48 protein-coding genes and 2 tRNA genes (1 of these 50 running past the window's edge) are annotated in these 57671 nt (G+C 59.6%); 15 read left to right on the top strand and 35 right to left on the bottom strand.

What is annotated here, in order from left to right; all coding sequences use genetic code 11:
* The 5 genes from RYA97_RS06650 to RYA97_RS06630 all read right to left on the bottom strand — a co-directional run.
* On the bottom strand, positions 1-123 hold the start of the coding sequence (locus RYA97_RS06650) for a hypothetical protein (protein WP_005743753.1). 222 nt of this gene lie to the left of the window's left edge; only the first 123 of its 345 coding nucleotides appear in the window; the start codon lies at positions 121-123; its stop codon lies beyond the left edge, outside the window.
* Between the two features lie 139 nt (positions 124-262).
* Positions 263-1507, bottom strand: a complete 1245-nt coding sequence (locus RYA97_RS06645) for a thiolase family protein (protein WP_016981670.1) — start codon at positions 1505-1507, stop codon at positions 263-265.
* Complete coding sequence (locus RYA97_RS06640) at positions 1504-3390, bottom strand: feruloyl-CoA synthase (RefSeq protein WP_005777105.1); 1887 nt, start codon at positions 3388-3390, stop codon at positions 1504-1506. Before RYA97_RS06640 ends, RYA97_RS06645 begins: the two co-directional genes overlap by 4 nt.
* Positions 3391-3544: 154 nt before the next feature.
* Positions 3545-4993 (bottom strand): aldehyde dehydrogenase, encoded by a 1449-nt coding sequence (locus RYA97_RS06635; protein ID WP_010196555.1) that lies wholly within the window; start codon positions 4991-4993, stop codon positions 3545-3547.
* A gap of 90 nt (positions 4994-5083) precedes the next feature.
* Entirely contained in the window at positions 5084-5914 is an 831-nt protein-coding gene (locus RYA97_RS06630; RefSeq protein ID WP_002553454.1) for a p-hydroxycinnamoyl CoA hydratase/lyase, read from the bottom strand.
* Between the two features lie 211 nt (positions 5915-6125).
* Between RYA97_RS06630 and RYA97_RS06625 the strand changes: the two genes are divergently transcribed.
* Positions 6126-6614 carry a MarR family winged helix-turn-helix transcriptional regulator gene (locus tag RYA97_RS06625; RefSeq protein ID WP_004665318.1) on the top strand — a complete coding sequence of 163 codons (489 nt, stop codon included), beginning with the start codon at positions 6126-6128 and terminating at the stop codon, positions 6612-6614.
* Positions 6615-6658: 44 nt separating this feature from the next.
* Here RYA97_RS06625 and RYA97_RS06620 read toward each other — a convergent pair whose 3' ends face one another.
* Positions 6659-7981 carry an OprD family porin gene (locus RYA97_RS06620; RefSeq protein ID WP_005777103.1) on the bottom strand — a complete coding sequence of 441 codons (1323 nt, stop codon included), beginning with the start codon at positions 7979-7981 and terminating at the stop codon, positions 6659-6661.
* A 326-nt stretch (positions 7982-8307) separates the two neighbouring features.
* On the opposite strand from RYA97_RS06620, the gene mhpT reads away from it, so the two are divergent.
* Positions 8308-9528, top strand: coding sequence for a 3-(3-hydroxy-phenyl)propionate transporter MhpT (gene mhpT / locus RYA97_RS06615; protein ID WP_016981667.1), 1221 nt, complete (start codon positions 8308-8310; stop codon positions 9526-9528).
* A gap of 437 nt (positions 9529-9965) precedes the next feature.
* Here the strand turns inward: mhpT and RYA97_RS06610 are convergent, their stop codons facing one another.
* The 3 genes from RYA97_RS06610 to RYA97_RS06600 all read right to left on the bottom strand — a co-directional run bounded on the left by RYA97_RS06610 (position 9966) and on the right by RYA97_RS06600 (position 13333).
* Positions 9966-10913, bottom strand: coding sequence for a transporter (locus tag RYA97_RS06610; RefSeq protein ID WP_004667647.1), 948 nt, complete (start codon positions 10911-10913; stop codon positions 9966-9968).
* 84 nt (positions 10914-10997) lie between these two features.
* The gene (locus RYA97_RS06605) at positions 10998-11765 is read right to left on the bottom strand and encodes a coniferyl-alcohol dehydrogenase (RefSeq protein WP_005777097.1); all 768 of its coding nucleotides are present in this window, start codon (positions 11763-11765) and stop codon (positions 10998-11000) included.
* Positions 11766-11851: 86 nt separating this feature from the next.
* Entirely contained in the window at positions 11852-13333 is a 1482-nt protein-coding gene (locus RYA97_RS06600; protein ID WP_010196543.1) for a benzaldehyde dehydrogenase, read from the bottom strand.
* A gap of 279 nt (positions 13334-13612) precedes the next feature.
* Between RYA97_RS06600 and RYA97_RS06595 the strand changes: the two genes are divergently transcribed.
* Positions 13613-15385, top strand: coding sequence for a sigma-54-dependent Fis family transcriptional regulator (locus tag RYA97_RS06595; RefSeq protein ID WP_016981573.1), 1773 nt, complete (start codon positions 13613-13615; stop codon positions 15383-15385).
* Here RYA97_RS06595 and treS read toward each other — a convergent pair.
* The 4 genes from treS to RYA97_RS06575 all read right to left on the bottom strand — a co-directional run bounded on the left by treS (position 15382) and on the right by RYA97_RS06575 (position 19304).
* The gene (gene treS, locus RYA97_RS06590) at positions 15382-17445 is read right to left on the bottom strand and encodes a maltose alpha-D-glucosyltransferase (RefSeq protein WP_117139893.1); all 2064 of its coding nucleotides are present in this window, start codon (positions 17443-17445) and stop codon (positions 15382-15384) included. The genes RYA97_RS06595 and treS overlap by 4 nt on opposite strands.
* A gap of 158 nt (positions 17446-17603) precedes the next feature.
* Entirely contained in the window at positions 17604-18173 is a 570-nt protein-coding gene (locus RYA97_RS06585) for a LysR substrate-binding domain-containing protein (protein WP_232288558.1), read from the bottom strand.
* 35 nt (positions 18174-18208) lie between these two features.
* On the bottom strand, positions 18209-18469 hold the full coding sequence (locus RYA97_RS06580; RefSeq protein ID WP_002553444.1) for a LysR family transcriptional regulator: 261 nt from the start codon (positions 18467-18469) through the stop codon (positions 18209-18211).
* A 229-nt stretch (positions 18470-18698) separates the two neighbouring features.
* Positions 18699-19304, bottom strand: a complete 606-nt coding sequence (locus RYA97_RS06575; RefSeq protein WP_005734627.1) for a DJ-1/PfpI family protein — start codon at positions 19302-19304, stop codon at positions 18699-18701.
* Between the two features lie 142 nt (positions 19305-19446).
* On the opposite strand from RYA97_RS06575, the gene ftrA reads away from it, so the two are divergent.
* Positions 19447-20400, top strand: coding sequence for a transcriptional regulator FtrA (gene ftrA / locus RYA97_RS06570; protein WP_002553443.1), 954 nt, complete (start codon positions 19447-19449; stop codon positions 20398-20400).
* Here the strand turns inward: ftrA and RYA97_RS06565 are convergent.
* The 11 genes from RYA97_RS06565 to xerC all read right to left on the bottom strand — a co-directional run bounded on the left by RYA97_RS06565 (position 20360) and on the right by xerC (position 34030).
* Positions 20360-21553: a serine hydrolase domain-containing protein gene (locus RYA97_RS06565; RefSeq protein WP_005777088.1), complete on the bottom strand. Its 1194-nt coding sequence runs from the start codon at positions 21551-21553 to the stop codon at positions 20360-20362. The two genes, ftrA and RYA97_RS06565, sit on opposite strands and share 41 nt — an antisense overlap.
* Positions 21554-21556: 3 nt before the next feature.
* Entirely contained in the window at positions 21557-22711 is a 1155-nt protein-coding gene (locus tag RYA97_RS06560; protein WP_002553441.1) for an iron-containing alcohol dehydrogenase, read from the bottom strand.
* A gap of 24 nt (positions 22712-22735) precedes the next feature.
* On the bottom strand, positions 22736-23380 hold the full coding sequence (locus RYA97_RS06555) for a LysE family transporter (RefSeq protein WP_117139894.1): 645 nt from the start codon (positions 23378-23380) through the stop codon (positions 22736-22738).
* Positions 23381-23407: 27 nt separating this feature from the next.
* Complete coding sequence (locus RYA97_RS06550; RefSeq protein WP_016981572.1) at positions 23408-25156, bottom strand: FAD/NAD(P)-binding protein; 1749 nt, start codon at positions 25154-25156, stop codon at positions 23408-23410.
* On the bottom strand, positions 25156-27339 hold the full coding sequence (sbnB, locus tag RYA97_RS06545) for a 2,3-diaminopropionate biosynthesis protein SbnB (RefSeq protein ID WP_016981571.1): 2184 nt from the start codon (positions 27337-27339) through the stop codon (positions 25156-25158). The genes RYA97_RS06550 and sbnB overlap by 1 nt, the downstream gene beginning before the upstream one ends.
* A gap of 5 nt (positions 27340-27344) precedes the next feature.
* Entirely contained in the window at positions 27345-28664 is a 1320-nt protein-coding gene (locus RYA97_RS06540) for a lysine N(6)-hydroxylase/L-ornithine N(5)-oxygenase family protein (RefSeq protein ID WP_005777081.1), read from the bottom strand.
* Positions 28665-28718: 54 nt separating this feature from the next.
* Positions 28719-29696, bottom strand: coding sequence for an ABC transporter substrate-binding protein (locus RYA97_RS06535; protein WP_016981570.1), 978 nt, complete (start codon positions 29694-29696; stop codon positions 28719-28721).
* Positions 29693-30832 carry an NAD(P)/FAD-dependent oxidoreductase gene (locus tag RYA97_RS06530; RefSeq protein WP_005743775.1) on the bottom strand — a complete coding sequence of 380 codons (1140 nt, stop codon included), beginning with the start codon at positions 30830-30832 and terminating at the stop codon, positions 29693-29695. Before RYA97_RS06530 ends, RYA97_RS06535 begins: the two co-directional genes overlap by 4 nt.
* Positions 30833-30845: 13 nt before the next feature.
* Entirely contained in the window at positions 30846-32345 is a 1500-nt protein-coding gene (locus RYA97_RS06525; protein WP_005777075.1) for a methionine--tRNA ligase, read from the bottom strand.
* Positions 32338-32730, bottom strand: coding sequence for a cupin domain-containing protein (locus RYA97_RS06520; RefSeq protein ID WP_002553433.1), 393 nt, complete (start codon positions 32728-32730; stop codon positions 32338-32340). Before RYA97_RS06520 ends, RYA97_RS06525 begins: the two co-directional genes overlap by 8 nt.
* Before the next feature lie 334 nt (positions 32731-33064).
* Positions 33065-34030: a tyrosine recombinase XerC gene (gene xerC, locus RYA97_RS06515; protein ID WP_005743777.1), complete on the bottom strand. Its 966-nt coding sequence runs from the start codon at positions 34028-34030 to the stop codon at positions 33065-33067.
* A gap of 234 nt (positions 34031-34264) precedes the next feature.
* Between xerC and RYA97_RS06510 the strand changes: the two genes are divergently transcribed.
* On the top strand, positions 34265-34738 hold the full coding sequence (locus tag RYA97_RS06510; RefSeq protein ID WP_005777073.1) for an antitoxin Xre-like helix-turn-helix domain-containing protein: 474 nt from the start codon (positions 34265-34267) through the stop codon (positions 34736-34738).
* Positions 34739-34743: 5 nt separating this feature from the next.
* Here RYA97_RS06510 and RYA97_RS06505 read toward each other — a convergent pair whose 3' ends face one another.
* Both RYA97_RS06505 and RYA97_RS06500 read right to left on the bottom strand, forming a co-directional pair.
* A complete protein-coding gene (locus RYA97_RS06505) occupies positions 34744-35727 on the bottom strand; it encodes an MDR family oxidoreductase (protein WP_005743779.1) in 984 nt (327 codons plus the stop codon).
* A 50-nt stretch (positions 35728-35777) separates the two neighbouring features.
* Complete coding sequence (locus RYA97_RS06500; protein WP_044299217.1) at positions 35778-36413, bottom strand: TetR/AcrR family transcriptional regulator; 636 nt, start codon at positions 36411-36413, stop codon at positions 35778-35780.
* Between the two features lie 142 nt (positions 36414-36555).
* Here RYA97_RS06500 and RYA97_RS06495 point away from each other — a divergent pair, with 142 nt between their 5' ends.
* From RYA97_RS06495 to RYA97_RS06465, 7 genes are all read left to right on the top strand, one after another.
* Positions 36556-37635, top strand: a complete 1080-nt coding sequence (locus tag RYA97_RS06495) for an NAD(P)H-dependent flavin oxidoreductase (RefSeq protein ID WP_002553427.1) — start codon at positions 36556-36558, stop codon at positions 37633-37635.
* Between the two features lie 101 nt (positions 37636-37736).
* Positions 37737-38504 (top strand): molybdate ABC transporter substrate-binding protein, encoded by a 768-nt coding sequence (gene modA, locus RYA97_RS06490; RefSeq protein WP_005743781.1) that lies wholly within the window; start codon positions 37737-37739, stop codon positions 38502-38504.
* Positions 38505-39185 (top strand): molybdate ABC transporter permease subunit, encoded by a 681-nt coding sequence (modB, locus tag RYA97_RS06485; protein WP_117139896.1) that lies wholly within the window; start codon positions 38505-38507, stop codon positions 39183-39185. It abuts the gene before it with no gap.
* Positions 39186-39188: 3 nt separating this feature from the next.
* The gene (gene modC, locus RYA97_RS06480) at positions 39189-40277 is read left to right on the top strand and encodes a molybdenum ABC transporter ATP-binding protein (protein ID WP_117139897.1); all 1089 of its coding nucleotides are present in this window, start codon (positions 39189-39191) and stop codon (positions 40275-40277) included.
* Positions 40278-40365: 88 nt separating this feature from the next.
* Positions 40366-41436, top strand: a complete 1071-nt coding sequence (locus RYA97_RS06475; protein WP_004665279.1) for a DNA topoisomerase IB — start codon at positions 40366-40368, stop codon at positions 41434-41436.
* Between the two features lie 167 nt (positions 41437-41603).
* Positions 41604-41689, top strand: a tRNA-Leu gene (locus RYA97_RS06470).
* Between the two features lie 375 nt (positions 41690-42064).
* Complete coding sequence (locus RYA97_RS06465; protein ID WP_232829566.1) at positions 42065-42562, top strand: hypothetical protein; 498 nt, start codon at positions 42065-42067, stop codon at positions 42560-42562.
* Between the two features lie 231 nt (positions 42563-42793).
* On the opposite strand, the gene RYA97_RS06460 is transcribed toward RYA97_RS06465, so the two are convergent.
* The 4 genes from RYA97_RS06460 to RYA97_RS06445 all read right to left on the bottom strand — a co-directional run bounded on the left by RYA97_RS06460 (position 42794) and on the right by RYA97_RS06445 (position 45904).
* Positions 42794-43468: a lytic polysaccharide monooxygenase auxiliary activity family 9 protein gene (locus RYA97_RS06460; protein WP_117139899.1), complete on the bottom strand. Its 675-nt coding sequence runs from the start codon at positions 43466-43468 to the stop codon at positions 42794-42796.
* A 168-nt stretch (positions 43469-43636) separates the two neighbouring features.
* Positions 43637-44023, bottom strand: coding sequence for a VOC family protein (locus tag RYA97_RS06455; protein WP_117139900.1), 387 nt, complete (start codon positions 44021-44023; stop codon positions 43637-43639).
* 1 nt (position 44024) lies between these two features.
* Positions 44025-45038 (bottom strand): isopenicillin N synthase family dioxygenase, encoded by a 1014-nt coding sequence (locus tag RYA97_RS06450; protein ID WP_117139901.1) that lies wholly within the window; start codon positions 45036-45038, stop codon positions 44025-44027.
* Between the two features lie 212 nt (positions 45039-45250).
* Positions 45251-45904 carry an isochorismatase family cysteine hydrolase gene (locus RYA97_RS06445; RefSeq protein ID WP_117139908.1) on the bottom strand — a complete coding sequence of 218 codons (654 nt, stop codon included), beginning with the start codon at positions 45902-45904 and terminating at the stop codon, positions 45251-45253.
* Positions 45905-46097: 193 nt separating this feature from the next.
* Here RYA97_RS06445 and RYA97_RS06440 point away from each other — a divergent pair, with 193 nt between their 5' ends.
* Positions 46098-46475, top strand: coding sequence for a YceK/YidQ family lipoprotein (locus RYA97_RS06440; RefSeq protein ID WP_004665266.1), 378 nt, complete (start codon positions 46098-46100; stop codon positions 46473-46475).
* 86 nt (positions 46476-46561) lie between these two features.
* Here RYA97_RS06440 and RYA97_RS06435 read toward each other — a convergent pair.
* From RYA97_RS06435 to RYA97_RS06415, 5 genes are all read right to left on the bottom strand, one after another.
* Positions 46562-46635 (bottom strand) — tRNA-Cys (locus tag RYA97_RS06435).
* 200 nt (positions 46636-46835) lie between these two features.
* Entirely contained in the window at positions 46836-48575 is a 1740-nt protein-coding gene (locus tag RYA97_RS06430) for a tannase/feruloyl esterase family alpha/beta hydrolase (protein ID WP_117139902.1), read from the bottom strand.
* Positions 48576-48689: 114 nt separating this feature from the next.
* On the bottom strand, positions 48690-50099 hold the full coding sequence (locus tag RYA97_RS06425) for an efflux transporter outer membrane subunit (RefSeq protein ID WP_046834935.1): 1410 nt from the start codon (positions 50097-50099) through the stop codon (positions 48690-48692).
* On the bottom strand, positions 50099-53245 hold the full coding sequence (locus RYA97_RS06420; protein WP_005746458.1) for an efflux RND transporter permease subunit: 3147 nt from the start codon (positions 53243-53245) through the stop codon (positions 50099-50101). The genes RYA97_RS06425 and RYA97_RS06420 overlap by 1 nt, the downstream gene beginning before the upstream one ends.
* A 2-nt stretch (positions 53246-53247) precedes the next feature.
* Positions 53248-54450, bottom strand: a complete 1203-nt coding sequence (locus tag RYA97_RS06415) for an efflux RND transporter periplasmic adaptor subunit (protein ID WP_117139903.1) — start codon at positions 54448-54450, stop codon at positions 53248-53250.
* 144 nt (positions 54451-54594) lie between these two features.
* On the opposite strand from RYA97_RS06415, the gene baeS reads away from it, so the two are divergent.
* Together baeS and RYA97_RS06405 are read left to right on the top strand one after the other, a co-directional pair.
* The gene (gene baeS, locus RYA97_RS06410; protein ID WP_058409464.1) at positions 54595-55986 is read left to right on the top strand and encodes a sensor histidine kinase efflux regulator BaeS; all 1392 of its coding nucleotides are present in this window, start codon (positions 54595-54597) and stop codon (positions 55984-55986) included.
* Positions 55983-56657 carry a response regulator gene (locus RYA97_RS06405; protein WP_041924791.1) on the top strand — a complete coding sequence of 225 codons (675 nt, stop codon included), beginning with the start codon at positions 55983-55985 and terminating at the stop codon, positions 56655-56657. The genes baeS and RYA97_RS06405 overlap by 4 nt, the downstream gene beginning before the upstream one ends.
* Positions 56658-57671 lie beyond the last annotated feature (1014 nt).

Below are 57671 nucleotides of genomic sequence, written 5' to 3'. Positions count from 1 at the left end.
CGCCGAAAAGTAGTCAGACAGATTTTCCAGCGAGCGTACCGCCAGATCCTGGTCGAGCTGATCGTCATCCGTGAACATCAAATGCCAGACGAAATCGAAAGAAAGCTCAGCGAGGGCACGCATAGACGGGTTCCGTAGTGTTGAGAGACGCGAGAGTCACTGTTCACTTCAATTCGGTCAAGCGCTAAAAGATGACCTGCGTCAAGTGCAGCTCCATAAATGGCTGAATTTTGCGTTCGCGTCATGGATAAGAGGGGCAGGCTCAGTAGGCGATGAATGCCGGATTCTCGATCAGTAGCGCCATGCCCTGCCCGCCCCCTACGCAGGCGGCGGCAATCCCGTAGCGCAGGTTTTTTTCGCGCAATTGCCGGGCCAGGGTCATGACCAGACGCAGCCCGGTGGCTGCCAACGGGTGGCCCAGGCCCAATGAGCCGCCCAGACAGTTGAGTCGTTCGCTTTCCAGTTCCAGCGTTTGTGTCACCGCCAGCATCTGGGCGGCCTGCGCTTCGTTTATTTCCAGCCGGCCAATGTCGCCCAGCGCCAGCCCGCTGCGCTGCAATAACAGCTCAACGGCAGGCGTCGGGCCAATGCCCATGAACTCTGGCGCGACGCCAATCACAGCACTGGCCAGCAGGTGCGCCAGCACCGGTCTTTGTGACTGCGAAGCGCGGCCCACCAATGCCGCTGCCGCGCCATCGACCACCGCACAGCTGTTGCCTGCGGTCTGCACACCATCAGCATGAATGGCGCGCAAACGGGACAAGGCCGCCAGGGTGGTCGCTCGCGGATGGCTGTCCTGCGTGACCGTTTCAACTCCTCGCGGCAACTCGATGCTGCGCGGCTGGTACCCCTCCAGCTCAAAGCGCTCGCTGCTGACCGGCACAATTTCGCCAGCCCATTGGCCGCCAAGCTGCGATTGCAGTGCGCGCTGATGGCTGAGCAATGCATAACCGTCGACGGCCTCACGGCTCAAGCCGTAACGTTTTGCAAGATTGTCCGCCGTAGCAATCATGTCCATTGCCGGTGCCGGGTCGTACAGCGCTTCCCAGAGAAAGTCCTTGAACTGCACGGCACCGCCCAGCGGGAAGCCGTCGCGATGGGTATAGGCCGCAATCGGGTTGCGCGACATCGATTCGGCAGCAACGCACAGCGCCATCTGCCCGCCTTCGCTCACGTGCTGAGCGGCCTGACGCAACAGTTCGAGACCTGTGGCGCAGATGCGCTGCACGCCCAGCGCCGGAACGCTTTGCGCGACGCCGCTGTACAGGCCGACATGCCGGGGCAGCAGGTACGCGTCGAAACTGGCTTGCGCCATCGAGCCGGTCAGTACGCTGTCGACCTGACCTGGCTGAGTGGCTGCACGCGCCAAAACCTCACGACCGACCTTTATACCCAGATCGATGGGTGAAATATGCCCCAGAGCGCCGCCCAGATCGACCCACGGCGTGCGCACTGCGTCGACAATGGCCACGTCGCTGAACGCCAGATATTGCCCGCCGCTGCTCATGCCGTCGGCTCGGCACTGATTTTATCCGGGGACTGATCACGATAAAGCGCTTCGACTATTTCTGCCCGCCACTGCAGCACCGCACGCTGGTTGATCGAACCCTTGTCGGTGATTTCGCCACGATCAATAGACGCGGGTTCGTCAAGCAGCACGATCCACTCCAGACGGCTGGCATTGCCATTCGCACCTTGGTTCAGGCGGGTCAGCCATTCGCCGAACCACGCACGTACCGGCGCACTGGCCAACACCTGTGTATCAGAAGCCTGTGCATCCAGCCCGGCCAATTGGCGACATTCGTGCAATCTAGGAAACACCAGCGCACCCAGGCATTCGCGATCAGGCGCGGTGATGACCACATCCTGCACGTACGGCGAGCCTTCCAGCACTGCGCGGTTGCGCATTGGTCCGACGCTGACAAACACGCCGGACGACAGTTTGAAGTCCTCGGCCAGACGCCCGTCGAACATCAGGCCCAGCTCGGGTGCCGCGGGATCGGCGAGCTTGATTGCATCGCCGGAGCAATAAAAACCGTTTTCGTCGAACACGTCGGCAGTCTGCTGCGGCGAGCGCCAGTAGCCTGGCATTATGTGCGGCCCGCGAAAACGGCCTTCCAGCTTACCGTCCACCGGCACCAGACACACTTCGCATCCTGGCGCAGGCAAGCCGATATAGCCGGCCATCGACAGCGGTCCGGTGGTGAACGTGCAGGAAGGCGCAGCCTCGGTCATGCCCAACCCGGCCATCATGCGAATCCGTTCGCCACAATGCTGCTCGGCGACACGGTCAAGACGATCCCAGATACTTTGCGACAGGCCGGCTGCGGCGAAGAAGAACAGTTTCATGCGCGAGAAGAATCGCTCACGCAGTTCGGCGTCCTGCTCCAGCGCGTTGACCAGCTCTTCCCAGCCCTTGGGCACGGTCAGGTAGGCCGTCGGCGAGATTTCCTTAAGGTTGCGCAGGGTTTCGGCAAAACCCTGGACGGTCGGTTTGCCGTTGTCCAGATAGAACGTGCCACCGTTGTACAACACGATACCGAGGTTATGGCTGCCGCCGAAGGTGTGATTCCACGGTAGCCAGTCGACCAGCACGGGCGGCTCTTCGCCGAACACCGGAAATGTCTGCAGCAGCATCTGCTGATTGGCACACAGCATGCGCTGCGTGGTCACTACGGCCTTGGGCAGTTTGGTCGAGCCCGAGGTGAACAGGAACTTGGCGATACTGTCCGGACCACTGGCCAGAAAAGCCGCCTCGGCTTCACGGCCGCCAGGCTGATCGAACAGGCTGGCGAAGCTCAGTGGACGCCTGCCAGCGAGTTGGCCGCGTACAGTGATGATCGGCGTATCCGCTGGAATGACCGCATCAATGGCGCGCTGAAACGGCGCGGCTTCGCTGACAAACACCAGTCCTGGCTGCAACACTTCGCAAACATGCCGCAGCTTGGCGAAATCCTGGGACATGACTGAATACGCTGGCGATACCGGGCAATAGGGAATCCCCGCGTACATGGCACCCAGTGCAAGCTGCAAATGCTCGATGTCGTTACCCGAGAGCAGCGCCAACGGCCGCTCGGCGGAGAGGCCATACGCCAGAAGGCTCTGCGCGATGGCGCGCACGTCTGTGAGCATGTCGGCGTAACTGACCTTGCGCCAGCCACCACGGCTGTCGCGGGCGGCAATAAAGGTTTGCTGCGGACGGATGCTGGCCCAGTACACCAATCGGTCGAGCAAGCGATCGGGCAATTGCGCCAGTGGTTCCAGAGCGCGCATATGCAAAATGCCCTGCTCTTCCCGCACCTCGATGGGCGGATGACCGATGGAGACCTGGCGATAGCGTGGTGAGCTATCTTCACTGTGCAGCGTTGATGATCTGATATCGGAACTCACGTGCGTTCTCTCCATCAAGGTACGCAGACACCCAACGGCTTGCAGCGGTTCGGGCGGGGCGTAGCAGCACAGGCTGCAGCCTTGTTATTGTTATGCCTGACTTGCTGGCGACACGGTCTTTTGCAACAGTTCGGTGACGCCAGCGCCGGAGGATTCAGATCGGGTAGTGCCGCGGCCCGTTTTGCAAGGTCACCCAGCGCAACTGAGTAAAATGCTCGACAGAAGCCTTGCCACCGAAACTGCCATACCCGCTGGACTTGACCCCGCCAAAGGGCATTTGCGCCTCGTCGTGCACAGTCGGTCCGTTGATGTGGCAGATACCCGACTCGACCCGCTGCGCAAGCGCTAGAGCGCGGCTGGTGTCGCGACTGAAAATTGCCGCCGAGAGGCCGAATTCCGAATCATTGGCCAGCCGCAATAACGCCTCGTCACCTTCGCCACGGATCACCACAGCCACCGGCCCGAAGGACTCTTCGCGGTACAGGCGCATGGTGTCAGTCACGCCGTCGAGCAACGTCGGTTGCAGAATGCTGCCCTGTAACTGCCCGCCAATCACCAGCGTTGCGCCCAGATCCACAGCGTCATCGATCAACGCCTTGATGCGCGTGCCAGCCCCGACGTCTACCAGCGACCCCAGCACCGATTCACTGTCATCCGGGTTGCCGGCACGCAACGTTTCGATCTTGGCGCTCAGTTTTGCAACAAAGGCATCCGCCACCTTCCGATCAATGATCAACCGTTCGGTGGACATGCAGATCTGGCCCTGATTGAAATAGGCACCAAATGCGGCCGCTTCCACCGCCGCATCCAGATCAGCGTCGTCCAGCACCAGAAACGGTGCCTTGCCGCCCAGTTCAAGCAGTGCCGGTTTCAGATGGCGTGCCGAGAGCTCACCGACGATACGCCCCACATGGGTCGAACCGGTGAAATTGACTCGACGCACGGCCGGGTTGGCGATCAGACGCTCGACAATCGCCGCAGCATCGGCAGGCGCATTGCTGATCACGTTGACGACACCGTCGCCCAGCCCGGCATCCTGCAATACCTGACCGATCAGCCGATGCACTGCAGGGCTGAGCTCCGATGCCTTGAGCACCACGGTGTTACCGCAGGCAAGCGGCATGGCGATTGCGCGGGTAGCAAGAATCACCGGCGCATTCCACGGTGCGATACCAAGTACCACGCCGCAGGGTTGGCGCAGCGCCATGGCAAAGCAGCCGGGCACATTGGAGGGAATGACTTCACCGGTAATCTGCGTGGTCATCGACGCAGCTTCGCGCAGCATGCTGGCGGCCAGTTGTACGTTGAAGCCATACCAGTTGGCCATCGCCCCGGTTTCGCCAGCGGCAGCGATAAATTCGCCACTGCGCGCCTGCAACTGCTCGGCAGCCTTGAGCAGGCGCGCTCGGCGCTCGCCGGGTGCCAGCGCAGCCCAGGCAGGGAACGCAGCCTGAGCAGCCGCGACTGCTGCATCGGCATCTTCCAGGGTCGCTGCGGCCACACGCGAAACCACTTCGCCAGTCACCGGGTTACAGCGTTCAAATGTACGTCCATCACGGGCGGGGCACGACTGGCCGCCGATCAGCAGGGGCACGTCCAGCATGATCATTCCTCTTTGTTATTGTTGTTCAAGGGCTGCCTCGAACCTTGCAATGCAAGCCTCAAGTCAAAGCCTTACGCGTGCAGCTGCCATCTACCGCTTATAAGCTTCCAACCCTGGTTTGATGCTCTTGTCGTCGAGGAATTGCTTCATGCCTTGCTCGCGCCCGCCTTCCTTGTCCAGCAGTCGTGACTGATCGAGTTTGGCATACAGGTAGTCTTCGTTCTGCTCCCAGGTCAGTTCGCGGCAGCGCTTGAAGCCGTGCTTGGCGGCGCGCAGTACCACCGGGTTCTTTTCCAGCAGGTTGAGGGCCAGGTCTATGGTCACCTGACGCAGTTGTGCCAGCGGCACGCTCTCATTGACGAGCCCCATTTCAGCGGCTTTCTTACCATCGAAGGTCTTGCCGGTCATGATGTAGTAAAGCGACTGGCGATGACCCACGGTATCGGCCATAGCCTTGCTCACCAGATTGCCAGGCGGAATGCCCCAGTTGATTTCCGACAGCCCGAAGGTCGCTTCATCGGCGCAGATCGCCAGGTCACATGCCACCAGCGGGCTGAAGCCCCCGCCGAAACACCAGCCGTTGACCATTGCGATGGTCGGTTTGGCGTACATGCGCAACATCTTCCATTGCCACTGGGAGGCCTCGCGACGGATTTTTTCCTGAAGAATCTCCGGTCCGGCGTCCACCTCACGAAAGTACTCCTTGAGGTCCATGCCGGCAGTCCAGGCCTCGCCCGCACCGGTCAACACCAGAACACCTGCGTCGGGATCCTGCTCGAGTGTTTCCAGCACATCGATCATTTCACGGTTCAGGGTCGGGCTCATGGCATTGCGCTTTTCAGGCCGATTGAGTATGACCCACGCGATGCCTTGCTCAATTTCGACCTTGACGGTTGCCCAGCGACCTTCGTACTTGCTCATGGCGATACTCTCTTGTTCTTGGCTTGACGATAGCTCAAAGCTAAACGGCAAATATAGTTATGTCAATTAACTGTTAGCGTTATTAATCAAAAAGTCGGCACTCTGCCTGCACAGGCTGGTCACAGTGACGTATACCCCATAGCTATCGTTCGCTAACCTCGGCAAACTGATCGGCTGATTGACCCACCCCATCAAAAGGACTGCACTTTCAATGGCCAAGCCATCCGACATTGCCGACATTTGCCAGGCCTCCGCACAGGTTGCCGAAGCAGCTTTGCCAACGGATTCTGCGCTGGATGATCTGATCGGTTATGCCATGCGCCGGGCACAGCTCAAGCTGTTCCAGAACCTGATCGGACGTCTTTCCGCCCACGACCTGCGCCCGGCGCAGTTTTCGGCGCTGGCGATCATCGAGCAAAACCCGGGCCTTATGCAGGCAGACCTGGCCAAGGCGCTGGCTATCGAACCGCCCCAGGTCGTACCGTTGCTGAACAAGCTCGAAGAACGTGCACTGGCCGTGCGGGTTCGCTGCAAGCCAGACAAACGCTCGTATGGCATCTTCCTCAGCAAGAGCGGCGAGACATTGCTGCGCGAACTGAAACAGATCGCCGCCGACAGTGACCTCGATTCCACTTCGGCGCTGGATAACCAGGAACGTCAGGACCTGCTCAGGCTGCTGAAAAAGGTCTACCAATCGTAAAAATCCGTCATCAACGGCGATTTTTGCCGTCGATGACGGGCTGATTACCAGAGTGGCAAGCTGTACTGAACAATAAAGCGCGTCTGGTTTTCATCGCGAAAGGCGGCGCCTGCGGGGAAGTCGTTGCGATAGATCGACTTGCGCGCCAGCAGGCCGATATTCTTCAGCGGGCCGCTCTGAACGACGTAGCCCAGCTCCATCTGAAACTCACGCTCCTTGCGATCATCGGCATTGAAAGCGGCCAGTTCGATGTTGTCGCCGCGCACATAACGCAGGCGACTGCGTAACCCGACAAGCCCCACGGCAGTGAAGTCATAGTCGTAAATGGCTTGCCAGGTACGCTCCTTGGCATTGAGAAAGTCAGAACTCATGGTCATCTCGCTCAACCCCATCAGTTCGGTGCCCGATACATAGGGTGTAGCGGTATCGCCGCTCGAATGCATATAGCCAAGGCTGACGCTGTGCCCTCCCCACTTGTAACCCAACAGCGCCGACAGGTTCTGGTTATCCACGTCTCCGGCTTTCGCGCTGCCCGTGTCGCTACTGAAAAAGCTGCGCAGATCAGTGGTCAGCACGCCATCGCCGATTGCCAGTTTGTGTAGTAGCGCGAGCGTGTTCTGAGTATAAAGATCAGCCACTTCAGCGTGATACGCGCGTATGCTGAGCTCCTTGTTGACCTGATAGTCGCCCCCGACATAGGCCATGTGCGATGACGTTGCTGCACCATTGAAGCGCCGGTTCGGCGAAGCGATGGTCATTGCCTGATAGTTGCTGGAATCGCGCTTGTTGACCCGATCAATATAGCCGGCATTGAAGGTCAAGCCGTCGATGTCCTTTGAGGTCAGCGTCGTGCCCCGAAAAGTCTGCGGCAACAGGCGTGAGGGGCTGGCGAAAGCAAACGGCAGAAAAATCGACACGTCGCCAGTCTTGATTGTGGTTTCGCGGAATTTAAGCTTGCCGGTCAGCGCCAGTCGGGAATACTCGTCAGCAGCCCGTCCGTCACTGGCCGATATCGGCAATAGCTCGGTACCGCTGCGGTCTGGCGAAGAATCAAGCTTTACACCCGCCAGCGTTCGCGCATCAAGACCGAAGCCCACCGGTCCTTCTGTGAAGCCGGATTCGGCGTTGATAATGACCCCCTGCGCCCACTCCCGTGTGGCTGTTTTGGCACCATCGTCCTTGTAATCACGGTCCATATAATAATTGCGCAGCGTCAAGGTGCCGTGGCTGTCCTCCAGAAACCCCTGAGCCTGTACGAGGTCAGGTATAGCGCTGACGCCCAGCAGGCCCAGCGCGAGACCGCAATTTTTCCCACGGAAAAAGAGAGTTGACACAGCTTTTGCTGCACCACGAGTGAGCGTTGGCATGTTGGATGTCCACTTATTGTTGTTGTTTTTGGATTCGGTCCGGCGCTGGCCGCAGGTCCGTTGGAGGAGAATTGGAGGATTTCGTATCGACGTCAATCCAGAGTGACCGATAATCGAACATTAATAATGTTAACTACTTAACTACCACTCTTTAAATACCTCCCTAACTCAATGTTTTAAAAAGACTAATTCCTGCTTTTATTGAATTATTGGTCCGGATTCATTTTTTAGTTATTTTTGTTACCTTGATCAGCACCTGTCACAACGCCTCGTCGGCGCTCGGGAACAGGCTTTTCTCCACAACAAAAACAACAATGAGGCTTGCCATGAACAGTTCGTTGCGTCGTTCGACGCTGACCATCATCTTGTGTTCTATCGTCGCACTCATCGAAGGTTTCGACCTGCAGGCTGCCGGGACGGCGGCGGCGGGACTTCGTCAAAGCTTTGCCCTTGACCCGAAAATGATGGGCTGGGTATTCAGTGCAGGGATCATCGGGCTGCTGCCGGGCGCTTTTTTTGGCGGCTGGATTGCGGATCGCATCGGCCGCAAGAAGATTCTGGTAAGCGCAGTACTGCTGTTCGGGGTCTTCTCGCTGAGCACTGCTTATGTCGAAAGCTTTTCTGCCCTGTTGCTGGTGCGCTTCATGACCGGCCTGGGGCTGGGGGCTGCGCTGCCCAACCTGATCGCCTTGTGCGCCGAAGCTGTCGGCGAACGCCATCGCGGGCTCGCCATCAGCGTCATGTATGCAGGCGTTCCGCTGGGCGGAGCCCTGGCTGCGGTGGTCGCGATGTTTACCAGCGAGCACTGGCAGACAACTTTCATCATCGGTGGTCTGGTGCCACTGCTGGTGGTCCCGTTGATGATCCTGTTACTGCCCGAATCCAGTGCCTTTAAACAGCAAACGACTGCCAGCGCTGCCCGGCATTCAAGTGCCAGCGCACTGTTCGGCGAAGGCAGAGCTCGCACGACACTGGCCTTGTGGGTCGGCTACTTTTTTACCCTGACCGTCATGTACATGCTGCTCAACTGGCTGCCGTCGCTGTTGATCGGCCAGGGTTTCAGCAAACCTCAGGCGGGCCTGGTGCAGATGCTGTTCAATATTGGCGGCGCGCTGGGCTCGCTACTGGGCGGGCTGTTGCTGGATCGCTGCAACGGCACCAAGGTCGTGCTGTTCGTCTACGCCGGTTTGCTGGCTGCGTTGGCGGGCGTGGGCATGTCGGTCGGCATCGTGCCGATGGCAATTGCCGGGTTTGCTGCCGGGGTATTTGTGATGGCCGCGCAACTGGTGCTGTATGCGCTGGCCCCTCCTTCGTACCCGACTTCGGTACGTGCCACCGGTGTCGGCGCTGCGGTAGCCATCGGCCGCCTCGGCTCTGTGGCCGGCCCTTTGGCTGCCGGGCATCTGCTCGGAGCCGGTGCGGGAACCGCTGGCGTACTGTTGGCCACCTCACCCGGCCTGGTGATTGCCGCACTGGCGGCGATCACGGTGCTGTCCAGGTCGGTCGCCCTCGAGAAGCGTGAACTCAAGGTTGCAGAGTCGAGGTGATCAGGTCCATCGTCCTCACGTTCCGCGTGATGCATTTCGTGACACTGTTCGTCACATCGCGGTTCTGCGACTTCAGGTGGATTGAGGTTCGACTCAGGTCACCTTTTCGCACCTCGGCGACCTACTTTGATGGGGCCAAAGTAGGCAAAACCCTTCGCTCCTGTTTCCGGCCCGACTTCGTCGGGTTCCTTCGCCCTGACGCTGATCCGGGGGTCGCCGCAACGGGCCATCCATGGCCCGGTGCGGCTAGCCTGGCGTCCTGCCAGGCTACCCCCGGATCAGCGCCAAGGCTCAGCCGTCACTAAGGTCGCACTCTGCGTCGTCAGTGCCATCGCAATAAAAAAGCGCTTTGTGGCAGCGGCTGACGGCAAATCATGCAGTTTCGCCGCATCTGAGACGAACTGCACGCTACGCATTGGCAGATAACCATACAAACCTTACAACTTGTGCAGAAAATTCAGCACCAGCTTGTTGCCTTCGGTGCGGTTTTCCGCACCCTGCTCGAAGTAGCTGTTGACCGTCAGGACGTTCTCCTTGCTGAAGGCGTACAGGAAGCCGGGGCCGATGGCCCAGACTTTTTCCTTGCGGCCACTGACATCATGGCCATCCACCTGGGTGTCCGTGAACTGCTTGAGCCAGTAGCCGTTGAGCCCCAGCGAAAGCTGTTCGGTCACTGCGTATTGCACGGTCAGGTTGGCATGCAGCGCCTGGCCCGCCTGAGTGTCGGAGACATTGCCGAACCCGGCTTGCGGGTCGTCATTCTTGCCGTTCCACAAGTACATGAAACGCCCGCTGGCCGACCATTTCGGGGAAAACCAGTAAGTCGCTGCGTAGTATGGGTTGAACGACCAGAAGTTGCTGCCGGGGTTGATCGAACGATTGCGATTGTAGGCACCCACCGGGATCGCAATATCCGCCTCGATACGCTGGGTCAACAGTGGGCTACCGTCAGCACGAGTTATCGTCGGTAACTGTAGAAACGGGCCGATGATCACATCGCCAAACCCTGCACGCGAACTCAGCACGGTGTTATCCAGACCATCGTCCACGTCGGCATGCGCCAGCGACGTGTTGATTGCGGTAATACCCGGCATCGCGCCATTGGCCAAAGGCTGGCCGACGTAAATGAGCTGCGTGGTCACGGCCAGTACATCCACATCCTGTTTGGGAAGTTGCAGTTTGTCGCCATTCACGTCATTGAAGCGATCGGCCCTGGCGTAGTTCAGGTATTCCTCCAGATACCAGCCTGGCCCTGCCGGGGCTGGCGATCCGTCGTAGAAGCTGGTGTTGCCCAGATTAAGGCCGGGCAAGTCATAGGCATAGGTGGTCGATGAAAGGCCGATGATTGATACGGTCGCAACGGTACGCAAGATAGACTTGGGCATCTTGTGATTCCTGTACTTATTGTTGTTGTTTTCAATATCCCCGACGCCACGAGCGTGCCATCGGGGTTGCACCGCTTGCAGCCATTACACGTAAGAAGCTGCCAGCCCTCCGTCTACCGGCAAGTTGACACCGTTGATCCAGCGCGATGCGTCGGAACACAGAAACGCAATCACCTCGGCCACCTCATCAGCCAGCGCAGGACGCTTCATGTGCAAGCCGTCACGGGTGACCCGCTCCTGGCCGACCATGCTGACAAAATCCCCCAGAATAGGTGTGAACACCGGGCCCGGCGCGACGCAGTTGACACGCACCGACTGCTCGCGAAACCACTCTTGCGACTGCTGAAAGCTCCAGACAATCAGCGCCTCCTTGAAGTACTGGTAGCAGGTCTCCTGAGCGACCGGATTGGCTGCCAGCCACGCCTGCCCTTCGCTGTAGCTTTCAGTGGCGGCCAGCGCCTTGTGCAGCTCCAGCCGTTTAACCCATTGGTCACCGAGTATCGACGATACGTTGACGATACTGCCGCCTGGGGCCATGCGCGGCAGCAAACACTGGGTCAGATGGCGCAGCCCCAGGTAATTGACTCGGGCGACCGCCTGAACCGGCGTAGTGCCGGGCACGCCGGCGATGTTGCACAGGGCGTCGATCTGTCTGGGCAAGCGCTCGACCAGCGCATTGATACTGTCAGGATCAGCCAGGTCCGCCTGGAAGAATCCGTCCACGGTCAGTTGCGGTTCATGACGATCGATGCCAATCACTCTGGCACCTTGAAAGCGCGCCACCCTCGCCAGCTCAGCGCCAATTCCGGAGGACACACCCGTAATGATCAGTGTTTTATTATTCAGGTTCATAGTCACGCGCTCTTATTGTTGTTGGATCACGTTTTGTCGTTGCATCACATCACTACTTGCAATAAAGCATGGAAGCCCAGGCACCCTCAGAATGGGTAGGTCGGAGCCTGATTCTTCACGGTCACCCACTGCCACTGGCTGTACTCCTCCCAGTCTGAAGGGCTGCCTGCGCTGCAGCCGTTGCCCGACGCTCCGCGCCCGCCGAACGAGTTGATGCACTCATCGGCCACGGTCTGGTCATTGATGTGCAGCATGCCGCACCGCAGTCGATCGCCAATCGCCGTCGCGCGGCCCACATTCGGGGAAATAACGGCAGCGGCCAGGCCATATTCAGAGCGATTGGCCAGTTCAATGGCCTCCTCATCGGTGGAAAAACTGACCACTACGGCCACCGGGCCAAAAATCTCCTCCTCGAATGCACGCATACCGGGCTTCACGCCGCTGAGCACTGTAGGGCGATAGAACAGGCCCTCGTATTCACCACCAGTTTCCAGCTGCGCACCAGCTTGCAGGCTGTCGCTGACCACCTGATGTACATGCTGCAACTGGCGTTTGTTGATCAGCGGCCCCAACGCAGCTTCACCGCGTGCCGCATTACCGACCGTCAACGCCCGTGCCTTGTCTGCCAGCTTGCGGGTCAGGTCGGCGACAATCGATTCGTGAACCAGAATCAGGCCGGTGGCCATGCAGATCTGCCCCTGATGGAGCCAGGCTCCAAACGCTGCATTGCTGGCAGCCAGATCAAGGTCGGCGTCTTCGAGAATGACCAGGGGGTTCTTGCCTCCCAATTCCAGCGACACTTTCTTCAGATTGCGCCCGGCAGCCTCGGCAACCTTGCGTCCGGCCGCAGTTGAACCGGTAAACGTGATCATCTGTACATTGGTGTCGCGGCACAGCGCTTCGCCCGCATCCGCCGCCCCCGGCAACACATGCAACAGCCCTTTGGGCAGCCCTGCTTCCTCGAACAGCCTGGCAATCAGAAAACCGCCACTGATCGGCGTCTGCGGGTCAGGCTTGAGCACCACGGCATTGCCAGCGGCAAGCGCAGGAGCAACCGAGCGCATGGACAGCACCAACGGAAAGTTGAACGGCGAAATCACCCCCACCACACCGTGTGCGACGCGCCGTGCATAAGACAGGCGACCGGCAGCGCTGGGCAGCATCAGACCGTGACCATGAGCCTGCGAAAGCATACCCGCGGCCTGGCGCAGCAACACAATGGCCTCATTCACTTCGTGCTGGCCCTTGTGCAGACTGCCGCCGCTCTCCCGAGCCACGTACAAAGCCAGTTCATCGAACGCACAGACCGCGTGATCGGCGGCCAGCAAAAATATTTCAGCCTTTTCACGAGGCCCCAGCGCCGCCCAGGCAGGCTGGGCAAGCGCAGCTTCCCGGCAGGCAACGGCGATATCCGCCGCGTCAGCCATGGCAGTGTTCATCAACAGCTCGCCGGTCGCAGGCTCGATGACGGGCAATAACGGGGATGAGGAAGGAATCCAGTCGCCATTGAATACACATTCGGCTTCAATCGCGCGGTACAACAGGGGGGTGCCATCAGACGCTGACATATTCAGACTCCGGCTTTTATGGTTGTAATCGCCTGCTCCACTCCAATGGACAGCACGCGCCGTAAACAGGCCTGAGCAAAGCCTGTGCCGGGATTGCAATCAGGTTGTCATATAGCCGCTCAACCGCTCTGGAACAAGACTTTTCGGCAACCTCATTAACGGAGCAAACATCAAGGTCCGGAAATACTGCGCGGCCGAGCTTGTTCATTTGATAAAGTTATGTTTATTAACCGAGTCATGAATTGATCATTTAGACCAATGCCGGGCCGAGGTACAAGAATGAGAATTCCTCACTGCGAGCTTCCCGACCACAGCGTCTCCACTGAGCACTTCCTGCCTCGGGGCGACAGCAGTCAGCCAGACGCCAGTGGCTCGCCGACCGCCGAGGAATTGACCGGTTGCCTGTTCTTCTCGCCTGACGATGGGCGCATCTGGCTCAACGATCAGCGCATGTTGCTGCTGCACACCTCATCGTTCGGCACCTTGCGCCGCGAGATCATCGAGCGTCTGGGGCAGGAGCAGGCGCGCGGAATGTTCACCCGCGCCGGTTATCTGTCTGGCGCGCGCGACGCCCGGCTGATTCGCGAACGCTGGCCACTGGCTGATGCCACATCGGCGTTTCGTGCCGGTACGCACTTGCACACGCTGGAAGGCATGACCAAGGTCGAGCCGTTGCACTTCAAGTTCGACGCCGAGTCCGGGTTCTACGAAGGGGAGTTTCTCTGGCACCACTCCTGCGAAGCCGACGAGCATGTTGCGGCATATGGCATCGGGCAGGATTCGGTGTGCTGGACCGAAATCGGCTACGCCACCGGTTTTGTCAGCGGCCTGTTCGGGCAGATGGTGGTCTTCCGCGAAGTGGAGTGCCGCGGCATGGGCCACGCGAACTGCCGGGTCGTTGGCAAGACCGCGGAACAATGGGGCGACGTCGAACGCGACCTCGGCTACCTGAGCGTGGTCAAACCAACTGCCCCTGAACAAACTCCTCCACTGGCAAAAGCAAACCATGACGCAAGTCCGCCCACCGGCACCGAGCAGCCGCTGATTGGTGCCAGCGCCGCATTCAACGCCGCCACCCAGGCACTGCAGCGTGTGGCAATGACCCCGGCAACGGTATTGATCAGCGGTGAATCCGGCGTCGGCAAGGAAATGTTCGCCCGCCAGTTGCACCAGCTCAGCCGCAACCGCGAAGGCCCGTTCGTGGCGCTCAACTGCGCAGCCATTCCCGATAACCTGATCGAAGCCGAGCTGTTCGGTGTCGAGCGTGGGGCATACACCGGGGCGACGCACTCAAGGCCCGGGCGTTTCGAGCGCGCCAATGGCGGCACGCTGTTTCTGGATGAAATTACCTCCCTGAGCCTGGCCGGGCAAAGCAAACTGCTGCGCGCCCTGCAAGAGCGGGAGATCGAACGCGTCGGGGGCGGCCACGGTATCAAGGTCAATGTTCGGGTGGTGGCGGCGACCAACGTCGACTTGCGCAAGGCGGTGGCCGATGGCGAGTTCCGCGAGGACCTGTTCTACCGCCTGAATGTTTACCCGATCACCCTGCCCCCATTACGCGAACGCCGCGATGACATTCCGTTGCTGATCAACGCCTTTCTCAAAAGATTCTGTCAGGAGTACGGCAGGACGCCGGCCGGCTTGACCATGCGAGCATTGAAGACGTTGCTGCGTTATGACTTCGCCGGGAATGTGCGCGAGCTGCAGAACCTGATCGAGCGTGGGCTGATTGCCAGCGACGAGGGCCAGGCGATTGATCTGGTGCATATCTTCCGCAACGAGTCGTTACCGGAGGACTCCTACTCGTTGAACCCCGAGGGCACTTTGCGGCAGACCTCTGTTTCAGAAACCCGGCAGTCCTCGACTGCCAGACTGCTGGACACTTTGGGGCAGTCAGGCCAGGCATTCTCCATCGACGACCTCGAACGGCGCCTGATCCACGAAGCGCTGGACGAGAGCGAAGGCAACCTGGCGGCCGCCTCGCGTTTACTGGGCCTGAGTCGCGCCCAGTTTGCCTATCGTCTGAAGAAACAGCAGCCAGGGGGCGCCTAGATCGGCAAGGTGCTCACCACACGCAGGGCAAGCCCTTCGTAGGCATCCAGCGTGATGGTGAACTCGCCCTGATCGGTCAGATCGCCCTCGACCCGCTCGTTGATGATATCGACCACCGGACCCGGCGCGATGCCAGGCAGGTGCAGCGTTTCGACAATAGTCTCTGAGCTGAAGTTGAGCGCGGTGATCTGCGTGCCCTTGCCGGCAGGCAACTCGTGCACCATGACCAACAGCCCTGGATGCTCGACGTCGGGAATCAGAATCTGGCGGCTTGCTGCAATGTCGTAGGCGCGGCGCACAGCAAGAATTTTCTTGAGCTGCGAGGCAAACGAATCGGGTCGCTGGAGCTGACTGACCAGGCTGCCATACAGCGTCTTCGGACGCGGCATGTCACCAGCAGAAAATTCAGCTTCCGGGTCCAGATCCACCAGATCGTAGGCACCCCGATGAATCCAGCGAGTATCACCGTCCTGCATCAGGTGGTCGACCTGCTCGGCCGGCAGCGTCAAGGCGCCGACCAGGTCCCAGCCCGACAAGGCAAACACTCCCGGCTGCATGGCGTTGTACATCACCAGCAGCAGGTGGATGTGCTGGATCTGCTGAATGTCTGCATCGCTGATCGTGCTCAGATCACGAATGCCCAGCGCCGCGGTGATGATGCTGGCCGTCGTGCAGGAGACACCATTGGTGACGAACTTGAGGTTGTACGGCGCGTGTTCACCGGACAACTTCCCGTACATCTCTTCACGGATGTGCTCGCGCAGGATATTGCCCGGGAACGTCTGCCCCTGGTAATGGAAGGTGTCATGGGCGTGCAGCGTCCAGAAATGCACCAGCTCCAGAGTCAGCTCATCGTGGTTCTGCAAGGCATGGATCAGCGATGCCGGATCGATGCCGTACGCATGCACCTGACGCAGCATCAAGCGCAGGAACTCGGTGGTGCCGGTCAACAGTGCATGCTGATAGGCCGGTCGCGTGATGAAGTCGTAGGACAGGTCAGCGCCGCCCTGCCCCATGGACGCGATGTCATCGATGGTCAGGTTGAGTTCCTGGAAGCTGAAACCGCCTGCCTTGCGGATCGCACCGGCCAGTAGCTGGTTACCGGTGATCGACAGCGGGTGGCTTTCCGACCAGGCAGTGCCTTCGGCGCGACGCTCGACACCAAGGAAGCCGTTGGCGTCCAGACGCAGTACTCGCGCGCCCATCACATCAATGGCATGCAGCGCGTCACCGATGATCATCTGCTGCGCGGCAAAACTTGGGTCCAGCCAGTTCAATGAAGGCTGGCCGTCCTTGAAATAATGCAGGTAGACCCAGCGGCGGGCCTTGCCATCGACGCCATGCACCACATCGGTGGCGCTCCAGTCGGTTTCCTTGACGCCAGGCTCGAAGAAAATCACCCGTTGCAACTGACCGACGATGTAATGCTTGTCGCGTAACTGATCGACCACATCGGGCATCAGGTTGACTGCGTCGCGACCGGTCGGCACTTCAGGTAACAGCGGCCAGTCTTCCTCACGGATCTCGACCATGTGGAACAGGCCTGGGTAATCCTCGTACGCCAGCTCGGCAAGACGGAAGTCTGCGCCCTTGCCGGTGTGCGACGGGATGATGTCATCGATGATCACCGCGTTGTGCGCTGCAGCGATGCGCGACAGGCTCAACAGCTGTGCTTCGGTGCCCAGATCAGGGTCGATGCCGAAACTGATGCGGTCGAAGTTGCCATCGATACTCGGAGTCCGCTCGCGGCCTTTCAGCCCGCCGGACAGCTTCAGCGGGCCGTTGTGAATGCCCTGAATGCCGATCTCCGACAGCGCGTGCCACAGGGTTTCATCACCCAGCGCTTCCAGCACCGAGCCACCTTCGCGAGTGACGATAGAAGCCGGATAGGCGGTGAACCAGACTGACGCAATGGCGGATGCATCTCTGGGACGCGCAAGGGCGAAAGGACGCTGCCAGAGCCTGCCCTGCCCCGAATAGGTCTTGGCGCGCTGTCTTGCGGCATTAAGCATCGATTGCTCGACCAGCCAGTCCACGTACTGCTTGTCCGGTATCGTCATAGCGTCCAGTCTTCCTCTCGAATCGGCGACCTGAGACGCTCCGCAGGCGGAGCGCCCTGAATGTATTGCTTACGGATATGAGCCCACAGGGCCCGATTCGTTGCATTCATGTCGCGGTCTGACGCTCGCCGACCGTGCTATGACGAAGTTTTGCGGCATCAATAAGGTTGAGGGATGGCAACAGGAGGCTTTTTCAGTGCCTGAATCACCGCATTGGCGGCATTGGAAAGCAGCGAGGCCGGCCGCGCCACCACACTGATGTGCCGCATCACGGTCAGCGGCAGCGGGATCGACTCCAGCTCACGGAAGCGCCCGTTCAGCAACGCCCTGGGCAGAATCGAAATGCAATGGCGCTTGGCGACCAGATCCAGAAGTGTGTCCAGACAGGTCAGTTCGCCGCGTTGACTGAGCCGCACCTGCGCCGATGCCAGTTGCTGGTGCAAACGCTCGACCCCAGGATGCCGCCAGGCCACGTAACGTGACGCCTGCGAAAGCTCGGCGAAGCTTTGCGGCGTTACCTGTTTGCTGCGCGCCGCCACCAGCACGTAATGGTCCGACCAGCAATGATGCTCGAGATAATGCTCATTCAGGACAGTACCGGGCAGGATGAGGATGTCGGCTACTTCCTTTATCAACGCGTCCAGCGAGGGGTGTTGTTCGGAGCGGTGCAGCACGTTCAAGTGAATATCGGGGTAGTGATGGGCGAGAAAGTCCAGCGAGGCGCTCAGGCTGGTCTCGAGGATATGCGAGTGGTAATGAATGGTTACGCTGCCGCTGACCCCATTTTTTTTAGTTGTTCGAGTGTGGCCATGATGTTTCCGAGGGTCTGGTTGATGACCTTGCCTTCAGGGGTGAGGGTGCAGCCCGTACGGCTGCGAATGAACAGGCGTTTTTCAAAGAAGTCTTCGACTTCCTTGATGGCATAGCTGATGTTCGACTGGCTGCAGCCCAGAATGGCTGCGGCCTCCGAGAACGAACCGTGCTGGGCAACGGTTTGAACGACTTTGAAGAAATGGGTTTTCATGTGTCCTGCACTCTGGTTTTGCAAAGGTGGGTGCGGCCCTGCCGCTGAGCCGAAGGCTCGGGAATACAGGAAACCCCCGCTGAAACACCGAACTGGCCGGGATATCGGCCGTTCGAATAAATGTCTCAAGCGGGGGTAAAGCGAACGCTGGCTATCAGGTTGAAGGCGTGGCTATGCACATTTCGAGTGCACGGCGTCTTCAGGGGTATCCGCAGCGGAACTGAGTGGCTCAGTCGTTCTCGGTCCAGTCGAAATCCATTTGCAGCGCCGTGCGTTCGGCCAATTCACGACTGTGCAGGCGCTCTACCAGGTGAAGGCTCATGTCGATACCGGCGGAGATACCTGCCGATGTCACAAATGAGCCCTCGTCGACCCAGCGCAGGGTGCTGAGCACGTCTACCGAAGGGAACATTTCCTTGAGGTCGTCAATGTCTTCCCAGTGCGTGGTTACTTGCTTGCCTGCCAGCTTGCCGGTCCTGGCCAACAGAAAAGCACCGGTGCACACGGCAGCCACAACGCGCCCGGGTTCTGACTGATCGCTGATCCAGTGAATCACGTCGGGTTTTTCCAGTTCGGCAGTCACGACCCCGCCCGGGACGATCAGGCAGTCGATGGCCGGATGGTCGTTGATCGAAAAGTCCGGATCGACCTTGAGCCCGGCGCGGGCACGCACTGGTGCGGTGCTGCGCCCGATGGTGAACACATTGAACAACTGCCGGTCATCGCGGCTGTTGCGAGCATGCATGCGTGTTGCGGTGGTGAACACTTCGTAGGGGCCAGCGAAGTCGAGAACCTCGACGTCGTCATAAACGTAGATACCGATATTGAGTGGCACGAGTTGGCTCCAGGGCCTGCATGGCAGACCACTTGCATCATATTAAGGTTTAAGCAGTTTCAAGCGGTGACAGGGTGCAGATTACCCAGTAGCATCACGCCAAACTACTGGCTGAAATGCCAATATCCGGTAACATCGCGCCATGAAAAATCATCTCGTTGTCGCACTCATCTACAACCAGTTGTGCACCTTCGAATTTGGCTGCACGGTCGAAGTATTTGCGCTGAAAAGACCTGAACTGGGGGTCAACTGGTACGAATTCGCGACCTTCCCGGTCGACGATGGGCCAATCACCGCCGCCGGGGGCATTACCATCGTGCCAACGCCTGGCGAAGTACTGCTGGAGAATGCCGATACAATCATCGTGCCAGGCTGGCGCGGAGTGGAGTCCGCAGTTCCGCAGCGGCTCATCGAACAGCTCCAGGCTGCTCATGCACGCGGCGCGCGGATCTGCTCGATCTGTACAGGCGCTTTCGTTCTGGCCGCGGCCGGTTTGCTCGACGGGCACAAGGTCACCACCCACTGGCGCTACACCGACCTGCTGGCAACCATGTATCCGGGCCTGACCATTCAACCCAACGAACTGTATGTGGACCAAGGCACTATCGTGACAGCTGCGGGCTCGGCCGCAGGGCTGGACATGATGCTGCACCTGGTGCGCAACGATCACGGCTCGCGCGTTGCCAACATGGTGGCGCAGCGCATGGTCATCCCGCCTCATCGCGAAGGCGGGCAATCGCAATATGCGTCCCGGCAACTGGTGTCGGCCAGCGACGGGCCGATTTCCAACCTGATGGACTGGATCCGCAGCGATCTGCAGCGCCCTCACACCATCAAGGAAATGGCCTCAAGGGCGGCGCTCAGTACCCGCACCTTGCACCGCAGCTTTATGGAAAGTACCGGCCTTACGCCTTACGACTGGCTGCTCGGCGAGCGCATTGCCTACGCCAAGGAATTGCTGGAATCCTCGAAGCTGCGTCTCAACGAGGTGGTGGACCGCGCCGGTTTCGGCTCCGAAGAGTCTTTTCGCCGACACTTCCGCAATCTGGTGGGCATCAGCCCGAGCAGCTATCGCAAGCAGTTTGCCCGGGCGTGACCTCGGGCCTGGCGTAGACCGCATCGACAAGCGTATCGGCAAACTCACCCCACGCGCCCGCAACAGCCGTGTTGGTCAGGACGACCATGCTGAGCGCAGAAACCGGATCAACCCAGTAATGACTGCCATACAAGCCGCACCACGACCAGGTCCCGACACCCTGTTGCTGCCCCCGCACCGCAGCGGGATCGGCAAGAATCATCGGCCCCAGGCCGAACTTCCAGCCAGGCCCCCGACTGGCAATGGTTATGCTTCCAATCGCGTTATTCAGCAAGCGCTCGGTACTGACGGCGCTCAATAACGGCGCGCCCCCCAGACGCAGGCACTCAAGCAGCCGAAGATAGTCATCAGCCGTGCCCAGCATGCCTGCCCCGCCAGATTCATATGCGCCTGTGTCGCGAGCCCGAGCCGACGACAACCGCGCCTGTCCGCTGTCGAGCAACAACACATCATTGTCACCGATACGCTGCGGGCCGTTGACACTGTCCTTGTAGGCGCTGGCCAGCGTTAGTTGCTGGTCGTGCCTGAAGGAAGTCGCATCCATGCGTAAAGGCAGGGTGACCCACTTGGCAACAGCCTCTGACAACGGCATGCCGGTGGCCTGTTCAATCACTGCGCCCAGCACATCAGTGCCCAACGAGTAACCCCAGGCGCTACCCGGCTCAAACAACAGTGGCAGGCGCGCCAACCGGGTCAGGTTTTCCGGTAGATCGAACGGCACCCAATCCAGCCCGTCCGACACCCCTGCCCGCTCATAGGCATTACCGGGCGTTTGTTCGAAGCCGTAGCTCAAGCCGCAAGTGTGCGAAAGCAAATGCTGCAGTGTGATGACAGGCTCACGGCCGCTGACCAGCCGTGGGCGAAAGGCTGGCAGCCAGTCCGTTACCGAGGCTTGCAGGTTCAAGGTGCCCAGTTCGCAGAGCCGCAACACCAGCACCGAGGTCAACAGCTTGGTCAGTGACGCCAGACGAAAGCGCGTACTGCGAGCGACCGGAATCTGTTGCTCGCGATCTGCCCAGCCGAGTGCGCTGGCGTAAACCAGGCGTCCCTGCCGGGCCAGCAACAGCACCCCGCCAACGATCCGACGCTGGTCGATGAAGCGTTGCCAGACCTTATCGACACGCTGCACGGCGGGCTCATTCAAGGCAATCATCGCTCACAGGCCCTTCACTGCACGGCTGAAGATCTGCGCATACGCCTCGGCCGAATGACGAATCGGATTGGTGTGCGAGCAGCCGTCGGCAAATGCCATGCGTCCGACCCGCTCGGCGTCGCGATCGTCGATACCTATTTCGCCCAGCGTATGCGCAATGCCGATCTGCTCGCGTAGCGCCAGTAACCAGTCCATTACCCCGGTAAAACCGGGCGTGGGCAACCGCAGGTAAACCGCCAGATCATCCATTTGCTTCAGCAGCACCGAGCGATTGGCCTCCAGCACGTAGGGCAGCAGAATCGCATTCAGTAAACCATGATGCTGGTCGTAGAGCGCCCCCAGGCTCTGAGCAATCGCGTGTACGCCACCCAGACCGCGCTGAAACGCGGCGGCACCCAGGCTGGAGGCCACCAGCATCTGCTGCCGCGCCTCCAGGTCCTGACCGTCAGCAACAACCCGAGGCAAATATTCCTTGATCATCTGCATGCCCTTGACCGACACCGCTTCGGCCATCGGGTGCCAGGCCGGTGAACACCAGGATTCCATGCAGTGAGTCAAGGCGTCCGCACCCGTCGCGGCAGTCAGATGCGTTGGCAGGTTCAGGGTCAGCGTGGCATCCAGAATCGCGATGCGCGGCATCATGCGAATGTGCAGGATGGTGCGCTTGACCTGTGCCTGCTCATCGGTAATCACCGACGCACGCCCCACTTCAGAGCCGGTGCCAGCCGTCGTCGGCAGCGCAACTACCGGCGCAATACCGTCTGGATCGGCGCGCAGGTGGTTCTGGCCGATGTCTTCGAAATCCCACAACGGGCGGGTCTGGCCTGACATCAGCGCCACCGCTTTGGCAGCGTCCAGCGCCGAGCCGCCGCCAAACGCGATGACGCCGTCGTAGCCACCGGTTCTGTAGGCGTGCAGGCCCTCGGCGACGTTGGTGCCGGTCGGGTTACCCTTGACTCGGTCAAACAGGCCGCAATGGCCTAATTGGCTGCGGCAATCCTCCACGGCGCTGGCGATCATATCGGTGCTGCCGAGAAAGCTGTCGGTAATCAGTAACGGCCGTTTTATGCCGGTCTTCCGGCAGGCGTCGACCAGTTCATTGACGCGTCCAGCGCCTGCACGGATTGAAGTCGGGTAGTGCCAGTCGTTGCTGTGCATGTACGTAGTCCCTTGCAGGTTATTTCAGTAAAAGAAGTTGGCGGGCAGCAAACCGATCAGCAGGCGCAGACCGAAAGCGATCATGAAAAGACCGGTGACGATATCGATGGCCTTTTTCATCCGTTGATAGCGCACCTGCACGGCAGGGATCGAAAACAACGTGGCCAGCAGCACGAACCAGGAAATTGCCAGCACCGCGATGATCGATACACCCGCAGTGCGCACCCACATCGGCATGCCCGGCGTGGTCACGGTGGTGAACACGCTGGTGTAGAACGCCAACGCCTTGGGATTGGTCAGGTTAGTCAGCAGGCCAAACCGATAGGCGCGGCTCAGGCTACCGATGCCCAGCGCACCGATGTCCCTCGGTTTGGGCTGGCTGCCGGCACTGCGCAGGCTCTTGGCGCCGAGCCATGTCAGGTAAGCGCCGCCCAGCAATTGCAACGTCGGCTGCAGCCACGGCAACTGCTGAAACACAAGCCCTAACCCGGTGGCTGCCAGCAAGGCCCAGAGAATGCTGCCCGAGGCGACCCCCAGCCCGGCACAGATGCCCTGCTGCCGTGACTGGCTGAACGAGAGCTGGGTGATCACCAGGAAGTTCGGGCCGGGACTGATGATCAGCACGATGAACGCCCCCGCCAGCGCGGTCAGTAAAGTGATTTCATACATATCAGTAATTCCTTTTTAATCAATAAGTTAAATAGCTTTATTAAACCTGAGCGTGATGCAACTTGAAGTGTGCTTTCCCAGCGTCTCCAGGCATGACTCGACCGCCCTGCGCGCTTCGATCAGTGCATGGCAGGTCGGGTCAGGCGTGGGCACGTAGTGGTTGTAGAAGGTGCAGCCTTCTACGGCCGGCCCCAGAACCCAGAGCCGCTGCTGCACAGAACCATCGCGGCCAATGGCACGAGCAGACTCATCGGTTTCAATACCGTCGGCAGGCCAAGCGTGCGCAGCGCGAATCAGCCCTTGCTCGTACAAATCACTGATCAGCCCCGGGCCATTACCCGACAGACCGCCGTGGGCGACCCGCGCGCCAATCATGCTGTCGGGGCGAAAATCGCCCCTTTGCACATCGTCCATCGGCGGCAGGATCGTCACGACGCCAGCCTCGATCAGCGCCAGCAGATCTTCATGGCGCTCCTTCTGCGGCCCGCCGACCAGCCGATTGCTCAACCCGGCCCATGTGCCATAAAACTCCAGGGTCGACGATTCAGTCAGGCCGTTGCGATCCGCGATCAGGCGCAGCAGGTCGCGGTAATCTCGCCAGACCTCCAGTGCCTGGCAGATCGGACTGCCTGCCGTGCCCAGCCGACTCAGCGCCAGGTCCCGTTTGATCCAGTCGACGAACCATTGGCCATACGTGCCTTGCGCACCCGACCAGCGTTGGGTCAACAGCCATTGCTCAGGGTCAAACTCACCCCATAGCTCGGCCAGCCGCTCAAACGCTGCAGGTCTGGCGGTTGACTCGCGCAGCAGCCGCTGCACCGACGCCAACTGCGCTGGCGCATCGAGCCGGACCCTGGCCTGATAAAACACGGCGCGCATTTCATCCTTGATCAGCGGCAACACATCGGCCCGAAAGTCGAGTTGCCCGCCCTCCTTTTGCTCGCGCAAACGGGCTATGGCCGCAGCGGTGAAAAACAGCCGTGGCAAGGGGGGCTGGCTGCAGGCATTCCATTGCGGCCGTGCATGAAACGGCAGCCCTGTGCGCGAGTACAGGAACACCTTGGGCTCGCGGCCGGACGGCAGATATCGCCAACCTGCAAAGCCTCCATCCCGCACGTAGCGCCCGCCGCGCCCTTGAGTCAGGTGGGCCAGTGTGTCCATCGCGGTCAGTCCCAGTCCCTCGATGGCCACCGTATCGCCGACCTCCCGTTGCGCGCCGGTTTCAAAGGCATGCCCGCTGGTGAGGAACACGGCATCGACATCCATCTCCTGACTTCGGGTGTGCAACCTGAAGCCGGGGGCTTCCAATAGCGGCCCACAGGTCATGACCTGCTCGGCGTGATAGCGCACCTGCACATGCGCCGGGCAGCACTGCAGGAGCAGGCGATAGCTGTCCTGCAAGTAGCGCCCGAGCAATGCACGCGGCAAAAAGTCGCCAAACGCCACCGCTCTGCCCTGCCCGTCCGTGCTGACATGGCCGCGCTCGTCAAGGCGCACATCCTGGCTGAGGCACCATTGCAGAAAGGTCGGACCCGGCGGCGCACACGCCGGGAATGCGGAAGAAAACGCGGATAACTGGCCGGCCATGGTGTTGAGCATCAGGTAATCCGCCTGCTGCGCATGGTGCAGCCCGCTGCCGGGCGGTTGCGGGTCGAACACTTCGATATTCAGCGACGGCCGACCGGCATGGCGACTCAGGCCGATCAGCTGCTCCAGAATGCTCAAACCACGCGAGCCCAGGCCGATAATCGCTACGGTATGCGTCTGCACGGCCATCACCAGCGCTTCGACTCAAAGAAGAACTTCGGCACCGGCAACGCACTGCCTTCGGCCACTGCCTGGCGATACACGCGCTGGCCTACGGCAAGGTCCAGTACGCCGAGACCGAATGGCGAGAAGATCGAGGCTCGATCCGGGCTCAGTTCCACCTGCCCGGTCATCAGTTGCGCCAGCGTCCCGGTGATGAACGATCGATCCTGATACTGCTGCACGGCGAGATCAGGAGAAGTCTGAGCCTTGAGGCAGTGCTCAACGTCATCAAGAATGTTATTGGCCTGCGCGATGACGTCCGCGCCCAGATCACGCAACGAAATGTTCAGCAGCAGTTGCCCTGGCCGAAACAACGGTTCCAGCACATAAGGGCGCGGCGCGGTGGTAGCGAACACCACCACGTCAGCCTGCAAGGCGGTCAGCAAATCGCTGGGCTGGCTGTTCAACCGATGTCGACTGGCGGCATGCTGCACCAACGCCGATGCCGAGTCCTCGTGTTGATCGAAGACGGTTATTGCGTCCATCGTCCAGCCATCGCTGACGAACATGTCGAGGATGGTTCGAGCGATGAAACCGGCACCGATGAACGCCATTCGTCCGACGTGGCGCTGATGGCGGTTCATCCAGCGCGCACCGAGCACCGCCGAGGCCGCCGTGCGCATGGCGCTGATGCGTGAGGCTTCCAGACAGGCAAACGCATAGCCGGTGAGCGGGTCATTGAGGATCAGCACAGCCGAGGCGCGTTGCAGGCCCGTCTCGATATTGCCCGGAAAACTGGATATCCATTTGATGCCACTGACTGCCTGCTCGCCGGACAGGCTGGCGGGCAAGGCAATGATCCGATTGGCCGGTGCCTCGGGAAAACGCAGAAAGTAACTGTCGGGGTTGATCGTGCGCCCGGCCTCGTGAGCCAGATAAGCTGCCTGCACATCCTCGATGCAAGCCAGCGGATCAGCCGCCAGCAGGCGCGCGACCACCTCGCCATCGACCACATGAAACGCCGCCTGCTTCAGGCGCTCGGCAGCCAGCCAGAAGGTTGAACACTGCTCCTGCGCAAGCGAGCCTGCACCCGAAGGCGCTGTCACCGACCCACCGCTTTCGCGAGCAAGCTCGCTCCCATAAGGGCTTGCGCACGCGCATGCAACAGATTCACATACATCCTGTGGGAGCGAGCTTGCTCGCGAAGGCGTTTTCACGCTTCCCGGAAATGTTGCAGCCTCTGATGAGGAAAGATCCGCCAGGGTCATGTTCAGCACTTCACGGCCAAAACGCTGCTCGACCCACTGGTCATCGTAGAGGGTGTCCAGATAGCGCTCGCCCCAGTCTGGCGACAATGCCACGACCACCGAACCCGGCTCGATGCGCTCGCGCCAGGCATGTACCGCAGCGATTACCGTCGCGGTGGACCCGCCAACCAGCAAGCCCTTGCTGCGCGCCAGAATGCGACACATGGCGACGGTACGGGATTCCGGGACCATCTCCAGCGCGTAAATACCATCAGCCTTGAAGATCGGCGGATGCTGGCTGGTACCCAGCCCCGGTATGAAGCGACGGCTGGCCGGAGTGCCAAAGGTCACCGAACCGACGCTGTCAACAGCAATGATTCTGGTGCTCGGATGATGCCGCTGAAAATGCTGAACACAACCCATCAGCGTGCCGGTGGTCCCGGCACCGACGAACAGATAGTCGACATGACCGAAGTGCTGGCTGATCGAGCGTGCCGTAGTCCGGGCGTGAGCACGCGGGTTGGCCGCATTCTCGTATTGATTGAGCCAGACGTATCGCGGGTCGCTGGCGAGCTTTTCCCGGATCAGCGCAATGCGTGTTCCCAGAAACCCGCCGTTGGCGTCCGGGGCCTGAACCTGAATCACCTCGGCGCCATAGCTGCGCATCATGCGGACGTTATGGCTGGAGCTGTTGGGGTCGACCACGCAGGTAAAGGGTATCGCCCGCTCAGCGCAGATCATCGCCAGCGCCACGCCAAGGTTGCCCGACGAAGATTCGATCAGAATCGTGTCAGGGCCCAGCAAACCCCGAGTCTGAAGGTCATTGATCAGCCCTACGGCGGTTTTGAGCTTGATCGAGCCAGCCGGGTTGAGTGATTCCATTTTCAGGAAAAAGTCTGCGCCCAGGCCAGACACCTTAAGGAAGGTCTGATCGTGAACGATGTCGCAAAGAGAATCGTACATAAGGGTCACTTCCACTGTGCCAGCAAAGGTTCGGCTGCCGGTGTTACAGCCCGCTCAAGCGCATTGGCGATACGATCGGCGCGTAGCGCCATCAGCGAGAACGACTGGCTGTCGCTGATTCCGTGACTGCGTTCGGAAAGACCGTTGACCCAGATATTCGCGTCGCACTCGCCCTGCATAGCGATGCGGTAATCCCGATCAATCAGCAGGCCGCCATCCAGATCGGCCTTGAGCCATGGCTGCAAACCACTCAATAACGGCGGTATCAGGTACTGCTGATAACCGGTGCCGAGCACAACGGCATCGACTTCCAGCACCTGGGTGCGCTGGCTGAAGGTGTCGGTCAACTCGATCCGGTAGCCCTCGGCGCTGTGCTCGATGGCACTGATCAGGCTGTAAGCATGGGTCTGCAGACGCTTGCGTCCGGCGATGGAGTCCTCGTAGATCAGCGAAAACAGCTTCTGACTTTCATCCGGGTCGATCCCGGCGTAGTTGGTCGAACGGCTCCAGTCGAGAAAGCGCTGCCGCGCTGCGAGGCTCAGGCTATGGAAGTAATCAACGTGATCCGGGGCGAACACCCGGTTGGGGAACTGCCCCAGTTGAGTGAGCTTGAAACCGGCAGAGCGATGCACCGAATGCACCTCGATAGCAGGATCGCGGCTGACCAGTTCCAGCACCGACTCACTGGCGCTCTGCCCCGAGCCCAGCACCAGCCAGCGCTTGGGCAAGTGTTCGCCAAAGGCTTGCAGGCGGGTCAGAAACTGCGACGTGTGAAACAGAGTCGGGCCAAGCAGCGCCTCGAACGCGTGTGGAATACGCGGTGTGCTGCCGCTGGACAGTACGACATTGCGCGTCGTGAAGCAGGTTTGCGGCGTGCAGACCCGTACTTCGTGCAAACGACCGTTGCGCAGCACAGGGTCAATCCCGGTGACCGGCGTGTTGAAGCAGGTCTGGCTATCCACTTGCCTGGAGACCCAGGCCAGATAATCCGACCATTCATGGCGACTGGCGGGACGGCCCAGCAGGCCGAAATCGAACATCCGCCCCTGTTCCTTGAGGTACATGGCGAAGGAAAAGCGGCTGCGCGGGTTGCGCGGCGTCACCAGGTCGCGAAATACGTGATGGTTGATGTCAGTCCCGGCCAGCAACAATTCGCGGTGCCATTGGCTGTCTTGCGCAGCTTCCAGATAGCGGATGGACAGCGAGCCGAGCGGGGCATTGGCCTCCCGTGCGTCTTCAAAAGCACAGGCCAGCGCGATGCCGGCGGGACCAAAGCCGATACAGACGGCGTCCGAGTGCAACGTGTGTGGTGTCGAGTTACCCATGAAATTCCTGTCCTTAGAGTTGGCGTGAAGCGGTGTTCTTGGTTTTTCTTGCGGCTATCGGGTGACGGGGGTCAGTCCTGTGGGGCCCGGGGTCCACACGCAGGTCATCGCGCCTCGCAGCTCGCCACGATCAAAGCTGACTGCGCCCAGCGGTGTGTTGAAGGTGGTGTGCTGCAATGCGTCCAGCAGTTGCCCGGCGCAAAGACCGCCGTTGGCCAGTTCGGCCAGCACGTGAAGCATCAGCAGGCTTTCGCGAAAGTAGGTGTGTGGCTCGGCAGCGAAAAACGTTTGGTGCAGCGCGCTGGCATGGCAGCCATTTCCCGGGTGGTCAGAAGTCCCGAAACCGATGACGAACGTCTTGCCACGCTGGTCCTCTGCGCAGCCCAGGTACGGCGAGGCAGCGTCGTCAGTCAGCACCAGCGGGCGGTTACTCCCGGCCTGTCGTCGCGCCTGCCAATGTTCGCGACTGGGCTTGAGGCGGCCGGCAAATACCTCGACATCGGCGTGCTCAGGCTCTTCGACGCGCTGCAATCCCGCGCGTACCATTGCTTCGCAGATGGCAACGCACAAGGCCTGACCGTGAGCGCTGTCATCAGACTGGACATGCACGCGGCGCCATTGACGGCTCGCCAGCCAGCTCACCAGGTCCCCCGCCAGTTGCCTGTCCGAGGGGCAGAAACGGAATGCGTTGGGATGCGCAAGCGTCAGGCAATCTATCGTTGCTGCCGGTGTCAGCAGCGCGATACCGGCTTGCCGATACAGCGCGGCGGCGCTGACGGCTGCGTCCGAAGAGAAATGGCCGATGACCAGATCGGCTTTCCAGTCGATCATTTGCCGCGCCACTTCGGCCCCGCGAACGGCGTTGGCTCCGTCGTCGAGAAAGTGCCATTGCACCCGCGCAAGCCCCGGTACGCAATTCCGCGCCACGGCCAGCGCCCTCATGAAGGTCCGCGCGTGCGGCGTGTCGTGGGGGTCGAACAGTGCGCTGACCCCGACCCGCAGACCCGGCACGGGTGACGCGAGCGGTGTCATGGCTGTATCCCCGCCAGACTGGCAGCGGGCATGTGTCGACGTGGCGACAATGCCGACCAGCCGAGGCTCGGCCGGTCCTTTCCTGCCAGATGACTGCGCAGTTGCTCGAAAGCGATACCGGCAACACCAGGAGCAAACTTGAACCCCAGTCCCGACATGCCTGCGGCCAGATAAACCGGGCTGTACTCGGCGCAGAAACCCAGCAGCGGACGACCGTCGGCGCTGTAACTGTCGAAACCCGGCAGCACATCCAGCACACGTGGGTGGGTTGCCGAACCGCACAGCCGGGCAATGCGCTTGCAGGCGTCTTCGGCATGCCGCGCATCAGGCTGTGCCAGGTGCTCTGGCCAGAGGCTGTTATCGCGGCTGCCGCAGCCGGTCTGCACGATATGGCGGGTCAGCGGTATAGCGTAGCTCTGAGTAACCGCATCGATCACCGGCATTGACCAATCGCTGTCAGTCAGTACCCGGGCAAAGGGAATAGAACGGGCTTCCAGCCCCGCCTGCGGCACCAGATGCTGACTCCAGGCACCCGCAGCCACCACTACGGCCCGACAACGCAATGTAGCGTCCCCCATGTCGATATGTACGAGGTCCGCAGCACGACAGTCGATGGCTTTGATCTCGCGATGCTCCAGCAGCAAGCCTTGCTGACGAACCACGTGGCACAGCGCAGCGACAGCCTGACGTACATTGCCGACGCAGGCGCGAGGTTCGAACAGGTTGACCCGCTCAACTGCCGGGCAGTGCGGATAGCGACCGCCATCGAGTTCATGGCCCGCCAGCAGACGCATCGGGTAGCGCTCGCTGCCGTGCTGCTCGATAGCCCGGCACAGATTATCCAGCTGGTCCATGGCGGTCCGGTAGATCACCCCGGTACGTCGCAGTGCGCTGGCGTAAGTGGTCGCGAAAATGCCGTCGTCCATCAGGCTGATGGACCACGCCGCAAGCTCCATCAGCAATGGATCGCTGTCGTACAGGCGAACCAGTCCGCCGGAATAACCGCTCGCCCCCAGGCTGCCGGCTGCGCCCTTGTCGATCAGAGCGACCGACACACCTGCGCTGCACAGCTTCGCCGCGATACTGGCGCCGGTAATCCCGGCGCCGATGACCGCTATCTCGTAATCGATGAACATGTGGTGCATCCGTTCAGATGGAGTATTCAGCGGCCGAGCCGTTCATGAGCGTGGCGTTGACCCGGGCTTCGGGCAGTCCGAATGCGGTCATGATCTGCGCTGACATTTCCGGAATCAGCGCCTTGCCAGCCACTGCGATGAACGCCGCCAGATGGCTGACGGGCCGACCTTCGGCCAGACGTGCGCGAGCAATGGCGATGACGTCGAGCAGCACCTGAGCCATGCCCTTCATAGAGAACTGCGCAGGCTCTGCAGCCCTGCTCCATTGCAGGCGTAACGCTTCCAACAGCCCGGCATCGGCCCCACAGATACCGCTCCACCAGTTGTCATCTCGATGCTTTCCAGCGTCCAGCAACGCGGGAAAAAATTCGTCGAATATCTGCTCCCGCCATGCGCGGAAATGCGTCAGACGAAAATCGCCTTCGCTTTGCTCGGGTGCGATGCTTGCCAGATACAGGCGCGCACTGTCGGCACAGGCTTCACGGGCCAGATCGCCGACCCAGATCGCGTGATTGCGGCTGGTCGACAGGTTCAGGCCGTCCAGTTTCAGAAACTGATTGGGCATGAAGCGCTGGCGAACTTTGATATCGCGCAGCGCCGACAGCTGCGCCGGGTAGACGATGGCGTGGCTGAACACGCAGTCAAAACCGAGAAAATGCACCAGCGTGCCCTGTCCCGACTGCCAGTACTGACGGAACAGCTCCGGACGCCCGACGCTGTCGGCATATTCACGAAATGCCGCCATATAGCCCGCCAGCCCCATGAACCAGGTGTGGACCCGGCACGAGCCGTCGGCCTGCAGGTCAAGCCCGCCGTCGCCCGGACGGGTTACGCCCCAGTCATGCAAGTGCTCCAGCGTATCGCGTAGCCAGTTGTCGAGCGGCTTGCGCCATTGCTGGCCCAACAGACGATCACGCAAGTGCGGCTTGAAATCAGCCAGCTTCAGAAATGCACGATGGGCCTTTTTCCATTGCGACGGCTGCCTGCACAATTTGCAGTGCAGACTGGTCATCAACTCGGCGTCAGGGGCCTGAGCGCAGTTCTCGCACTGGCTGGCATCAGAATCGGCCCCACAGTAATTGCAGTTGCCTCGGGCAAATGCCTCGTAGCCCCACACATCGCAATCGGGGCAGTACGGCTCGCTGGAATCGCGAAACTCGATCGAGCCCGCTTCACGCAACGCGTTGAACACCTCGCCAACCGCCTCGGCAAACCATGGGTTGTTGTGCGGACGCATCCAGTTGTCGGGTTTGATGTTGATCGCCGCCAGCGACGCTTCGATGCGGTCGGAATTACGCCCGGCCAGCTCGACCGGATCAACGCCCTGCTCCAGTCCTTTGCGCAGCATGTAGGACTGGTAATCGTCGGAATAGGACACCAGCACACAGTCGTGACCGCGCTGGCGCTGGACCCGGGTGAACACGTCAGCGGCCAGAAACGGGCCGGCGATATGACCTATGTGCAAATCGCCATTCGGGGTGGGCGGCGTGATGGTCACGATGTACTTACTCATCGAGGCACCCCGTGGTTTCGCTGTGCTGAGCCACGAAAGCATTCACGTAGTTCATGTCCCACCACACCACATAGAAGTGGAAGTCCTCGGCGGAATCATTGATGACGTAATGATTGGTGTGTTTCGGAATCGCGGCGATATCGCCCACGACGAAATCCATTTGTTTTTCGCCGACCACCAGACGGGCGCTGCCCTTGATGGCAATGAAGATTTCCTGATCGATCTGGGTATGCGCTTCGCTGCTGGTGCCCGGACGGACCACGCACCAGCCGCCAGCGAACGGCATCGGGTAGCCTTCCCAAGGCAACAGACGACTGCCATCGAGCCCGTACTCGTGTACCAATGAGTCGAAGCGGGTTTTACGGTGTATATCGAACTTTTCCATGCTCAGTCCCGTACGTTTCAAGTCCGGTAAAGCATGAAATTGTTGCCAATTGTTGGCTATCCAATTGCCGGATAGCTCGCAGGTGAGAAATCGATTTTGCAGATGGCTGGCCACGCAAACACGTGCGGGTCATATGTTTTTTGGCAATGACGGGTATCAATAACGCTGATAATTGAATCAGGGGCGGCGGTGTTACCGTTGTCGGCGATGAACGAACATATCTCCCGGCCTCGCGAATCCGCGTCGCGAGGCCAGTGAATCTCTGCTCTGATTCATCACTCCTTTGGTTAGATCTTTTAAGCCACCCCGCTTGTGCGAGGTGGCTTTTTTTTGCCTAAAGATCAAACCCGTCCACCACATTGCGGCGCTCGTTCTCGCTGCGCATGTCGTAACTGGCGGTGGTCGAAATATGCGTGTGATGCGCAAGTTTCTGGGCAATCGACAGATCGAACTCTTCGATCACACGGGTGATGAACGAGCGCCGAAAATCGTGAGGCATGATGTTCACCCCCACCTGCCGCCCGCGTTGCTTGGCGATGAAGTAAATGGCATGTTTAGTGATTCTGTCGCGGGTGATGTGACTGCCGCGGCGAATCCGGTTGAACAGGAACGGGTCATCGCCCTGCCCCGGCTGCAAGCACGAGCGGCGCAGTTCCAGCCAGTCGTTCAGCGCCTTGAACGCCCACTCGGGGGCGTATTTGATCAACTGTTTGTTGCCTTTGCCCAGCACCCGCAGGCTGCGCTCGGCGAAATCGATCTGTGACAGGTCCAGGTTGACCGACTCCGACTTGCGCATTCCCGAACCGTACAGAATCGCAATGATCGCGGCATCGCGACGCCCTTGCGGCCTGGGGTCCGCAGCACAGGCTTGCATCAGTTCACGAATCAACGTGCGGCGGATATTACGGCCCTTGGCCAGACGCGTACCGCTGACCGGTTTGATCGAGCGAATCTTCAGTAATTGCTCGTGGCTGATCAGGTCGTGCCGCCAGGCTTCGTTCATTACACCGCGAATAGCGTTCACGTACAGCGAGGTGGTATTGGGTGCGTAGTCGTCTTCACGCAGCGTCGCGACCAGTGCGGTCACGTGGCCAGGCTGCAGGGTGTGCCAGGGAATGTCATGAATATCGACGTCAGCCATGCCCAGACGATCTGCCGCGTCCTGCAAAACGTAAGTCATGGTCAGGCGGCTTGAGGGTGCCAGGCGGTCGAGATAGAGGCGCAGTGGCTTGTTGACGTCGGGCAGCGAAGGCTGGCTGACAATGCGTGCGTCCTGATCGGTATAAGGGTCTTGCGGCATGTGGAACGACGCCTTTTCTGGTGCAAGCGCGCGCGAACAGCTGCGGCGCTCTTCATTCATATTCAGGCAGCCGACTTTAGCACGAGGGCCCTGCTGCGACACCTCTGGCGCGGCTCGTTCAGCTCAGCAGCTTCAGCCCACCCGGCAATCATCGGTAACACCCTGCAGCTTGAACGACGCGCTGCCTGGGATAGCCTTGGCCGACTTTTCCGGCCCTCAAGGCAAGCACGTATCTTGATTCCGCCCCTCGCTAGCAAAGCACATGGCCGTCGCGACGCGGCTGCGCATTTCTGGTTGCTGGCCCATCAGGTCAGTCAGCGCAGCGAGGCCGAACGCCTGGCGAACATTCAGGCAGGCTTTGCGCATGGCTGGATCCGCGCGGTACGCGACGCGCTGGCCCTCGGCCCGCGGCAAATGGAGGCGCTGTTCAATGCATCAATTTCAACGCTGGAACGTCGCCAGCGCCAGAAACAGCCATTGGACCCCGTGGCTTCGGAGCGTCTGGACCGCCTCGCAATGATCGCCAGTCACATCCTTCGCGTGCTTGAAACACCCGAGCGCGCCGGTCGCTGGCTGGTGACACCCAACGCAGCACTTGGCGGTTGCATCCCGTTGCAATTATGCGAAACCGGGCTAGGCACCGCCCGGATGCATCGCGCACTTGAACATGCGCAGTCAGGTGACAAGGGCGAACCCAGCGTTTTTTGACCGACTCAGCGCCCGGTGTCCACCACAACCCGGCCACGGATCTGGCCCGCGATCAATTGCGGCGCGATGTCGATCACCTCGCTCAAACCGACTTCACGACTGATCAGCGGCAGCAGCGCCAGGTCCAGGTCGCTCGCCAGCCTGGACCAGGCTTCCAGCCGGTCAGCGCGCGGGCGAGTAACGCTGTCGATACCGGCCAGGGTGACGCCGCGCAGAATGAACGGTGCAACCGAGCCCGGAAACTCCATACCCTGCGCCAGACCGCAGGCCGCGACTACGCCGCGATAACGAATACCGGCGCACACATTGGCCAGCGTATGACTACCGACAGAGTCGATTGCCGCCGCCCATTGCTCCTTGACCAAAGGTCGCCCCGGCTGCGACAGGGTCGCCCGGTCGACGACCTGCGCTGCGCCGAGTTGATGCAAATATTCGCTTTCCGAAACACGCCCGGTGGAGGCAATCACCCGATAGCCAAGCCTGGCAAGAATAGCGATGGCGAAACTACCGACTCCCCCATTGGCACCGGTCACCAGCACATCGCCGTGGTCGGGTGTCAAACCGTGCTTCTCAAGGGCCAGCACGCTGAGCATTGCGGTATAGCCCGCCGTGCCAATGGCCATCGCCTGCGCGGGCGTGAAAGCATCCGGCAATGGAATGAGCCATTCGCTCTTGAGCCGCGCCTTCTGTGCCAGACCGCCCCAGTGCCCTTCGCCAACACCCCAGCCATTGAGCAGAACCTTGTCGCCCACCTTGTACTCAGGCGTATCGCTGGCTTGCACCGTACCCGCCAGATCAATACCCGGTACCATCGGAAAACTGCGCACAATAGGGCTTTGGCCGGTGATTGCCAGCGCGTCCTTATAGTTCAGCGTGCTGTGCGACACGTTTATCGTCACGTCACCTGCAGGCAACTGTGCTTCGTCGATATCGGTCAGATTGACGCGATAACCTGCCTCGTCCTTGTCGATCAAAATGCCCTTGAACATGTGCGCCTCCAATTTAGACTGATCGTCTTTAAATAGCACTGAAGAAAAAGTCATTGCGGCAAACCACGAAGATAACCGGCAATAAACGTGTTCAGCGGTGTGTCGCTTTTGACCAGCCGGGCGCGGAGCACCGCCCCTTCCCAGCCGATCCAGAAAAACGCGGCCAGTTCATCGCAATCGGCGCTTCTGGCCAACTCACCATGCGCCTGTGCGGCCCTGAGGCAGCAGGCCAGCTTCGACTGCCAGTCCAGCAGCGTCTGCTCCAGTACGGCACGAAACCCTTCCGGCAACAGGCCGACTTCCTGGCCCAGATTGCCGACCATGCAACCGCGTCGATAATCATGCCGCGCCATGCCGCTCTTGGCGCTTTGGACAAAGCCGACCAGTCGCTCCAGTGGCGAAAGTCCTTCGTCCAGCAGCCATCGGTCCAGACGCTGTGCGAAGTAGCGGGCGTATTCATCCAGTACCGCCCGGCCGAAGGCTTCCTTGCTGGTGAAGTAGTGATAGAACGAGCCTTTGGGAATGCCGATTTCCTTGAGGATGTAATCCAGCCCGGTGGCCGAGAAGCTTTGCTCGGTGAGCACTTCCAGACCGCGGCGCAACAGTGCCTCGCGGGTTTCGAGGTTATCGCGGTCCACTTTCGGTGGCCGCCCGGGGCGTCTGGTTTTTACAGGCAATTGAGTCATGCAGGAATATTAGACCGATCGTTTTTTATGTCAACCTCGCCGCGCGGTCTATGTGTTGCGCCGGAAATGCCGTTTGCCATTCACGCTATTCTCGCGCTCAATGCCCTGTGCATGACTGCCCGAATACAAGCCGGAGAAACACATGAGCCAATGGCCGGACACCCGCATTATTGACCTGTTAACTATAGAGCTGCCGGTGCTGCAAGCGCCTATGGCCGGAGCCACCGGATCACAAATGGCTATTGCTGTCGCGAAGGCTGGCGGGCTGGCATCGCTGCCCTGCGCAATGCTGACCCCTGAGCAAATCGAACAGGAAGTCACCACCTTTCGGCAACACACCGGCAATCTGCCACTGAACCTGAACTTCTTCTGCCATCAGGCCCCGGCCTACGATGCCGAACGCGCCGAGCATTGGAAACAGGCACTTAAACCCTATTACGAAGAGTTGGGGGCCGATTTCGATGCACCGACGCCCGTCTCCAACCGTGCCCCTTTCGACAGCGCCACCTGTGCTCTGGTCGAGCGCCTGAAGCCGGAGGTGGTGAGCTTCCACTTCGGCCTTCCCGAGCGAGCGCTACTGGAACGGGTCAGAGCCACCGGGGCAAAGATCATTTCATCGGCGACCACGGTCGAGGAAGCCGTCTGGCTGGAGCAGCATGGCTGCGATGCGGTAATCGCCATGGGCTACGAAGCCGGTGGTCATCGGGGCCTGTTCCTCAGCGATCAACTGCACACTCAAGTCGGCACTCTGGCGCTGGTGCCGCAAATAGTGGACGCCGTGCGCATTCCGGTCATCGCTGCGGGTGGTATTGCAGATGGTCGCGGGGTTGCGGCGGCGTTTGTTCTGGGTGCCTCGGCGGTACAGGTAGGTACGGCGTATCTGTTCTGCCCTGAAGCCAGCGTCAGTGCACTGCATCGCCAGGCGCTGCACACTGCAACGGACAGCCAGACTGCGCTGACCAACCTCTTCACCGGGCGTCCGGCGCGCGGTATCGTCAACCGGATCATGCGCGAAGCTGGCCCCGTCAGCCCACTCGCCCCTGCGTTCCCGCTGGCAGGCGGTGCCTTGATGCCGTTGCGCGCACAAGCGGAAAAACAGGGCAGCAGTGACTTTACCAACCTCTGGGCAGGTCAGGCAGTTGGTATCAAACACCAGTTGGGTGCGACCGAACTGACTCGGCAACTGGCTGAAAACGCGCTGAAAATTCTCTCACCCCGGTAAAACAGTGCTTTCAGAACAACAGGCTATCGCTATATATTTAACTATATAGCGAAACGCCTTTATTTCGACGGCGTGCGTTTTCATCATCAAGGAGCTGTTCCATGCGAACGACCAAGCTGCGCGCCATTCTCAAGTTTTCTGCCCTGGCCTTCGCCGTATCAGCTACAGCCAACGCGTTTGCCGACGAGGTGCAGGTCGCCGTCGCAGCCAATTTCACAGCGCCCATTCAGGCGATTGCCACTGACTTTGAGAAGGACACCGGCCACAAGCTTGTTGCCGCGTTTGGCGCTACCGGTCAGTTCTACACACAGATCAAGAATGGTGCCCCTTTCGAGGTGTTCCTGTCGGCCGACGACACCACCCCGGCAAAGCTTGAGCAGGAAGGCGACACCGTCAAGGGCTCGCGTTTCACGTATGCGGTGGGCACCCTGGCGCTGTGGTCGGCCAAGGACGGTTATGTAGACAGCAAGGGCGAAGTGCTCAAGGCCAATCAGTATCAACACTTGTCCATCGCCAACCCAAAAGCTGCCCCTTATGGCCTGGCAGCGACGCAAGTGCTGAGCAAACTGGGTCTGACCGACGCAACCAAAGCCAAGATCGTGGAGGGCCAGAGCATTACTCAGGCCTACCAGTTCGTTTCCACCGGCAATGCGGAACTTGGCTTTGTGGCCCTGTCGCAGATCTACAAGGACGGCAAACTGACCAGCGGGTCGGCCTGGATCGTGCCGGACGCCCTGCATGACCCGATCAAGCAAGACGCCGTCATCCTCAACAAGGGCAAGGACAACGCCGCTGCCAAGGCGCTGGTCGAGTACCTGAAAGGCCCGAAAGCCGCCGCCATCATCAAGTCCTTCGGATACCAGCTGTAAATGCCACTGGGAAGTGCCGACATCGCGGCGATCTGGCTGACACTGAAGCTGGCGTCATTGACCACCGTCATCCTGTTGATCATCGGCACGCCCATCGCGCTGTGGCTGGCGCGCACTGATTCATGGCTCAAGGGGCCGATTGGCGCGGTCGTCGCCCTGCCCCTGGTTTTGCCGCCGACAGTCATCGGCTTTTATCTGCTGCTGTTGCTTGGCCCCGACGGAGCTGTGGGCCAGCTCACCCAGAGCCTGGGACTGGGCACGCTGACTTTCAGCTTTGCCGGACTGGTGATCGGCTCGGTCCTGTACTCGATGCCTTTCGTCGTCCAGCCGCTACAGAACGCATTTGCAGCCATTGGCAGCCGTCCGCTGGAGGTGGCAGCCACGTTGAGAGCGGGCCCATGGGACACGTTCTTCCACGTGATTCTGCCGCTGGCAAAGCCTGGCTTTATCACTGGGGCGATTCTGGGATTCGCGCACACGGTCGGCGAGTTCGGCGTGGTGCTGATGATTGGCGGCAACATCCCAGAGAAAACCCGTGTGGTGTCAGTACAGATTTTCGATCACGTCGAGTCCATGGAGTACCTGCAAGCACACTGGCTGGCCGGAGCGATGCTGGTGTTCTCCTTTCTGGTGCTGTTGGCGCTGTATTCCAGCGGTAAATCCAAAGCAGGATGGAGCTGAGTCATGGCCTCACCGATAGAAGTCCGCCTGCACATGACCTACCCGGATTTCACTGTGCGTACCGACCTGACCCTGCCGGGGTCGGGCATCACGGCGCTGTTCGGGCCTTCGGGCTCGGGCAAGACCACCTGCCTGCGCTGCATTGCCGGGCTGGAAAAAGCTGGCCAGGGCTTCATTCGTGTTCATGATGAAGTCTGGCAAGACACTGAAAAAGGCGTTTTCCTCGCTCCGCACAAACGGGCGATCGGCTATGTATTTCAGGAAGCCAGCCTGTTCCCGCACCTGTCCGTGCGGGCCAATCTTGAATTCGGCATGAAACGCATCCCGCGTCAGCAGCGCAACATTCAATTGCCGCAGGCCACTGAACTGCTCGGCATCGACCATCTGCTGGAGCGCAGTCCTGACAAGCTGTCCGGTGGGGAGCGTCAGCGCGTGGGCATTGCACGCGCACTGTTGACCAGCCCGCGCCTGATGCTGCTCGATGAACCTCTGGCGGCACTGGACGCCAGGCGCAAAAGTGAAATTCTGCCGTACCTGGAACGCCTGCATCGGGAGCTGGACATCCCCATGCTGTATGTCAGCCACGCTCAGGATGAGGTTGCACGCCTGGCAGATCATCTGGTGCTGCTTGAAGCCGGCAACGTATTGGCCAGCGGCCCGATTCGCGAAACACTGGCGCGGCTGGACCTGCCACTGGCCATGGGCGGCGATGCGGGCGTGGTCATTGAAGGCACGGTCAGCGCCTATGATCGTCATTACCAGTTACTGAGCGTGACGCTGCCCGACAGCACATTGTGCATGCGCGTCGCACACTCCGAAATGCAGATCGGCACCCTTTTGCGCGTTAAGGTTCAGGCTCGGGATGTCAGCCTGAATCTGCAACCCGACGATCAAAGCAGCATTCTCAACCGCTTGCCGGTCACGGTGATGGAGGAGGCGTTGGCTGACAACTCGGCACATGTGCTGGTGAAACTGGACGCCGGGGGCACGCCTTTGCTCGCGCGCATCACGCGCTACTCCAGTGACCAGTTGAACCTGCACAGAGGCCAGTCGCTTTGGGCGCAGATCAAAGCGGTTGCCGTACTGGCCTGATGCCCTGAAAAACCGGTCAGTCAGCAAATAAACGGCACCACGGTAAAAGACCGAGGTCAGTGTTTTTAACTGCCTTTGGAAATTAGCCATGCCTGACTCGACTGCCATCAGCCAGCCCGCCAGTGACCTGCATTATGTAGACGACACTCAGCCGGGCCTTACGCGCAAGGTACTGCGCGGCAAATTCGCCTACTTCAACATTGAGGGTAAACGCATCAAGGACGAGTCGGAGATAAAGCGCATCAACGCGCTGGCAGTCCCGCCCGCCTACACCGATGTGTGGATCTGTGCCGACCCGATGGGCCACCTGCAGGCTACCGGACGTGACGCACGCGGCCGCAAACAATACCGCTACCATCCGCGCTGGCGCGAGATACGCGATCAGGACAAATACTCGCGCCTGATAGAGTTCGGTCATGCGCTGCCCAAGGTTCGCAAGCAGATAGAAGCACAACTCGCGCAGCCGGGCATGGGCCGGGAAAAGGTCATGGCGACGGTCATTTCATTGCTGGATGCGACGCTGATCCGCATCGGCAACAGCCAGTACGCCAAGGAAAACCGCTCATACGGCCTGACCACGCTGCGCAACAAGCATGTAGAGGTCAAAGGCGGCCAGATCCTTTTTGAGTTCCGTGGTAAAAGCGGCGTAGAGCACAAGGTCAGCGTCAAGGACCGGCGCTTGGCCAATGTGATCAAGCGTTGCATGGAATTGCCGGGACAAAACCTCTTTCAGTACCTGGACGAAGATGGCGTACGCCACGCAGTGACGTCATCCGATATCAACGCCTACCTGCAAAGCCTCACCGGCTCGGATTTCACCGCCAAGGATTACCGGACCTGGGCAGCGAGTGCGCTGGCGCTCGCGACGTTGCAGAAACTGCATTGGGAGCCGGAGGCCGACGCCAAGCGGCACATTGTCGATATGGTCAAGGCGGTCTCGAAACAACTGGGAAACACCCCTGCCATCTGCCGAAAATGCTACATCCACCCCGCAGTACTGGAAGGCTTCCTGCTCGGCAACCTGGCCAAACTCCCCCGCTCCCGGCAACGCAAAGGCCTGCGCCTGGAGGAAGTCGCCCTGGCGAGCTACCTGCGATTACTGGCTGACAAGGTCGAGGCTGTAGTGAGCGATGCGGTGGTGAAAGAGAGCAAAGCCTGAGCCGTCTGAACGCGGCACGTCAGCCTTTGCTCCAATAAAATTTCGTAGCCTCATGATTTACCAAGCATTTCCGGCAGGCAAAAAAGCGGCACTCCGAGTCATTTGTGACGCTTTCAAGCTTGCTTCATGGGGGCCGGGTGTATATATTCCCTGCTCTTGGCGCTACCGCCCCGATGGCGAAATTGGTAGACGCAAGGGACTTAAAATCCCTCGTCCTTTGGACGTGCCGGTTCGACCCCGGCTCGGGGCACCACATACATATCAAGGGCTTACGGGGCATTTTGCTCAGTAGGCCCTTTTTGTTTTGGTCCGCAAAAACAGTCGTGGTCCGCAATTCCAAAAAACTCTTTCTCCGGCGTCCTGCTGACGAACACCACTCCCCAAATCTGAAGCACTCAAGCACTGCACGCCCTCACCGCGATTAGGGGTCACTCCACGCACGTCAAGTACACCAAAAAAGGTCAACGCCACCGTGGTTCCATTCAGCGAGATTTCGAGGCAATAGCAGATACCAGGCGCGGTCATGTAGATCCCGGCTCTAATGTCTATTTTTCTCTGAATACTCTTGTGCAGATTCGATCGACAACAAATGCCATCGCGATCATCCAGCCGACGAAAAATACTGTCCGTGTGCCGTGATCTATTCCAGGTATCTCAAACCCAAGCCACGCACCTGCAAACATCAGAGGCAAAAACAAAACAAGGGCAAGCAATCGTTCTAAAAGCCTGTTCACACTTGAAACTCCACATAAAAAGCGTGAGTCAGTTTAAGCCTCTTCATGTTGCCAGAGCCCAAGGCGCTGACTTCTCGCCCTCGGAAATATGCAAGGCTACCCTTTCAGTTGAAATGGGTCGTAAAACCAAAACCATGAAGACGGTTCAGCAAAGTCCACCTGAGATAGCCTATCGACGGGACGATGGCGACCGTTTCAGGTATCGCTGCAAACTGGAGGATGAGAGAGTCATTTGGAGAACATTCCTGAGTGATACCGGCGAACGGGGTCGCTGGCGTCAGCGTTATTCCTCCGAAGGGGATGCGATGACAACCTACAGCGTCTCGAATGGTAAGCTGACGATCATGAACGACCAGGCAGACACTGAAACATTCAGGAAAAGTTATTTTTGATCAGTAGATGCATATGCCAAAGAAGCCCAACTGTAGGGCCGAGCCTCTTTGTCGTCAAACCCTCCTGCACCGCAACTACAAAATAAGAACGGGCAATTGGATCGCTGGGGCTTGCTGCGCAGTCTTCACGTCTGTCGCTGCACTCCAGTAACCTGAACACCCAGGATGCAAGACGGAACCCGAGCCTGGGAGCACCCTGCGGTTAAACCGCAGACCTTGCAGAATGCCGATTTACTCACCAAAGTCGACATCAAATGCTTGGTAAAACGCCATCGGCGACTCTGCAACAATCCAGAGCAGAAGAATGCAATGGTGACCCTTTTTGCCCTCCGGCAACACTGCCGAATCTATTATTGCCGGCTCAAGCTCACCGCGGTGTTTGTTAAAAGGCTGAAGAAGGGAAATTTTTTCGTCAAAAGGGTTCTCTTGAAAGTGATTGCGCGTCAATCGGGTGCTCTCGTCCCATCCATCTTTGGTAATGAACCAACGATAACCACGCGTCACATGAGTCGCTTCATACCTCCAGGTTACGTCAAACGTACTCCCACTTTTCACGCTCAGGCGAGGCCAGCCTTCAGTGTTAAGGATGCCCTTCTTTTTCAGTGCCTCAGTGAGCTCTGTATCGGTGTAATTCAAACAGTCGCGCTCATCAATCCAGCCTGCACTCATTATCAGTCCATCTACTGGCGGGGCAGCACTATCAACATCGCCATCTGGATACTCGTCTCTGCGAGGAAAATCGTGTGCAGGGCCTTCTAATTTATCAGGGAAGTTTTTGCCGCTTTCTACTCCGTGCAGATGCCACTCCAGTACCATGCCCTGATCCATGGCATACGAGCCCCGCGATGCAGGCTCGATAACCCTGCCGTGTCTGGGTTGCTTACTATCAGATTCACTCATTTCCATATCCCCAATTCTTGAATCAGGCATGCCTTGCCTGTTGCACAATTGAAGACCTGCTTCCATGGGCCGGATAGCTAGCAGTACAGCCAGTAGATTTTTCTGTGAAAACCTGAAACGTTAGGGCTGGTGAACTGCCCAACCCGCCACCGTTGTTGTACGCGCCCGCAGCACTTAAAGCATGAAGTTAATCCGAAATATATTCCCCTCGGGGTCCAGCAAAACCGCCTGATACCAATGGTAATACGTCAGATACGGCGCCTTGATCAATCGCGCACCCAGCGCCACTGCCTGAGGCACCAACCTGTCCACCTCGGATTGCTCATCGACATCAATGTTGAGGAGAAACCGGCAACCGGTGCTACCAATAAACTCATCCAGCCCCAACAATTCGTAGGCATCGAGTGCATTGAAACCGATGCAGGATTTGCCTGTGTCCAGCCCACGAAAAATAGGCGACCTGATGGCCTCGATTTCACTGAAGCCGAACAGCTTCGAGTAAAAACCGCTTAAACCGATGATGTCCTGCGCGAACACGTTGACGTATGAAAGTGTGCTCATATCAGGCCACCTTGCTGCCGCCGAAGGTCGTCTGTTTGACGAACTTGGCCAGCAAGTGATCGCCCGAAGTCACCGGCGCGTGCCGTGGTGTGGTGCCAGGCGGCAGGCAACCGGGCAGGCACTCGATAAAGGTGTCGTAGTTGGGTTGATGGAAGAACACCAGTGACTGCCGACGGTTGTCCTGCTCACTGCTAATGGGCGGGTTGACCACGCGGTGCAGGGTGGAAATCCACTGGTCGTTGGTCCACTGCATCATCAGGTCGCCGATGTTGACCACAAAACCGTTCTCGACATAGGGCACATCGACCCATTCGCCTTGCTGATTACGTACCTGCAAGCCGCCCAGTGCATTATCAGGGCGCACGATGGTCAGGCTGCCGTAGTCGGTATGCGCACTGGCGCGCAACTGGCCGGCTTCGACTTCGGTCTTGATGTCCGGGTAACTCAGGCTGCGGAACATACTGATATGCCGGTCGATTCTGTCATCAAAAAAGCACTCGTCCAGCTCCAATGCCAGGGCAAACAGGCGCATCAACGATTGCGCCAGTTCACTCATCGCCTCGAAATAAGCTTGATACGCCTCTTTGAACCCAGGCAACAACGCTTCAGCAGGCCAGACATTCGGCGCGAAATGCGAACCTGCTTCGGCGTTGTGGTAATAATCTTCATTCGGCACGTTGCTTGGCCCGATGGAGAAGGATTCCTTCAGATCTCCCGGCGCACTTTCTTCCAGAGAATATGAAAGGCTCTCCTCGGCTATCGCGCTGTACCCACGCACCATCTCCGGGCTGGGACGATCAACCTTGCGTTTTTCCGCCAGCGGCAAATCAAAGAACTGGCGGGTCAAACCGGAGACCTTATCAATAAGTTCTTTGGGAATCTGGTGCTCGGTGATTACCAGAAACCCAATGTCCTTACACGCTTGATTGACTGCCTGCGCCACGGCTGCCTTGCCGTCCGGTTCTCCTGAAAAATAAGGGGCCAGGTTGATAATGGGCACATAGTGCAGAGTCATACGGCTGCTTCCTCTCGCTGACACGGTGCGGGAAAGTTTCACCGGCAAGGGTGAAGGTCAGCGAGACGAGAGCAGAAAGCATGCCACTGCAAGAATTCACAATTCATACAAACAGTTAGCCGTATCGACCGTTCAAGCCAGATCAAACGGTCTGAAACGGAACGCATGGTTTGAATGCGCACAGATGAAAAACGGCCCAGAACTGCGCACATTTATCTCCCGTGCGGATACGCACTTTCAATACGCCGGATGACCTCGGCGGTCGTGGTGACCTCTCCGAACTCATAGGCAATCGTCGTCAGCGATATACGCTGAACCTCCTCGGCTGAAACAGCACCGAACCCTACATCCGGGTAGTCCATTGCAGCATTGGCGTCACTCAGGGCGATAACCTTGTATTCCCGGTGCACGCCGTCCCTGATCGTGGTTTCACAACACACGTTGGTGACCGTACCGCAGACAATGATCGTGTCGACATCCCGCGCGCGCAGCACCGTGTCCAGGTCCGTGTTGTGAAAGCCGCTGTAGAACAGCTTGTCGACAATCACATCACCCGACTGGGGCGCGAGCGCTTCGATAACCTCAACGTCCGGATCATGCCGTGCCAGTATATGATCCACATTCGGGTACAAATCGCGCATGCGCCCGGTGTCCGAACCATCGCCGCGCACGATATGGCGCAGATAAACCACCGTCACCTGAGCAGCTCGTGCGGCCTGCAGCAGCTTCTGGATCGGCTGGACGATATCCGCCGTACTTTTTACGTACAACGCTCCAGTGGGCTCACAAAAGACTTTTTGCATGTCTACGACGATGACCGCCGTTCTGCGCGGGTTGATCGGCCATCGGACAAGGGGTTTGCTCATCGGGTTTACCTCGGCTATGCCTGACAGGCTGGTTGGGCATGGCAAGCAATAATCGTGCTGCATGTGACAGATCAATTCCCGGCGAAACAACCATCCATTGAACACCCACGGCGATCATACAACACCGACGGGCATGTGCCTCGCGCGCTAGCTCTGCCGTCCCAATTGCATTGAAAACACAAGGAACGTAGTCATGAAGCCAGGTTTCGTAACGCAAAAAGAGTCGTGTGTACCTCATCTGAAAATTCAGTGCCTTCTATTGCTCACGCTTGCTTTGACGGGATGCGGAACAATCAACACAACGTTCAGGCCCGATTCCGTCGCAGGTGAAAAGCTCACTGACTGGAAATCAAATTGCTCCTCCATTCCGCGCGTTTACAGCGGAGTTATGCTCGATTTCTGTGAACTGAACGCAGAACCCAAACAGAGTAGCGCTTATCAGAAGACCAATGCTCCCGAGTGGGTTTTACTGGACATGGGCTTATCAGGCATCGTAGATACATTGCTCCTGCCTTACACGATTTATCAGCAAAACCAATACGGCTATATCAACGCAAGCCGCTTTAAATAGCGGCTGAGCTCGGTTTTCGGACCCCATCACTTTCATCGCGCCCAATAAAAAACCCCGCAGACGTTAATCTGCGGGGTTTTGAATAGTGGAGGCCGAGGTCGGAATCGAACCGGCGTAGGCGGATTTGCAATCCGCTGCATAACCATTTTGCTACTCGGCCTCAAACGAAAGATGCTTCACTTAAACATCAAACGTATTTTCATTTCGCGGGAAACCGGTATTTCTTTGGCTTCCAACCCATTGAATCTAAAGGGTTTTTTTCAATTCCTCGTTCAGGAATGGACGCAATTCTGTACTGGTTCGCATGTCATGTCAAGAACGAGGAGAAAATAATTCGCTCACTACGCGCAGGTGTAACAGCTAATCAACCTGACGCTCCAGAGGCGCATACGGTTTGAAGAAGCCTGCCCCCATCCAGTGCGGTGTTTTTTCCGTGGTCAATGGCTGGGCGCGCTGGTAGCTGTTCGCGTTTTTCGAATAGCCTTTGTGGTCGTACTCGGCCATGAACGGGTACGGGAAGACCTTGCGGGTACGCCCGCGATTACCGACGTTTTCATTGACCATCGATGCTGGCAGGGCTTTTGGCAGCGGTCTCTGCCGGTTGCCAGCCTTCTCGGGGCCTGCCTGTCGGGCGACGATCGCATCCGGTGCCTGGCTTTTTTCAACCCAGGCCATGATCGGCGTCAGCAGATCAACCAGGCTTGGCCCTTCCCCGCCGCCGCAGTGATAAACACCGGGCAACATATATAGCCGTGAGAACGCCTCGGTGCGTGTCTTGCCCATCTGTGCTTCGACCGCCTCGTGGTACGCCAGGGTGTTGAGCGGCGAGATGTTCGGGTCGGCCCAGCCGTGCCAGAGAATCAGCTTGCCGCCGCGGCTGGCGAATGGTGACAGGTCCGGGTTGGTGGCATCGTATAGCGCATGAAGCGGGCGTAGTTGATCAAAGGTTTTCTTGTCGAAGTTCAGTGCGTTCAGATCGAAATCCGCGCTCGGGTTCTTTTCGAACACCACATTGCGAATGGCCTCCAGTGCAGCCGTTTCGCTGTAGACGGGCTGATCGGCGCTGACCGGCACGAATACGCCCGCCCAGGCCAGTTCCGAGCCAGGCTGCGGCCCGCCCAAGGTCAAATGTTCGCCACTGACAGGGTCTTTCGGCCCCTCGTAAAAACGTCTGACAGCAGCCACTTCTTCTGCGCTCAGGCAATTGGCAGTGTCGGCTGCTGTCTTGCATTGCAGTACGGCGGGGTCGAAGTGGCAGACGCGTGGGTCGGATACAAGGCCATCGATTTGCCCGTCCAGCACATCACATTGGGCGAGTACGGCCTTGTGCAGCAGTGGCAGTCTGGACGCGAGGAGAATCGGCTTGCCGTCTGCCCCTCGGTTGGAGCGGGCCATCCAGCCGTGGTACAGCATTTTCTGTACCTGAAAGTTGAGCGCAGGAGCCCCGGCGATGATGCCGTCGAAATCGTCCGGGTAACGCTGGGCCTCGATCAGGGCCTCGCGGCCGCCGTCCGAGCAGCCACTGAAGTAGGCGTATTCGGCTTTGCGGCCATAAAACGCAGTGATCAGTTTCTTCGACGCCAGCGCGGTGAGGTGCACGCCACGGTGAGCGAAATCGGCGCGTTTTTGCGGGTCGTCGCCAAAATGGTTATCTGCCGCCTGATGCCCCATGTCGGTGGAGGCTACTGCAAATGCACCGGTATCAAGCGGCTTACAGCCATCAGCGGCGCGTACGGTCGAGTTGATGTTGCCACACAGCCCACCGCAGCCGACTTGCAGGTAGCGTTGTGCCCAGGTGCCGGTAGGCAGTTCAAGCCTGAAGTTTATCTGCGGTGCCAATCGGCCTTCCACGGCACACACTGCTACATCGTTGCGCATTGATTCACTGGCCGATAGCACACGACTGCCCTGCCCGCCGATATCGTTGAGGTCCACGCCGGTCAGCGCAGAGCACGCGCTGACCGGCTTGACCACCGCAAGCTGGGCAATGTTGTCGGCAGTTGCAGAGGACGGCGTACGAGCCTGGGCTGGCGTCTGAATGATAAGTGAAGTGACCAGCAGCGACAGAGCGCGGACGTACTTCGGCTGGGAGGGTTTCATGAGAACTCCTGTTCATGAAGGATCAAAACCACAGTGCGAGCACCTAAATGACCGCACTGCAGGTAAGGGTAAAACGTTTAAGCGAGGCAATTATTCAAAGGCTAGTAGAAAAAGTCATCCCGGATTCCATCCGCCGCCCATGACCTTGTAGAGCGTTACCCGGTTGCTCTGCTCGGTAAGGCGAAGGGAAATCAGCTCCTGCTCGGCACTGTACAGCGAGCGCTGGGACTCAAGTGCCTCCAGATAACTCTGCGACCCGCCGCGATACAGGGCATCGGCCAGTTCGTAGCTCTTGCGACTGGCATCGGTATAGGCCTGTTGTGCAGCCACCCGCTCGTCCAGCGTGCTGCGCACCGCCAGTGCATCGGCCACTTCTTTGAACGCAGTCTGAATCGTCTGCTGATAGGTCTGGATCTGAATCTGGTTTTCCACCTTGGCCGAGTCAAGCGTGGCCTGATTGGACCCGCCATCGAAAATCGGCACGCTGATGCTCGGCGCAAAGCTCCATGAGCCGCTCCCGGACGTGAACAGACCTGACAGGCTGGTACTGGCAGAGCCTGCATTGGCGGTGAGGGTGATGCTGGGGAAGAACGCGGCACGCGCTGCGCCAATGTCGATGTTCGCTGCTTTGAGGCTGTGTTCGGCGCTCAGCACATCCGGACGACGTTGCAGCAGGCTGGAGGGCAATTCGTCCGGCACCTGCACCAGTTGCGCCACGGATGGCACGTCGGCAGTGGGCAGAAGCTCCTCCGGCAGATCGCTGCCCACCAGCAGGCGCAGGGCGTTGCGGTCCTGAAGAATCTGGCTTTTATACTGCGCCACATCGCCCCTCGCCGACTCTACCGTGGTTTGCGCCTGAGCCACTTCCAGGCCGGAAGAGCCGCCCAGAGCATGGCTGCTTCTGGTCAGGTCGTAGCTTTGCTGCTGGCTGGCCAGCGTATCTTCAGCCAGTTTCAAAAGCTGGTTGTCGGCAGCCAGGGTGAGCCAGCCGGTCGCGACTTCGGCAATCAGGCTGATCTGCGTGCTGCGCCGGGTTTCGGTCAAGGCCAGGTAATCCTCGAGCGCTTCGTCCTGAAGGTTCTGGATACGCCCGAACACATCCAGTTCATAGCTGCTCAAACCCAGTTGCGCGCTGTACTCATGGCTGATCGACGACTTTCCGGTCATTGAGGTCGATGACGGCGTGCGTGTATGCGTGCCGCTACCACTGGCATCAATGGTCGGCAGGCTCGCTGCACGCTCGATACGGTATTGAGCCTGGGCTTTCTCGACATTCAGGCTGGCCAGGCGCAGATCACGGTTATTCACCAACGCCAGGGTTTGCAGACGTACCAAACGCTTGTCGGTGAAAAAGTTCTGCCAGTCGATATCCGTGGGCACGCTGCCTGACGCGACAGGTTGGCCCGCCGTCGCCGGCAGCCATTGGCTCGATACAGGCGCTTCGGGGCGTTGATAATCTGGAGCCAGGTTGACGCAGCCTGTGAGCAGCGCCGAGAAAGCCAGCGAAGGCCAGAAAAGACGCATCATGCTTCACCTGTAGATGTGGATTGGGCAACCGGAGCATTGCCTGCAGAACGACTGAAGCGGCGACGGACTTCGACGAAGAACAGCGGCACCAGAAAAATACCCAGCACGGTGGCGCTGAACATACCGCCCAGCACGCCAGTGCCGATTGCATTGCGCCCAGCCGAGCCTGCGCCGGTGCTGAGGGCCAGCGGCAGCACACCGAACATGAACGCCAGCGAAGTCATCAGAATCGGACGCAGTCGTTGCCGGGCGGCAAGAAGGGTCGCTTCATGCAGGCTTTTGCCCTGTTCCTGAAGATGTTTGGCGAACTCGACGATCAGAATCGCGTTTTTCGCCGCCAGGCCCACGGTGGTCAGCAAGCCCACCTGAAAGTACACGTCATTGCTCAAACCGCTGAGCCGTGTCGCCAGAACCGCGCCGACAACGCCCAGAGGCACCACGAGCATGACCGAAAACGGTACTGACCAGCTTTCATACAAGGCCGCCAGGCAGAGGAACACAAACAGCACTGAAACCGCGTAGAGCATGGGTGCCTGAGAGCCGGACAAACGCAGCTGGTAGGACTGTCCGGTCCACTCGTAACCAATGCCTTCGGGAAGCTGCTTGATGATCGTTTCAACGGCATCCATTGCCGTGCCCGAGCTGACACCCGGCGCAGGATCACCCACCACTTCAAGCGACGAATTGCCGTTGTAGCGTTCCAGCAACGGCGAGCCATAGCTCCAGCTGCTGCGGGCAAACGACGAGAACGGGACCATTTCGTCATTGCTGTTGCGCACGAACCAGTGGTTCAGATCGGCTGATTGCATGCGCGAAGCAGCCTCGCCCTGCACGTAGACTTTCTTCACTCGCCCCTGATTGAGGAAGTCATTGATGTAGCTGCCACCCAGCGCAGTGGACAGGGTCGAATTGATGTCGCTGGTAGACAGGCTCAGCGCACCGGCCTTGCGGTCATCGATGGTCACTTTTAACTGTGGGGTGTCGTCCAGGCCGTTGCTGCGTACGCCCAGCAAGCTCGGGTCCTTCTTCGCCAGCTCGATAAACTGCTCGCGTGCCGCGACCAGCGCCTCATGCCCCACGCCGCCAAGGTCCTTGAGCTGCACATCAAACCCCGAACTCTGCCCCAGCCCGCGCACCGCAGGCGGTTGCATGACAAACACGCTGGCGTCGCCAATGCTTGACAGCGCCAGCGTTGCCCGCTGAGCCACCTGCGCTGCGCCCTGCCCCTTGCCGGAACGCTCGCTCCAGTCCTTGAGCTTGATGAACGCCCTGGCAGTGTTCTGGCTGTTACCGCCCATCCCCAGCCCGGAGATACTGATCAGTGCCTCGACCTCCGGCTGCTTGAGCATGTAGGTTTCGAACTGCCTCATAACCGCTTGCGTACGGCTGTCGGTAGCGCCTACCGGCAGCTGGATCTGCGCCATCAGCGCGCCCTGGTCCTCATCCGGCAAAAACGATGTGGGCAGGCTGACATAACCCACCGCCATGGCCACCAGCACCAGCACGTACACCAGCAGAGCCCGCCCGCGATGGTTGATCACACCGCTTACGCCTCGCTGGTAACGGTCGGCGCTGCGGTCGAAGGAACGGTTGAACCAGCCGAAAAAGCCGCCCCGTTGTGCATGCAACTGAGCGTCCGAGGCTTTGAGCATCGTCGCGCACAACGCTGGCGTCAGGGTCATTGCAACCAGTACAGAGAGCAGCATGGCCGAAACGATAGTCACCGAAAACTGCCGGTAGATAATCCCGGTGGAGCCGCTGAAAAAGGCCATCGGGATGAATACGGCGCTCAGCACCAGCGCGATGCCGATCAGCGCACTGGTAATTTCATCCATCGATTTGCGGGTCGCCTCCAGCGGGCTCAGTTGCTCTTCGCTCATGACCCGCTCGACGTTTTCCACCACCACAATCGCATCGTCGACCAGCAGGCCGATGGCCAGGACCATGGCAAACATGGTCAGGGTATTGATCGAATAACCAAACAGCGCCAGCACGCCGAACGTGCCCAGCAGCACCACCGGTACGGTAATCGCCGGAATCAGCGTGGCGCGCAGGTTCTGCATGAACAGAAACATGATCAGCACCACCAGTACGATTGCCTCACCCAGCGACTTCACCACTTCTTTGATCGACAGGCTCACGAACGGTGTCGTGTCATAGGCAATCACCGTCTTCAGTTGCATCTGCGTAGGGTAGAACGGTTCCAGTTCCTTGAGTTTGGCCTTGATCGCTTCGCCAACGCTCAGCGCGTTTGCGCCTGACGCCAGTTGAATGCCCATTGCCGCCGCAGGCCTGCCATTGAGCGCCGAATTGATGTCGTAGCTCTCGCTGCCCAGTTCCACCCGCGCCACATCGCGCAGGAGCACAACAGCACCGTCGCTGGAAGATTTGACGACCACGTTTTCGAATTGCTCAGGCGTCTGCAGCTTGCTGCGGGCGCTGATGGTCGCGTTCAGTTGCTGGCCGGTCACCGCAGGCAAGGCGCCCAACTGGCCTGCCGAGACTTCGGTGTTCTGCGCCTCCAGCGCCGAGCTGATGTCGGAGGGCATCAGTGCGTACTTTTCCAGCCTGGCCGGGTCCAGCCAGATACGCATGGCGTAACCCGAACCCAGAGTCTGCACGTCGCCGACGCCATTCACACGGCTGAGTTGGTCGAGCAGCGTGCTGGAAATGTAATCACCTATCTGCGTACCCGTGACACTTTCGTTATCGGATGCCAGGGCAACCAGCATCAGAAAATCGGAACTGCCCTTGGTCACCGTCAAACCTTCACTCTGCACGCTTTGCGGCAAACGTGATTCAGCCTGTTGCAGCTTGTTCTGCACCTGCATCTGCGCCACATCAGGGTCGGTGCCTGCGGCGAAGGTCAGGTTGATGCTCGCACTGCCCGCAGAGCTGCTGGAGGCGGACATATAAGTCAGCCGGTCCAGCCCCTTCATCTGCTGCTCGATGACCTGGGTAACCGAGTCTTCGACGGTCTTGGCCGATGCGCCAGTGTAGGTGGCCGAGATCTTTACCGTCGGTGGCGCGATATTGGGGTATTGCTCAAGCGGCAGCTGGCTGATGGACAACCCGCCGGCGAACATGATGCAAATGGCAATGACCCAGGCGAAGATGGGACGATCAATGAAGAAACGAGCCATGTTCAGCGCTCCTTCACGTCAGCGGCAGCGACAGTGCCGCTCGGCGATGGCGAATTCGAGCTGTCGGCGTTCTGAACACTGACTTCGGTGCCCACCGGCGTTTTCTGCCCGCCCTCGACCACCACCTGCTCATTGGCCTTGAGCCCGCTGCTCACCCACCACTGGTTGCCCACTGTGCGGTCGACACTGATCACCCGCTGCTCGATCTTGCCGTCGACCACCAGTAACACGGTGGTCTGGCCGCTGGCACTGCGGCTGACGGCCTTTTGCGGAATCAGGATCGCGTTGTGATCCTGCGCCTGCTCCAGCACCGCTACCACGTACATGCCCGGCAGCAACAGCCGCTCGGGGTTGGCAAAGCTGGCACGCAGCGTCACGGTGCCGGTGCCTTCATTGACGCTGACGCCACTGAATTGTAGGCGGCCGTCGTGGTTATAAGTGCTGCCGTCATCCAGCTTAAGGGTGATTCGGGCTTGCCCATCGCCGTTGGTTTGCAGCTTGCCACTGGCCAGGTCGCGCTTGAGACGCAGCAACTCGGTGGTGGACTGCGTGACATCGACGTAAATCGGGTCCAGTTGCTGAACCGTGGTCAGCGCCGTGTCCTGCTGGGCCACCACCAATGCACCGGGGGTGACGGTCGAGGTCTCGATACGGCCACTGATGGGCGCGGTAATACGTGTGTAAGCCAGGTTGATGCGCGCGGTCTGCACATCGGCCTCCGCCACTTTTACCTCCGCCGCAGCGGTCAACAGACTGGCCTCGGCGTCTTCTTTATCCTGCTGGCTGATGGCATCTATCTTTGCCAGTCCAATATCTCGCCTGGCGGTCGCCTGCGCCGATTTGAGCGTGGCACGGGACTTGGCGAGCGTGGCCTGTGACTCCGCCAGCGCAGCCTGGTAGGTCGCACTGTCGAGCTCATACAAAGGCTGGCCGGCCTTGACGTCAGCACCCTCGACGAACAGCCGCTGCTGAACGATGCCACTGACCTGCGGCCGTATCTCGGCGACCATGAACGCTTGAGTGCGCCCCGCCAGCTCGGTGGTCAGCGCCTGGCTGCGTGGCTGGACAGTGATGACCGACACGCTTGGTTTTGGCGCAGCGGGCGGCGGATCATCCGCCGAACAACCGCTCAGAAGACTGATAAGGGCTGCGTAGATGACAAAGGTCACCGTCATCAGGTATTTGGCGAAAATCTTGCTCGACATGTTTGCCTCAGGACGTTGTGGCGAAAGCCTGATGTCAGAGTGCGAGGCAAATGTGCAGGAAAATTGAAGATTGCTGCGCCGACTTGAAACTTGCGGTCACGAAGGCCTAAATGGACGCCGTCTTCAGGGAAAACCCGAGCTTTCATGAAATCGAGCATCTCCACCAAATTATTTGTCGCGGTACTGGCCAGCGTGCTGTCAGTGATCCTGATCATGGGTCTGACTGCGAACTGGAGTTTTGCCCGTGGCTTTCTGGGTTATCTCAACGAGCAGGCCATGCAGCGTATGTCGCCGGTCCTGCCGCGGCTGGCCGTGGCCTATGCTCGCGAAGGCAGTTGGGAGTTCATGCGTGACAACAAGGATCGCTGGTTTGAGGTGATGCGCCCGGAGCCCGCACAGGACTTCGCCATTCCAGGACTGGCAACACCCCCCACTTCCGATCTGACTGGTGCAGTGTTTCGAATCGCCCTGCTGGATGCGCAGAAGAACCTGGTAATGGGGTTTCCGGGCGTGCATGACGATGAGTTCATGCGCCCGGTGGAAGTCGCCGGCAAAATCGTGGGCTGGCTGGCCGTCACACCCTTTCAGAGCGTCAGTGAAGCGGGTGGCGAGCGCTTTCAGCAGTACCAGCTGCGCGCCAGCCTGGCGATGGGTGTGCTGTCGCTGCTGCTGGCCGTGCTGATTGCCTGGTGGATTGCCCGCACGCTGCTCGACCCGGTCAAGCGTGTGGCCGCTGCAACCCATCGGCTCGCCGCCGGGGAATACAGCAGCCGCGTGGCGGTTTCCTCCAATGACGAGGTCGGTCAACTGGCGCGCGACTTCAACCAGCTGGCGTACACCCTGGAGCGCAATGAGAAGATGCGCCGCGAATTCATGGCCGACGTGTCCCATGAGCTGCGCACCCCACTGTCGGTACTGCGTGGCGAACTGGAAGCCATCGAGGATGGCGTGCGCACCCTGGATCAGGCATCGATGAAGTCGCTACAGGGTGAAGTCGGCATGCTCAGCAAGTTGGTGGATGATCTCTACGAATTGTCCCTGGCGGATGTGGGCGCCCTGACCTACCGCAAGGTCGACTGTGACCTGGCAGAGCTGCTGACAAACATCACTGAAATGTTCGAGGAGCGTTGCGCCGCGCGTCAATTGAGTTTGCAGCTGGAACTTGCGACTCACCCCTTGTCGGTACACGCAGACCCAGGCCGCCTGCAACAGTTGATCAGCAACCTGCTGGAAAACTCGGTGCGCTACACCGATGCCGGTGGCACGGTGCAGGTTCGCGCAGCCATGCGCGATGATGAAGTGTGTATCGAAGTCATGGATTCCGGCCCCGGCGTCGATCCAGCACAATTGCCCAGGCTGTTCGAACGCTTCTATCGCGGTGAAACATCGCGTAACCGCGCCAGCGGCGGTGCGGGTCTGGGGCTGGCGATCTGTCACAGCATTGCCCTCGCCCACGGCGGCAGCCTCAGCGCCGACCATTCGCCCACAGGCGGCCTCTGGCTGACCCTGTGCCTGCCTGGACGGCTGCGACCATGACCACCGAAACGCCGATTCTCATTGTCGAAGACGAACCCAAACTGGCATCGCTGATGCGCGACTACCTAATCGCTGCCGGTTATTCGACCCATTGCCTGAGCAACGGTCTGGAGGTAGTGCCAGCAGTCAGAGCCCAGCCGCCGCAACTGATCCTGCTGGATATCATGCTGCCAGGTCGCGATGGCATGGACATCTGCAGGGAGCTGCGCAGTTTCAGCGCCGTGCCCATTGTCATGATCACCGCGCGGGTCGAGGAAATCGATCGTTTGCTGGGCCTGGACCTCGGTGCGGATGACTACATCTGCAAACCGTTCAGCCCGCGTGAGATGGTAGCCCGCGTCAAGGCAATACTGCGTCGTACTTCCTCAACCGACCCGCACACGCCCAAGGGTTTGCAGGTGGACGAAGCGCATTATCAAGCCTCGTTCAATGGTGTCAGCCTGGACCTGACCCCGGTTGAGCTGCGTCTGCTGGCCACTTTCGCCCGCTCACCGGGCCGGGTCTTTTCCCGAGACCATCTGCTGGACCGGCTCTACTCGGATCATCGCGTAGTAACCGACCGCACGGTGGACAGCCACATCCGCAACCTGCGTCGCAAACTGGAGCAGGCCTGTCCTGGTCAGGACCCGATCCAGTCGCTTTACGGCGTGGGCTACAAGCTCGAGCTTTGACCGTCACAGCGTTGAGCACACGTCATCATCCATGCCGTTCCAAGCACCCAACATCGGACGCGGAGCGTCTAGAACGGCATGCGACGCAGAGCGCCGCACGATAGTTACGATGATCGTTCCGCACGCTCCAGCGTGGGAATGCCGTTCGTGACGCTCCGCGTCACAAATCTGCGCCGCGCCGCAACCTCAAGACCGGACGCAGAGCGTCCAGAACTGCATGCGACGCGGAGCGCCGCACGATAGTTGGGATTATCGTTCCGCACGCTCCAGCGTGGGAATGCCGTTCGTGACGCTCCGCGTCACAAATCTGCGCCGCGCTGCAACCTCAAGACCGGACGCAGAGCGTCCAGAACTGCATGCGACGCGGAGCGCCGCACGATAGTCGGGATTATCGTTCCGCACGCTCCAGCGTGGGAATGCCGTTCGTGACGCTCCGCGTCACAGATCTGCACCGCGCCGCAACCTCAAGACCGGACGCAGAGCGTCCAGAACTGCATGCGACGCGGAGCGCCGCACGATAGTCGGGATTATCGTTCCGCACGCTCCAGCGTGGGAATGCCGTTCGTGACGCTCCGCGTCACAGATCTGCGCCGCGCCGCAACCTCAAGACCGGACGCAGAGCGTCCAGAACGGCATGCGACGCAGAGCGACGCACGATAGTCGGGATTATCGTTCCGCACGCTCCAGCGTGGGAATGCCGTTCGTGACGCTCCGCGTCACAGATTTGCGCCGCGCCGCAACCTCAAGACCGGACGCAGAGCGTCCAGAACTGCATGCGACGCGGAGCGCCGCACGATAGTCGGGATTATCGTTCCGCACGCTCCAGCGTGGGAATGCCGTTCGTGACGCTCCGCGTCACAGATTTGCGCCGCGCCGCAACCTCAAGACCGGACGCAGAGCGTCCAGAACTGCATGCGACGCGGAGCGCCGCACGATAGTCGGGATTATCGTTCCGCACGCTCCAGCGTGGGAATGCCGTTCGTGACGCTCCGCGTCACAGATTTGCGCCGCGCC

Source organism: Pseudomonas syringae group sp. 26L6 (assembly GCF_032587815.1).
Taxonomy (GTDB): domain Bacteria; phylum Pseudomonadota; class Gammaproteobacteria; order Pseudomonadales; family Pseudomonadaceae; genus Aquipseudomonas; species Aquipseudomonas amygdali.
Note: the sequence above shows the minus strand (reverse complement) of the source record. Positions and strands in the feature narration are given on the sequence as shown.

What these genes read in the sequence shown, in the direction of transcription:
- RYA97_RS06645 (WP_016981670.1), bottom strand. Translation starts at nt 1,507, where the DNA reads ATGAGCAGCGGCGGGCAATATCTGGCGTTCAGCGACGTGGCCATTGTC.
- RYA97_RS06635 (WP_010196555.1), bottom strand. Translation starts at nt 4,993, where the DNA reads ATGCTGGACGTGCCCCTGCTGATCGGCGGCCAGTCGTGCCCCGCCCGT.
- RYA97_RS06630 (WP_002553454.1), bottom strand. Translation starts at nt 5,914, where the DNA reads ATGAGCAAGTACGAAGGTCGCTGGGCAACCGTCAAGGTCGAAATTGAG.
- RYA97_RS06625 (WP_004665318.1), top strand. Translation starts at nt 6,126, where the DNA reads ATGGCCAAGCCATCCGACATTGCCGACATTTGCCAGGCCTCCGCACAG.
- RYA97_RS06620 (WP_005777103.1), bottom strand. Translation starts at nt 7,981, where the DNA reads ATGCCAACGCTCACTCGTGGTGCAGCAAAAGCTGTGTCAACTCTCTTT.
- mhpT (WP_016981667.1), top strand. Translation starts at nt 8,308, where the DNA reads ATGAACAGTTCGTTGCGTCGTTCGACGCTGACCATCATCTTGTGTTCT.
- RYA97_RS06610 (WP_004667647.1), bottom strand. Translation starts at nt 10,913, where the DNA reads ATGCCCAAGTCTATCTTGCGTACCGTTGCGACCGTATCAATCATCGGC.
- RYA97_RS06605 (WP_005777097.1), bottom strand. Translation starts at nt 11,765, where the DNA reads ATGAACCTGAATAATAAAACACTGATCATTACGGGTGTGTCCTCCGGA.
- RYA97_RS06600 (WP_010196543.1), bottom strand. Translation starts at nt 13,333, where the DNA reads ATGTCAGCGTCTGATGGCACCCCCCTGTTGTACCGCGCGATTGAAGCC.
- RYA97_RS06595 (WP_016981573.1), top strand. Translation starts at nt 13,613, where the DNA reads ATGAGAATTCCTCACTGCGAGCTTCCCGACCACAGCGTCTCCACTGAG.
- treS (WP_117139893.1), bottom strand. Translation starts at nt 17,445, where the DNA reads ATGACGATACCGGACAAGCAGTACGTGGACTGGCTGGTCGAGCAATCG.
- RYA97_RS06580 (WP_002553444.1), bottom strand. Translation starts at nt 18,469, where the DNA reads ATGAAAACCCATTTCTTCAAAGTCGTTCAAACCGTTGCCCAGCACGGT.
- ftrA (WP_002553443.1), top strand. Translation starts at nt 19,447, where the DNA reads ATGAAAAATCATCTCGTTGTCGCACTCATCTACAACCAGTTGTGCACC.
- RYA97_RS06565 (WP_005777088.1), bottom strand. Translation starts at nt 21,553, where the DNA reads ATGATTGCCTTGAATGAGCCCGCCGTGCAGCGTGTCGATAAGGTCTGG.
- RYA97_RS06560 (WP_002553441.1), bottom strand. Translation starts at nt 22,711, where the DNA reads ATGCACAGCAACGACTGGCACTACCCGACTTCAATCCGTGCAGGCGCT.
- RYA97_RS06555 (WP_117139894.1), bottom strand. Translation starts at nt 23,380, where the DNA reads ATGTATGAAATCACTTTACTGACCGCGCTGGCGGGGGCGTTCATCGTG.
- RYA97_RS06550 (WP_016981572.1), bottom strand. Translation starts at nt 25,156, where the DNA reads ATGGCCGTGCAGACGCATACCGTAGCGATTATCGGCCTGGGCTCGCGT.
- sbnB (WP_016981571.1), bottom strand. Translation starts at nt 27,339, where the DNA reads ATGTACGATTCTCTTTGCGACATCGTTCACGATCAGACCTTCCTTAAG.
- RYA97_RS06540 (WP_005777081.1), bottom strand. Translation starts at nt 28,664, where the DNA reads ATGGGTAACTCGACACCACACACGTTGCACTCGGACGCCGTCTGTATC.
- RYA97_RS06535 (WP_016981570.1), bottom strand. Translation starts at nt 29,696, where the DNA reads ATGACACCGCTCGCGTCACCCGTGCCGGGTCTGCGGGTCGGGGTCAGC.
- RYA97_RS06530 (WP_005743775.1), bottom strand. Translation starts at nt 30,832, where the DNA reads ATGTTCATCGATTACGAGATAGCGGTCATCGGCGCCGGGATTACCGGC.
- RYA97_RS06525 (WP_005777075.1), bottom strand. Translation starts at nt 32,345, where the DNA reads ATGAGTAAGTACATCGTGACCATCACGCCGCCCACCCCGAATGGCGAT.
- RYA97_RS06520 (WP_002553433.1), bottom strand. Translation starts at nt 32,730, where the DNA reads ATGGAAAAGTTCGATATACACCGTAAAACCCGCTTCGACTCATTGGTA.
- xerC (WP_005743777.1), bottom strand. Translation starts at nt 34,030, where the DNA reads ATGCCGCAAGACCCTTATACCGATCAGGACGCACGCATTGTCAGCCAG.
- RYA97_RS06505 (WP_005743779.1), bottom strand. Translation starts at nt 35,727, where the DNA reads ATGTTCAAGGGCATTTTGATCGACAAGGACGAGGCAGGTTATCGCGTC.
- RYA97_RS06500 (WP_044299217.1), bottom strand. Translation starts at nt 36,413, where the DNA reads ATGACTCAATTGCCTGTAAAAACCAGACGCCCCGGGCGGCCACCGAAA.
- RYA97_RS06495 (WP_002553427.1), top strand. Translation starts at nt 36,556, where the DNA reads ATGAGCCAATGGCCGGACACCCGCATTATTGACCTGTTAACTATAGAG.
- modA (WP_005743781.1), top strand. Translation starts at nt 37,737, where the DNA reads ATGCGAACGACCAAGCTGCGCGCCATTCTCAAGTTTTCTGCCCTGGCC.
- modB (WP_117139896.1), top strand. Translation starts at nt 38,505, where the DNA reads ATGCCACTGGGAAGTGCCGACATCGCGGCGATCTGGCTGACACTGAAG.
- modC (WP_117139897.1), top strand. Translation starts at nt 39,189, where the DNA reads ATGGCCTCACCGATAGAAGTCCGCCTGCACATGACCTACCCGGATTTC.
- RYA97_RS06475 (WP_004665279.1), top strand. Translation starts at nt 40,366, where the DNA reads ATGCCTGACTCGACTGCCATCAGCCAGCCCGCCAGTGACCTGCATTAT.
- RYA97_RS06460 (WP_117139899.1), bottom strand. Translation starts at nt 43,468, where the DNA reads ATGGAAATGAGTGAATCTGATAGTAAGCAACCCAGACACGGCAGGGTT.
- RYA97_RS06455 (WP_117139900.1), bottom strand. Translation starts at nt 44,023, where the DNA reads ATGAGCACACTTTCATACGTCAACGTGTTCGCGCAGGACATCATCGGT.
- RYA97_RS06450 (WP_117139901.1), bottom strand. Translation starts at nt 45,038, where the DNA reads ATGACTCTGCACTATGTGCCCATTATCAACCTGGCCCCTTATTTTTCA.
- RYA97_RS06445 (WP_117139908.1), bottom strand. Translation starts at nt 45,904, where the DNA reads ATGAGCAAACCCCTTGTCCGATGGCCGATCAACCCGCGCAGAACGGCG.
- RYA97_RS06440 (WP_004665266.1), top strand. Translation starts at nt 46,098, where the DNA reads ATGAAGCCAGGTTTCGTAACGCAAAAAGAGTCGTGTGTACCTCATCTG.
- RYA97_RS06430 (WP_117139902.1), bottom strand. Translation starts at nt 48,575, where the DNA reads ATGAAACCCTCCCAGCCGAAGTACGTCCGCGCTCTGTCGCTGCTGGTC.
- RYA97_RS06425 (WP_046834935.1), bottom strand. Translation starts at nt 50,099, where the DNA reads ATGCGTCTTTTCTGGCCTTCGCTGGCTTTCTCGGCGCTGCTCACAGGC.
- RYA97_RS06420 (WP_005746458.1), bottom strand. Translation starts at nt 53,245, where the DNA reads ATGGCTCGTTTCTTCATTGATCGTCCCATCTTCGCCTGGGTCATTGCC.
- RYA97_RS06415 (WP_117139903.1), bottom strand. Translation starts at nt 54,450, where the DNA reads ATGTCGAGCAAGATTTTCGCCAAATACCTGATGACGGTGACCTTTGTC.
- baeS (WP_058409464.1), top strand. Translation starts at nt 54,595, where the DNA reads ATGAAATCGAGCATCTCCACCAAATTATTTGTCGCGGTACTGGCCAGC.
- RYA97_RS06405 (WP_041924791.1), top strand. Translation starts at nt 55,983, where the DNA reads ATGACCACCGAAACGCCGATTCTCATTGTCGAAGACGAACCCAAACTG.